The 57389-nt window shown below is 71.4% G+C and carries 53 protein-coding genes, 1 tRNA gene and 1 other RNA gene (2 of these 55 only partly in view); 18 read left to right on the forward strand and 37 right to left on the reverse strand.

Translation table 11 applies throughout. From position 1 onward, the window contains the following. On the reverse strand, positions 1-435 hold the start of the coding sequence (locus JMF97_RS03445) for an FAD-binding oxidoreductase (protein ID WP_203220167.1). 948 nt of this gene lie to the left of the window's left edge; the window shows 435 of its 1383 coding nt (coding positions 1-435); the start codon lies at positions 433-435; the stop codon falls past the left edge of the window. A 106-nt stretch (positions 436-541) separates the two neighbouring features. Here JMF97_RS03445 and JMF97_RS03450 point away from each other — a divergent pair, with 106 nt between their 5' ends. Both JMF97_RS03450 and JMF97_RS03455 read left to right on the forward strand, forming a co-directional pair. Then, entirely contained in the window at positions 542-826 is a 285-nt protein-coding gene (locus JMF97_RS03450) for a DUF427 domain-containing protein (protein WP_203220168.1), read from the forward strand. Between the two features lie 57 nt (positions 827-883). After that, a complete protein-coding gene (locus tag JMF97_RS03455; protein ID WP_203220169.1) occupies positions 884-1582 on the forward strand; it encodes an RICIN domain-containing protein in 699 nt (232 codons plus the stop codon). A 10-nt stretch (positions 1583-1592) separates the two neighbouring features. Here JMF97_RS03455 and JMF97_RS03460 read toward each other — a convergent pair whose 3' ends face one another. After that, complete coding sequence (locus JMF97_RS03460; RefSeq protein WP_238358521.1) at positions 1593-2945, reverse strand: MFS transporter; 1353 nt, start codon at positions 2943-2945, stop codon at positions 1593-1595. Between the two features lie 19 nt (positions 2946-2964). On the opposite strand from JMF97_RS03460, the gene JMF97_RS03465 reads away from it, so the two are divergent. After that, positions 2965-3939: a GlxA family transcriptional regulator gene (locus tag JMF97_RS03465; protein ID WP_203220171.1), complete on the forward strand. Its 975-nt coding sequence runs from the start codon at positions 2965-2967 to the stop codon at positions 3937-3939. A 9-nt stretch (positions 3940-3948) separates the two neighbouring features. Here JMF97_RS03465 and JMF97_RS03470 read toward each other — a convergent pair whose 3' ends face one another. The 3 genes from JMF97_RS03470 to JMF97_RS03480 all read right to left on the reverse strand — a co-directional run bounded on the left by JMF97_RS03470 (position 3949) and on the right by JMF97_RS03480 (position 8015). Beyond that, positions 3949-5901: a vWA domain-containing protein gene (locus JMF97_RS03470; RefSeq protein WP_203220172.1), complete on the reverse strand. Its 1953-nt coding sequence runs from the start codon at positions 5899-5901 to the stop codon at positions 3949-3951. A 2-nt stretch (positions 5902-5903) separates the two neighbouring features. Continuing rightward, on the reverse strand, positions 5904-7355 hold the full coding sequence (locus tag JMF97_RS03475) for a magnesium chelatase ATPase subunit I (RefSeq protein ID WP_203220173.1): 1452 nt from the start codon (positions 7353-7355) through the stop codon (positions 5904-5906). An 81-nt stretch (positions 7356-7436) separates the two neighbouring features. After that, positions 7437-8015 (reverse strand): TetR/AcrR family transcriptional regulator, encoded by a 579-nt coding sequence (locus JMF97_RS03480; RefSeq protein WP_203220174.1) that lies wholly within the window; start codon positions 8013-8015, stop codon positions 7437-7439. Between the two features lie 86 nt (positions 8016-8101). Between JMF97_RS03480 and JMF97_RS03485 the strand changes: the two genes are divergently transcribed. Then, positions 8102-8557: a GNAT family N-acetyltransferase gene (locus JMF97_RS03485; protein ID WP_203220175.1), complete on the forward strand. Its 456-nt coding sequence runs from the start codon at positions 8102-8104 to the stop codon at positions 8555-8557. Positions 8558-8853: 296 nt separating this feature from the next. Here the strand turns inward: JMF97_RS03485 and JMF97_RS03490 are convergent, their stop codons facing one another. The 4 genes from JMF97_RS03490 to JMF97_RS03505 form a co-directional block, all read right to left on the reverse strand. Continuing rightward, the gene (locus JMF97_RS03490) at positions 8854-9822 is read right to left on the reverse strand and encodes an aldo/keto reductase (protein WP_126711673.1); all 969 of its coding nucleotides are present in this window, start codon (positions 9820-9822) and stop codon (positions 8854-8856) included. Between the two features lie 113 nt (positions 9823-9935). Further along, the gene (locus tag JMF97_RS03495) at positions 9936-10685 is read right to left on the reverse strand and encodes a hypothetical protein (RefSeq protein WP_203220176.1); all 750 of its coding nucleotides are present in this window, start codon (positions 10683-10685) and stop codon (positions 9936-9938) included. 373 nt (positions 10686-11058) lie between these two features. Continuing rightward, positions 11059-11131: transfer RNA gene (locus tag JMF97_RS03500), tRNA-Ala, on the reverse strand. A gap of 88 nt (positions 11132-11219) precedes the next feature. Further along, positions 11220-11810, reverse strand: a complete 591-nt coding sequence (locus JMF97_RS03505; RefSeq protein WP_043723032.1) for a YqgE/AlgH family protein — start codon at positions 11808-11810, stop codon at positions 11220-11222. A gap of 215 nt (positions 11811-12025) precedes the next feature. Here JMF97_RS03505 and mdlC point away from each other — a divergent pair, with 215 nt between their 5' ends. Next, positions 12026-13621, forward strand: a complete 1596-nt coding sequence (gene mdlC, locus JMF97_RS03510; RefSeq protein WP_203220177.1) for a benzoylformate decarboxylase — start codon at positions 12026-12028, stop codon at positions 13619-13621. Positions 13622-13695: 74 nt separating this feature from the next. On the opposite strand, the gene JMF97_RS03515 is transcribed toward mdlC, so the two are convergent. From JMF97_RS03515 to pruA, 8 genes are all read right to left on the reverse strand, one after another. Beyond that, positions 13696-14646, reverse strand: coding sequence for a hypothetical protein (locus JMF97_RS03515; RefSeq protein ID WP_203220178.1), 951 nt, complete (start codon positions 14644-14646; stop codon positions 13696-13698). A 165-nt stretch (positions 14647-14811) separates the two neighbouring features. Beyond that, positions 14812-15187, reverse strand: a transfer-messenger RNA (tmRNA) gene (gene ssrA / locus JMF97_RS03520). Positions 15188-15293: 106 nt separating this feature from the next. Continuing rightward, positions 15294-15773, reverse strand: coding sequence for an SsrA-binding protein SmpB (gene smpB / locus JMF97_RS03525; protein WP_013731751.1), 480 nt, complete (start codon positions 15771-15773; stop codon positions 15294-15296). Positions 15774-15915: 142 nt separating this feature from the next. Then, positions 15916-16791: a permease-like cell division protein FtsX gene (gene ftsX, locus JMF97_RS03530; protein ID WP_203220179.1), complete on the reverse strand. Its 876-nt coding sequence runs from the start codon at positions 16789-16791 to the stop codon at positions 15916-15918. Positions 16792-16860: 69 nt separating this feature from the next. Continuing rightward, a complete protein-coding gene (ftsE, locus tag JMF97_RS03535; protein ID WP_013731749.1) occupies positions 16861-17541 on the reverse strand; it encodes a cell division ATP-binding protein FtsE in 681 nt (226 codons plus the stop codon). A 118-nt stretch (positions 17542-17659) separates the two neighbouring features. Next, positions 17660-18781, reverse strand: a complete 1122-nt coding sequence (gene prfB / locus JMF97_RS03540; protein WP_203220180.1) for a peptide chain release factor 2 — start codon at positions 18779-18781, stop codon at positions 17660-17662. A 95-nt stretch (positions 18782-18876) separates the two neighbouring features. Continuing rightward, positions 18877-19395, reverse strand: a complete 519-nt coding sequence (locus tag JMF97_RS03545) for a PadR family transcriptional regulator (protein ID WP_203220181.1) — start codon at positions 19393-19395, stop codon at positions 18877-18879. 212 nt (positions 19396-19607) lie between these two features. Then, positions 19608-21236, reverse strand: a complete 1629-nt coding sequence (pruA, locus tag JMF97_RS03550; protein WP_203220182.1) for an L-glutamate gamma-semialdehyde dehydrogenase — start codon at positions 21234-21236, stop codon at positions 19608-19610. A gap of 303 nt (positions 21237-21539) precedes the next feature. Here pruA and JMF97_RS03555 point away from each other — a divergent pair, with 303 nt between their 5' ends. Beyond that, positions 21540-22613, forward strand: a complete 1074-nt coding sequence (locus JMF97_RS03555; RefSeq protein ID WP_203220183.1) for a hypothetical protein — start codon at positions 21540-21542, stop codon at positions 22611-22613. A 9-nt stretch (positions 22614-22622) separates the two neighbouring features. Here the strand turns inward: JMF97_RS03555 and JMF97_RS03560 are convergent, their stop codons facing one another. Then, entirely contained in the window at positions 22623-23141 is a 519-nt protein-coding gene (locus JMF97_RS03560) for a DUF6912 family protein (protein ID WP_203220184.1), read from the reverse strand. A 235-nt stretch (positions 23142-23376) separates the two neighbouring features. On the opposite strand from JMF97_RS03560, the gene JMF97_RS03565 reads away from it, so the two are divergent. Both JMF97_RS03565 and JMF97_RS03570 read left to right on the forward strand, forming a co-directional pair. After that, the gene (locus JMF97_RS03565; RefSeq protein WP_102658219.1) at positions 23377-23604 is read left to right on the forward strand and encodes a helix-turn-helix transcriptional regulator; all 228 of its coding nucleotides are present in this window, start codon (positions 23377-23379) and stop codon (positions 23602-23604) included. A 116-nt stretch (positions 23605-23720) separates the two neighbouring features. After that, on the forward strand, positions 23721-24332 hold the full coding sequence (locus JMF97_RS03570) for an Rv3235 family protein (protein WP_203220185.1): 612 nt from the start codon (positions 23721-23723) through the stop codon (positions 24330-24332). A gap of 351 nt (positions 24333-24683) precedes the next feature. On the opposite strand, the gene JMF97_RS03575 is transcribed toward JMF97_RS03570, so the two are convergent. Together JMF97_RS03575 and secA are read right to left on the reverse strand one after the other, a co-directional pair. Next, a complete protein-coding gene (locus tag JMF97_RS03575; RefSeq protein ID WP_203220186.1) occupies positions 24684-25037 on the reverse strand; it encodes a hypothetical protein in 354 nt (117 codons plus the stop codon). Positions 25038-25322: 285 nt separating this feature from the next. Further along, on the reverse strand, positions 25323-28253 hold the full coding sequence (secA, locus tag JMF97_RS03580; RefSeq protein ID WP_203220187.1) for a preprotein translocase subunit SecA: 2931 nt from the start codon (positions 28251-28253) through the stop codon (positions 25323-25325). A gap of 171 nt (positions 28254-28424) precedes the next feature. Here secA and JMF97_RS03585 point away from each other — a divergent pair, with 171 nt between their 5' ends. Both JMF97_RS03585 and JMF97_RS03590 read left to right on the forward strand, forming a co-directional pair. Further along, positions 28425-29639, forward strand: a complete 1215-nt coding sequence (locus tag JMF97_RS03585) for a GNAT family N-acetyltransferase (RefSeq protein WP_203220188.1) — start codon at positions 28425-28427, stop codon at positions 29637-29639. Beyond that, positions 29636-30745 (forward strand): GNAT family N-acetyltransferase, encoded by a 1110-nt coding sequence (locus JMF97_RS03590; protein WP_203220189.1) that lies wholly within the window; start codon positions 29636-29638, stop codon positions 30743-30745. The genes JMF97_RS03585 and JMF97_RS03590 overlap by 4 nt, the downstream gene beginning before the upstream one ends. A gap of 55 nt (positions 30746-30800) precedes the next feature. Here JMF97_RS03590 and hpf read toward each other — a convergent pair whose 3' ends face one another. The 5 genes from hpf to mtrA form a co-directional block, all read right to left on the reverse strand. Continuing rightward, complete coding sequence (gene hpf, locus JMF97_RS03595) at positions 30801-31430, reverse strand: ribosome hibernation-promoting factor, HPF/YfiA family (protein ID WP_013731738.1); 630 nt, start codon at positions 31428-31430, stop codon at positions 30801-30803. A gap of 248 nt (positions 31431-31678) precedes the next feature. Next, a complete protein-coding gene (locus tag JMF97_RS03600; protein ID WP_238358739.1) occupies positions 31679-32374 on the reverse strand; it encodes a ComF family protein in 696 nt (231 codons plus the stop codon). Between the two features lie 10 nt (positions 32375-32384). Then, the gene (locus JMF97_RS03605; protein ID WP_203220191.1) at positions 32385-34178 is read right to left on the reverse strand and encodes an LpqB family beta-propeller domain-containing protein; all 1794 of its coding nucleotides are present in this window, start codon (positions 34176-34178) and stop codon (positions 32385-32387) included. After that, positions 34175-35932, reverse strand: coding sequence for an MtrAB system histidine kinase MtrB (gene mtrB, locus JMF97_RS03610; protein ID WP_203220192.1), 1758 nt, complete (start codon positions 35930-35932; stop codon positions 34175-34177). Before mtrB ends, JMF97_RS03605 begins: the two co-directional genes overlap by 4 nt. Before the next feature lie 13 nt (positions 35933-35945). Further along, the gene (mtrA, locus tag JMF97_RS03615) at positions 35946-36635 is read right to left on the reverse strand and encodes an MtrAB system response regulator MtrA (RefSeq protein WP_013731734.1); all 690 of its coding nucleotides are present in this window, start codon (positions 36633-36635) and stop codon (positions 35946-35948) included. Between the two features lie 213 nt (positions 36636-36848). Here mtrA and JMF97_RS03620 point away from each other — a divergent pair, with 213 nt between their 5' ends. Genes JMF97_RS03620 through JMF97_RS03640 form a run of 5 tightly spaced genes read left to right on the forward strand, consistent with a single transcriptional unit; the run spans position 36849 to position 41923 of the window. Then, on the forward strand, positions 36849-37694 hold the full coding sequence (locus tag JMF97_RS03620; protein WP_203220193.1) for a hypothetical protein: 846 nt from the start codon (positions 36849-36851) through the stop codon (positions 37692-37694). Then, the gene (locus tag JMF97_RS03625; RefSeq protein WP_203220194.1) at positions 37691-38284 is read left to right on the forward strand and encodes a DUF4129 domain-containing protein; all 594 of its coding nucleotides are present in this window, start codon (positions 37691-37693) and stop codon (positions 38282-38284) included. Before JMF97_RS03620 ends, JMF97_RS03625 begins: the two co-directional genes overlap by 4 nt. Then, on the forward strand, positions 38281-39633 hold the full coding sequence (locus tag JMF97_RS03630; RefSeq protein ID WP_203220195.1) for a DUF4350 domain-containing protein: 1353 nt from the start codon (positions 38281-38283) through the stop codon (positions 39631-39633). The genes JMF97_RS03625 and JMF97_RS03630 overlap by 4 nt, the downstream gene beginning before the upstream one ends. After that, positions 39630-40616, forward strand: a complete 987-nt coding sequence (locus JMF97_RS03635) for an AAA family ATPase (protein ID WP_203220196.1) — start codon at positions 39630-39632, stop codon at positions 40614-40616. The genes JMF97_RS03630 and JMF97_RS03635 overlap by 4 nt, the downstream gene beginning before the upstream one ends. Beyond that, a complete protein-coding gene (locus tag JMF97_RS03640; protein ID WP_203220197.1) occupies positions 40613-41923 on the forward strand; it encodes a DUF58 domain-containing protein in 1311 nt (436 codons plus the stop codon). The genes JMF97_RS03635 and JMF97_RS03640 overlap by 4 nt, the downstream gene beginning before the upstream one ends. Positions 41924-41948: 25 nt before the next feature. On the opposite strand, the gene JMF97_RS31035 is transcribed toward JMF97_RS03640, so the two are convergent. Beyond that, entirely contained in the window at positions 41949-42902 is a 954-nt protein-coding gene (locus JMF97_RS31035; RefSeq protein WP_203220198.1) for a stage II sporulation protein M, read from the reverse strand. Positions 42903-42947: 45 nt separating this feature from the next. On the opposite strand from JMF97_RS31035, the gene JMF97_RS03650 reads away from it, so the two are divergent. Further along, on the forward strand, positions 42948-43979 hold the full coding sequence (locus JMF97_RS03650) for an RDD family protein (protein WP_203220199.1): 1032 nt from the start codon (positions 42948-42950) through the stop codon (positions 43977-43979). 50 nt (positions 43980-44029) lie between these two features. Next, a complete protein-coding gene (locus tag JMF97_RS03655) occupies positions 44030-44185 on the forward strand; it encodes a hypothetical protein (RefSeq protein WP_169804608.1) in 156 nt (51 codons plus the stop codon). Between the two features lie 116 nt (positions 44186-44301). On the opposite strand, the gene ahcY is transcribed toward JMF97_RS03655, so the two are convergent. From ahcY to JMF97_RS03710, 11 genes are all read right to left on the reverse strand, one after another. After that, entirely contained in the window at positions 44302-45801 is a 1500-nt protein-coding gene (gene ahcY / locus JMF97_RS03660; protein WP_203220200.1) for an adenosylhomocysteinase, read from the reverse strand. Between the two features lie 327 nt (positions 45802-46128). Beyond that, positions 46129-47289, reverse strand: coding sequence for a mannose-6-phosphate isomerase, class I (gene manA, locus JMF97_RS03665; RefSeq protein ID WP_203220201.1), 1161 nt, complete (start codon positions 47287-47289; stop codon positions 46129-46131). A gap of 3 nt (positions 47290-47292) precedes the next feature. Continuing rightward, complete coding sequence (locus JMF97_RS03670; RefSeq protein WP_203220202.1) at positions 47293-48246, reverse strand: cation diffusion facilitator family transporter; 954 nt, start codon at positions 48244-48246, stop codon at positions 47293-47295. Positions 48247-48262: 16 nt separating this feature from the next. Further along, the gene (locus JMF97_RS03675; RefSeq protein ID WP_203220203.1) at positions 48263-49459 is read right to left on the reverse strand and encodes an SIS domain-containing protein; all 1197 of its coding nucleotides are present in this window, start codon (positions 49457-49459) and stop codon (positions 48263-48265) included. Further along, positions 49456-49638: a Trm112 family protein gene (locus tag JMF97_RS03680; RefSeq protein WP_013731721.1), complete on the reverse strand. Its 183-nt coding sequence runs from the start codon at positions 49636-49638 to the stop codon at positions 49456-49458. The genes JMF97_RS03675 and JMF97_RS03680 overlap by 4 nt, the downstream gene beginning before the upstream one ends. Before the next feature lie 62 nt (positions 49639-49700). Continuing rightward, positions 49701-51080 carry a phosphomannomutase/phosphoglucomutase gene (locus tag JMF97_RS03685; protein ID WP_203220204.1) on the reverse strand — a complete coding sequence of 460 codons (1380 nt, stop codon included), beginning with the start codon at positions 51078-51080 and terminating at the stop codon, positions 49701-49703. Between the two features lie 69 nt (positions 51081-51149). Further along, positions 51150-52385 carry a YML083C domain-containing protein gene (locus tag JMF97_RS03690; protein WP_203220205.1) on the reverse strand — a complete coding sequence of 412 codons (1236 nt, stop codon included), beginning with the start codon at positions 52383-52385 and terminating at the stop codon, positions 51150-51152. Positions 52386-52532: 147 nt separating this feature from the next. After that, positions 52533-53111: a DinB family protein gene (locus JMF97_RS03695; RefSeq protein WP_013731718.1), complete on the reverse strand. Its 579-nt coding sequence runs from the start codon at positions 53109-53111 to the stop codon at positions 52533-52535. A 90-nt stretch (positions 53112-53201) separates the two neighbouring features. Next, complete coding sequence (locus tag JMF97_RS03700; RefSeq protein WP_203220206.1) at positions 53202-56375, reverse strand: toxin glutamine deamidase domain-containing protein; 3174 nt, start codon at positions 56373-56375, stop codon at positions 53202-53204. Between the two features lie 19 nt (positions 56376-56394). After that, positions 56395-56733 carry a hypothetical protein gene (locus tag JMF97_RS03705; protein WP_203220207.1) on the reverse strand — a complete coding sequence of 113 codons (339 nt, stop codon included), beginning with the start codon at positions 56731-56733 and terminating at the stop codon, positions 56395-56397. Further along, positions 56733-57152, reverse strand: coding sequence for a YbaB/EbfC family nucleoid-associated protein (locus JMF97_RS03710; RefSeq protein WP_203220208.1), 420 nt, complete (start codon positions 57150-57152; stop codon positions 56733-56735). Before JMF97_RS03710 ends, JMF97_RS03705 begins: the two co-directional genes overlap by 1 nt. A gap of 72 nt (positions 57153-57224) precedes the next feature. Here JMF97_RS03710 and JMF97_RS03715 point away from each other — a divergent pair, with 72 nt between their 5' ends. Then, a protein-coding gene (locus JMF97_RS03715; protein ID WP_203220209.1) for an SUKH-3 domain-containing protein crosses the window boundary here: on the forward strand, positions 57225-57389 show its 5' portion. It continues 1068 nt past the right edge of the window; the window shows 165 of its 1233 coding nt (coding positions 1-165); it begins with the start codon at positions 57225-57227; its stop codon lies beyond the right edge, outside the window.

Consider the following 57389-nt stretch of genomic DNA (forward strand, 5'->3'; position numbering starts at 1 on the left):
GTCGGCGTGCTCACCCTCGCGCCGGGCGCTGATCACCTCGCCGGCACCGGTCAGCACGTCCAGCTCGATGACCGACTCGTGCGGCAGGCCGTTGCGGAACGAGGTCGACTCGATGCCCAGCCCGGTGACGGCCCCGCCGAGGGTGATGGTGCGCAGCTGCGGCACCACCAACGGCATCAGCCCGTGCGCGAGGGTCGCGTCGACCAGCCGTTCGTAGGTGCACATGCCCTGCACCTCGGCGGTGCGGGCGACCGGGTCGACACCCAGCACCCCGTCGAGCCCGCTGACGTCCAGCCCGGGAGTGCGGGGAGCGTTGCGCGGGCGGAACAGGTTGGACGTGCGCTTGGCCAGCCGCACCGGCTGGCCCGGAGGCACCGCCTCGTACGACCGCCGCAGCTGGGCCACCGCCAGGTCATGATCACGGACGGCGTGCATGGGATCACTGTACGCTCCGACGCCGTCCTGGGATGTCCATGAGGGGCATTTCGGATACTCCGTCTCCGCGATACCGTCCGGCCTCCCGCGGGCATAGCGTGGGGTCATGCCGAAAGCCGTTTGGAACGATCTGGTGATCGCCGAGAGCGACGACACCGTGGTGGTGGAGGGCAACCACTACTTCCCCCGGGCCTCCCTCCGCGAGGACCTGATCCGCGCCTCCGACACCCACACCGTCTGCCCGTGGAAGGGCACCGCCTCCTACTACACCCTCGAACACGCGGGCCGGACCAGCGCCGACGCGGTCTGGTACTACCCGGAGCCGTTCCCGGAGGCGGAGATGGTCCGCGACCGGGTCGCCTTCTGGAAGGACGTCCAGGTCGTCGACTGAGTCACCCGGGCCGGGGGCGACTGGCCCGAACCGGCCCGCGTGCACCAGGATGCCGGCATGTCGGAAACCGATGGACCGGGCACCGTCTACGGCACCCGCCGAGGCGGGTTGCTTCGCGACCCACTGCTGGGCACGGCGCTGGCGATCGGGCTGATCGGCATCCTGGCCGGGGTGGTGTTCGCCACCGGCGCCCTCGACGACGGTGATCCGCCACCGGCGGCGAACATGGCCGTGAGCAGCGCACCCTCGACCGAGCCGAGCCCGACCGAGGAGCAGCCGCCGCCCACCACGCAGGCGCCAGAGCCGACCCCGTCGGCCACCCCCAGCGCCGCCCCTGACCCGCTCGTCGGACCGAAGGTGTTCGCCGGCGTCGGCTCGGGCCTGTGCCTCGGCCTGGACGGTGCCGGCGAGCGGGCGATCGCCGAGTTGGCCGTGTGCACCGGCGGTCCGGAGCAGCGGTGGATCGTCAGCCGGTACGGTCCGGACACGGTGACGCTGACCAACGCCGCGTACAACCAGTGCCTCGACGTCGAGGGGGGCAGCGGCGACGACGGCGCCCGGCTGTTGCAGTACGGCTGCCACGGCGAGGTCAACCAGCAGTGGCGTCTCCAGCCGGTCGACGGCGGCGCGATCCTGCTGGTGGCCGTGCACAGTGGCAAGTGCGCGCAGGTGCACGGCGGCGGCACCGCGGCCGGTGACGACGTCACCCAGGCCCCGTGCAACGGCAACCCGGCCCAGCGCTGGACGCTGCGGTGAGGCGACCCGGTCAGTCCCGGTAGCTCCACGCCTTCGGAGCCACCGCGACCGGGGCCGGTTCCACCAGGACGGCACCGCGTCGGCGCAGCAGCATCAGCGACAGCACCGCCGCGCCCACCGACAGGGCTCCCGCCACGTGCCAGGCGAGGGTGTACGTGCCGAGCTGGTCGCGGACCAGTCCCGCCCCGATGGCGGCCACTGCCGCGCCGAACTGGTGTGCGGCGAAGACCCAGCCGAAGACCACCGCGCCGGAGAGGCCGAAGTACTCCCGGCACAGCGCCACGGTCGGCGGGACGGTGGCCACCCAGTCCAGGCCGTAGAAGATGACGAAGACCAGCATGCTCGGCTCGGTGGTGGCCGCGAACAGGCCGGGCAGCACCAGCAGCGAGCCGCCACGCAGCGCGTAGTAGGCGCCCAGCAGCAGCCGAGGGTCGTACCGGTCGGTGAGCCAGCCGGAGGCGATCGTGCCGACGATGTCGAAGAGACCGACGAGCGCCAACAGCCCGGCCGCCGTGGTCTGCGGCATGCCGTGGTCGTGGGCCGCCGGGATGAAGTGCGTCCCGACCAGACCGTTTGTGGTCGCGCCGCAGATCGCGAAGCCCGCGGCCAGCAGCCAGAACGGCCGGGTCCGAGCCGCCTGGCCCAGCGCGCCGAGGGCACGCGCGGCGGCACCACCGGTCGGCCGGACCGGCTCGACGACCTCGCTCGCGCCGTACGGGGGCAGCCCGAGATCCGCCGGGTACTCCCGCAACAGGCGCAACACCAGCGGTACGACCAGCAGCGCCGCCCCGGCGACGACAAGTGCCGCCGAGCGCCAGCCGTACGCCCCGACCAGCATCGCCAGCAGCGGCAGGAAGACCAGTTGACCGGCCGCCCCGCCGGCGGTGAGCACGCCGGTGACCAGGCCCCGACGGTGCACGAACCAGCGCCCGGTCACGGTGGCCACGAAAGCCAGCGCCATCGAGCCGGTGCCCAGCCCGACCAGCACTCCCCAGCAGGCGATGAGCTGCCAACTCGCGGTCATGAACACGGTCAGCCCGCTACCTGCGGCGACCATCGTCAGCGCGGCGGCCACCACCCGGCGGATGCCGAAGCGGTCCATCAACGCCGCGGCGAAGGGCGCGGTCAGCCCGTAGAGCAGCAGGTTCACCGAGACTGCCGCGGAGATGGTGGCCAGCGGCCACCGGAACTCGGCGTGCAGCGGGTGCAGCAGCACCGACGGGGTGGCCCGGAAGCCGGCGGCGCCGACCAGCGCGACGAAGGCGACGGCGGCGACGATCCAGGCGGGGTGCAGGCGTACAGGTCGACTCACCAGGAGAGTCTGCGGCCATCGGGCCGGACGGACGAGTGGCCGAAAGGCCATCCTCCGCAATAATCGGGCCATGACGCCGCACCGTATCGCCGTCCTCGCCGTCGACCAGGTGGTCGGGCTGGACCTGGGCACCCCGTCCCAGGTCTTCCGCACCGCGCGGGACGCCGACGACCAGCACTTGTACGCCGTCGACACGTGCACCCCGGATGGTCGGCCGGTACGCAGTACGGCCGGTTTCCAGGTGCTGCCCGACCACGGCCTGGAACTGCTGGCGGACGCCGACACGGTGATCGTGCCCGGAGTGAACGGTGACGCGACCCGGCGACGCGACGCGATCGAGCCCGAGGTGATCGAGGCGCTGCGCGCCGCGTACGACAGGGGTGTTCGGGTCATGTCCATCTGCACCGGAGCGTTCGTGCTGGCCGCCGCCGGCCTGCTCGACGAGCGCCGCGCCACCACCCACTGGGCGTACACGGACCGGTTCCGTGAGTTGTACCCGAAGGTCGACCTGGACCCCGAGGTGCTGTTCGTGGCCGACGGCCCGGTGCTCACCTCCGCCGGGGTTGCCGCCGGAATCGACCTGTGCCTGCACGTGGTCCGCACCGACCACGGCAGCCAGGTCGCCAACCAGTCCGCCCGCCGATGCGTGATGCCACCGTGGCGCGACGGTGGACAGGCCCAGTACATCGAACGCCCCGTGCCGCAGGCACCGGACACCAGCACCGCCGGGGCCCGCCAGTGGGCCCGCCAGCGGCTGCACGAGTCGGTCAGCCTGCGGGACCTCGCCGAGCAGGCGCGGATGAGCGTCCGCACGTTCACCCGACGGTTCCGGGCCGAGACCGGGCTCAGCCCGGCGCAGTGGCTGCTGCACGAGCGCACCGACCACGCCCGGCTGCTGCTGGAGAGCACCGACCTGAGCATCGACCAGGTCGCCCGCCGCAGCGGCTTCGGCACCGCCGCCGCCCTACGCCAGCAACTGCACCAACGCGTCGGCGTCGCACCGACGGCCTACCGCCGCACCTTCAAAGGAAGGGCCCCTTGTTAACACACGACGCTAGCGCCGACCGCGACGGGCCCGCAGGTAGTCGCTGACCACGTACTCGCCGAGGTCCTCGGTGTCGGGGGTGAACACCCGGCCGCCGCTGCGTCGGGCCACCGCGTCGACGAACCGGCGCAGCCCGGGGTCGTCACCGAGCATGAACAGGTTCAGCGTGGCCCCGTACCGGCCGAGCCGGTCCACCTCACGGATGGTCGCCTCGATCGTCTCCCGCAGGGGCGGCCAGCAGAACACCGCCTCCCCGTCCTCGGGATCCAGGTGGGCGGTGGGTTCCCCGTCGGTGACCACCAGCACCACCGGTTCGGCGTCCGGATGACGACGCAGGTGCCGACCGGCCAGCCGCAACGCGTGTTGGAGGTTGGTGCCCTGGGCCATGTCCGGTTCCACGGCCGCCAGCTCCTGCTGGCGCAAGGGCGCCGCCTCCCGACCGAATCCGATGATCTGCAACGCGTCCTGCGGGAACCGGGTCGCCATCAGGTGGGCCAGCGCGAGTGCCGTCTGCTTCATCGGGCCCCACCGGCCCTGCGAGATCATCGAGTACGACAGGTCCACGCAGAGCGCCACCGCCGCCGAGGCCCGCCGCTCGGTCTCGACCACCTCGAAGTCCGTCACCGCGAGCGGCACCGGCACGCCCGGTCCGGCCCGGGCGACCGCCCGGGTGAGGGTACGCACCACGTCCAGCGGCTGCTCGTCGCCGTACTCCCAGGGGCGGGAAGCCCCGCTGACCTCGCCGGCCGCCCCCGCCGAGCGCAGGTCGTGATGCCCGCGCGGGCCGGCGGTCAGCTCGGCGAAGACCTGACGCAGCGCGGTGCCGCCGAGCCGGCGCAGCGCTTTCGGGCTCAACGTCAACCCCTCGGCGTCGCGGGTCACCCAACCCTGGCGGCGCAGCTCGCGCTCCATCTCCCGCAACTGGCGTACGGCGGCGGCAGCGTCACGGCCCAGGGTCCGGGCGACCGCATCCACGTCGATGTCGTCCAACGTGGCCCCGGGGTGCGCCTGACCGAACTGGTCGAGCAGGTCGTCCAGCTCGGCCACCTCGTCGAGCACCCCGGTCGCCTCCCCGTAGCTCAAGGGCTCGCCGCCCTGCGTCCGCTCGCCGCGCGCCCACCGCAGGTCCGGCCGCAGCGACCGCAGGTTCTGCTCCAGCGCCGACAGTTCCCCGGCGAGCCGGTCACCCAGCGACTGCCGCATCAGCTCGGCGAGTTCGGCGCGCTGGCGCTCCGACAGCGAATTCATCAGCCGCTGCCCGGCCGCCGCCCGGCGGGCCAGCAACTCGATCAGCTCGTCGACGTTGCCCGGTCGTTCCGGGAAGAACTCGCCGTGCCGGCGCATGAACTCGGCGAACGCGTCGGTGGTGTCCTCGGCGCGCGCATGCCGGGCCAGCAGGGCGTTGAGGTCCTGCATCATCTCGACGAGCCGTTCCTGCACGGCCGGGTCGGCCGCCAACTGTGCCGACTCGCGCAGTCCGGCGAACCGCTGGCCGAGCACGTCGTCGCGCAGCCCGTCGAGGATCCGCTGGTAGAGCTGACGGGCCTCGTCGCTGGCCCACTGGTAGCCGGAGAGTTCCCGCACCGCCTGGGCGGTGGAGCGGGGCAGGTTGTTCAGCTCCGTCTCGGCGAACCGGGCCGCCTCGTCCTGCCGGCCGGCCAACTCGTCGCGCTCGGCCGCGAGGGCCTGGTCGAGCAGGGCACGGGCCCGGGTCACCGCGCCGTCCAGCTCGCCCCGGCGCAGCATCTCCCGGCGCAGTCGGCGGGCTCGGGCGGTCAGCTCGTCCAGCCCGCCGCGCCCCTGCAGGCCCCGGCGCAACAGGTCGCGCAGGGCTTGCCGCAGGCTGCCGCCGGCCAGCACCTCCTGGCCGACCTGGTCCACCGCGGCCTGCACGTCGTACGGCGGGGCCAGCGGGTCGGGGCCGCCGTGCCACTGCCCGTACCGGAACCGGTTGCCGGCCATGTTCAGTCCCGGCCGGCGTAGCGGGTGCGCCCCGAATCCGTCACGTCCTTGCCCAGCCGGCGGCTCAGGTGCAGCCCTTCCAGCACGAACTCGACCGCGGCGGCGGCCTGCCCGGCGCTCGGCGCGTCACCGACGCCGAGCCGGTCGAGCACCTTCGCCAGGCCGGGCACGGTGCCCACCTGACGCAGCAGATCGGTCGCCGGGACCAGTTCCCCGGTCTCGATCGCCTTACCGTCCTCGACCAGCGTGGTGAATCCGGACAGGTCCAGCCCGGCCAGCCGGGCCCGGAAGGTCTCGGCCGTGGCGGTACGCAGCAGATGGCCGAGGATCTCGATCTCCCGGCCCTCTTCACCGCTCTCGAACTCCACCTTGCCGCGCAGCGTGGAGGTCACCGACACCGCGTCTCCCACCCGCGCCACCGCCTCCGGTGCGAGGAAGGGCTCGGCGGTGGAGGCGTCGGCGAGCAGGCTGGCGCGGCGCAGCGCGGCAGCGGCGACCGTCTCCGCGGCGGCGATGGCGAACCGGGCGGAAATTCCCGAGCGGGGATCCACCGACGGCGACTCGCGCACCGCGCGGGCGAAGCGGGCCAGCACCTCCAGCACGTGCTCCGGCACCTCGGCGACCAGGTCGGCCTCCTGCCGGATCAGCGCCAGCTCCAACTCCAGGTCGGTCGGATAGTGGGTACGGATCTCGGCACCGAACCGGTCCTTGAGCGGGGTGATGATCCGCCCCCGGTTGGTGTAGTCCTCCGGGTTGGCGCTGGCCACCAGGAACAGATCCAGCGGCAGTCGCAGCTGGTAGCCGCGTACCTGGATGTCGCGTTCCTCCAGCACGTTGAGCAACGCCACCTGGATCCGCTCGGCCAGGTCGGGCAGCTCGTTCACGGCGAAAATACCCCGATTGGTACGCGGCACCAGACCGAAGTGGATCGTCTCCGGGTCGCCGAGGGTCCTCCCCTGCGCCAGCCGGATCGGGTCGACGTCACCGATCAGGTCACCGACACTGGTGTCCGGGGTGGCCAGCTTCTCGCCGTAGCGCATCGAGCGGTGCAGCCAGCCGACCGGCAGGTCGTCACCGGCCTCGGCGACCAGCGCCCGGGACGCCGGGGTGATCGGATGCAGGGGATGCTCGTTGAGCACCGACCCGGCGATCACCGGGGTCCACTCGTCCAGCAGCGCCACCAGGGATCGGATCAGCCGGGTCTTGCCCTGGCCACGCTCACCGAGCAACACCATGTCGTGCCCGGCGAGCAGCGCCCGTTCCACCTCGGGCAGCACTGTGTCGTCGTACCCGACGATGCCGGCGAACCGCGGCCCGCCGTCTCGCAACCGGGCCAGCAGGTTGTCACGCAGCTCCTGCTTGACTGTGCGGTACCGGCATCCAGCGGCGCGTAGCGCGCCGAGCGTGCCGGGCAGATCGGGCGGCGGGACCGGAGTTGCCGGAAATCTGCTCACCCGACCACGCTAGCTCGCCGTCGCCGCGATCAGGTCTGGTCGCCCGGCCCGATTTCGCCCTTCCCTGGTCTGATCGAGGATTCAGAGTTGGGCGAGGGCGGCGTCGATCGCAGCGCGCTGGGCCTGGTCGGAGTAGGTGGCCGGGTCGACGGCCGCGAGCGCGTTGAGCCCTTCGACCAGCGCCACCAGGCTGGTCGCGGTGGCGCGGCAGTCGGCCGACGGCCGGTCGGGACAGACCGCGGCGACCAGGGCGGCGACCCGGTCGACGAACCGACGGTTGTACGACCGGTGCAGGTCGGCCAGGATCGGGTCGGCCAGCGCGGCGGCGAGGAACCCCAGCCACACCCGCGCCTCCTCCCGCTTCTCCTCGGTCGGTGACGCGGCCTGCCACAGCACGGCCCGCAGCGCGGCCCGGGGTGTGTCTGCGGCGGCCTGAGCCGCGTCGGCCCGCTGGCCGGTACGCCGATGCAACAGTTCGCGGGCGTGCACCAGCAGGGCCTGCTTGTCGGCGAAGGTGTGCAGCACCATGCCGGTGGTGCAGCCGGCCCGCTCGGCGACCGCACGCAGGGTCAGGCCGGGCAGTCCCCGCTCGGCCAACACCGACCAGGTCGCCGCCGACAGACGTTGCTGCTGGTCGACGAGGTCACGTCGTCTGGCCATCCGTACCTCTTCCCGGCGCTGGATCCGATCCGTAGCGTACGTTACGGTAACGCTCGTTACGGAATCACGGCGGGAAGGAACGTCGCATGGTCTCCATCGACCACGAAGCGTGGGACTCGGCCGATGCGGCCCGGCTGCGCGAGGCGCAACGCGTCGAACTGGACGCCCGCTACGGCAACGACAACCACGAGCCGGGGGAACCACCCAGCGCCGCGAGCGTCAGCGTCTTCCTCGTCGCCCGCGACGCCGACGGCACCGCCGTCGGCTGCGGCGGGCTGCGTCTGCTCACCCCCGGCTCCGCCGAGATCAAACGGATGTACGTCACCCCGTCGGCCCGGGGCACCGGCGTCGCCGTCGCCATCCTGCGCGCCCTGGAACACCAGGCCCGAGAGGCGGGCGTACGCACCCTGCTGCTGGAGACCGGCACCGCCCAACCCGAGGCGATGCGCTTCTACGAACGCGAGGGCTACCACCGCATCGAGAACTTCGGCCCGTACCGGGGCGCATCCCTCTCCGTCTGCTACGCCCGCGACCTGCCCTGAACCACCCGCCCACCGCACCCCGGAAGACGGCGCCAGCGCATCGCTCGCAGACCACCACGGCGGCGTGCGGCGCGCCGACCAGGGGATGGTCACCCTCCGTAACTCGCCTCGGCACCGCCCTTACCAACCTGCTCCCCCTTTGCTCTGCTTCAACCCACGCAATAGCGTCTGAGCAGGGCAGACATCCGGCAGCAGTTGCGGGCGGCGGGCGGCGACGCTTGCGGACAGTAACCGTTGCGTGGGTTGAAGCAGAGCAAAGGGGAGGTGGGGGGTAGGGAGGGTGGTCGCCCCCCGGGTCAGCGTCCGGCGCGGGCCCGCACCATTCCCGGTACGGCGGCCAGCCCGGTGACCGGGCGGAACGCCCGCGCCGCGTTGACCAGAGCGGCGTACTCGTCCTCGGTCAGGTCGATCTCCGCAGCGGCGGCGTTGCGTTCCAACTGCTCCACCGTGGATGCCCCCGGAATCGCCACCACGTTCGGGTGCCGCAACACGTACGCCAGGGCGATCTGGCTCGGTGTGGCGTCGTGCGCGGCGGCCACCTGGCGCAACGTCTCGATCAGGGCTGTGCCACGGACCAGATTCTCCGGCAGAAAGTACGGGTTGGCCCGGCGTATCGCCCCGACCGGGGGATGATGCGCGTCGTACCGCCCGGAGAGGAACCCCTGCGCCAGCGGGCTGTACGCGATGACCAGGCGGCCGGCCTGCTCCGCGTACGGCAGGAGGTCTTCCTCGGGCTTGCGGTCGAGCAAGCTGTAGCGGACCTGGTTGCTCAGCACCCGACGGCCCAGCGCGGCCTCGGCGACCTGCCAGCGACGCAGGCTGTAGTTACTCACCCCCACCTCGCCGACCAGGCCGACGTCCTGAAGTGCCCGCATGCCCCGCATGGTGCTCTGGTCGCTGACCACCGGATTGGGCTGGTGCACCTGGTAGAGGTCAATGCTGGTGACCCCGAGCCGGGCCGCCGAGGCGACCGCCCGCTGCTGCACCACGGACGCCACCGGCAACACCGGAAATATCTTGGTCGCGATGGTGACCTTGTCCCGATCGGCGGCCAGCGCCGCGCCGAGAATCCGCTCGCTGCGGCCGAAGCCGTACACCTCGGCGGTGTCGAAGACGGTGACACCCAACTCGACCGCCCGCCGGACGATGTCCGCCGCCAACCGCTCGTAATCCGGGCCGTAACCCCACTCCCGCGACCCGAACTGCCAGGTGCCAAGGCCGATCTTGGACAGGGGTTTCGGCGTGTCGAGCCGCACGTAGCGCATGGCTGGAACCGTACCCGTGACTTGCTCGGCCGACCTGCTGGTCCCCCCGTTCAGCGGCGTCCGCTGGTCGACTCAACCAGCGGACGCCACGGAACCCATCACGGTTGTCTACCTCACGACACGGCTGCGAGGCGCTTGGCCGCAGGAGCAGCCAGTTCCCGGGTGACCTGCTCGGCCCGCTCGGCGGTGTCGGCCCGGGCCTGGATCCTGGAGGCGATCTCACCCCGGGCCAGGAGCACGGTGCAGAGGTGGGTCGAGCCCTCTGGCCCCTCCTCGTTGATCACCTCGCAGAACATCAGCTGGTCGTCGAGCCCGCTCAGGCGGGAAAGCTCCCGCTCGCCGAGAACCCGATGCAGCCCTTCTCGATCTCGGTAGGTGCCGCACCCGAGCCTGCTGCGGATCTGGGCGACGGCGTCGGCTGCGGAGTTGATGCCCCACACGGCGGCGAACTGTTGAATGCGCAGGCCGGACGCCTTCCACTCCCGGCGCTGCCCGAAGGCGCTTCCGTAGACGCCATTTCCCCTCCGGGTCCCGCAAACGCCGGACAGGACGTCGTCCATGTACGGCGATTGGAGTGACACCTCCGCAACGCCGTCGATATCCAGGGCCGGCCCGATCAGCACCGTGCCGACCTGTTCTTCGAGCTCAGGGTCCAAATCGAAGAGGGATTGCACCCCGGTCACCGCCGGGTCGGTGCTGAACGGGTCGGCCGGTGTCGTGGCCGGCCGTTCCCGGCCAACCGTCGGGGAGGTTCCGCCGCTCGGCCCGCAGGCCGCGGTGAGGACGAGCCCCACCACGGCCGCCAGGGCGGTCAGTGACTTACCAGCGACGCGGCGCATCGAGATCGCCTTCGGATCGCTCACGGTCGCGCTCTTCGGTGATCCGATGGTCCACGTCACTTCCTTCACGAGGGAGCCGGACTCTCTCATCTTCACTGCGGCCTTCGCGAGTCACCGCTCACCTCTGCCCTGGGAGGCGCGGGACGGTTGATGTTGGTGTAGCCGTGCCACTGGAGGGGGTCATCGTGGTCCTGGAGCGGGTCGATGCTGATGAACCGGCCAGTCGCTGGGTCGTACGCTCGGACGCCGATGAACACGAGTCCGGCGCTCTCCACCGTGCCGCCGGCCCGTCACCGGAGTGCAGTGTCGGGCGCTGGGTGACCATGGCCGCGACCACCAGATCACGAAAATCGGCACCAGTCGATGACTGGTGCCGATTTTCTGCACAAACACAAGGTGGAGCCGAGGGGACTCGAACCCCTGACCCCCACACTGCCAGTGTGGTGCGCTACCAGCTGCGCCACGGCCCCTTGCGGTTGTCCCCGGTCTCCCGGGCACTGGAAGAACTATACACACGGCACCCGGCATGGTCATCTCGCGGGGTCCCCGTCGGGCGGGTCAGTTGAGCGTCACGTCCGGCGGGAAATGCGCCACCGCCGCCATCATGCCGCCCTGCCGGCGCAGCACCATGGGCCACAGGTCGTCGGGGCGCTCGACGAAGGCGTCGCCGGGCAGCGCGTCCAGCACGAACCAGGAACCCTCCTCGATCTCCTGCTCCAGTTGCCCACCGCCCCAGCCGGCGTACCCGGCGAAGACCCGGATGGTCTGCACGCTCTCCCGCAGCCGGTCCGGGTCGACGGACAGGTCGAGGGTGCCGACGGCTCCGGAGACCTGGTGGAAGCCTTTGAGGCGGCGTACCGGCGAATGCATCCGGGCCAGGCAGATCGCCGACTCGGGCTGCACCGGGCCGCCCTCGAACAGCACCGCCGGGTGCCGGGCCAGATCACCCCAGTCGCGCAGCACGTCGGCCACCGGCACCTCGGTCGCCCGGTTGAGCACCACGCCGAGGGCGCCGCCGGGCTCGTGGGCGACCAACAGGACCACCGTACGGTCGAAGTTGGGATCTTTCAGTGCGGGCGTCGCCACCAGTAGTTTCCCGGTCATCGACTCCATGGCTCGCCCGCCGATCGCCTGCCCCTCTCCCTGCATCACGTGTACCCGTCAGCCGTGCAGCAGCCGAGAGGGCCGGTCGTGGAGACCACCAACGAGCCCTGTCGATGCCATCCGCGCTGTCGTAGCCATGTCTGGCACGATAGCTTGCGTCCCCGGCCATGGCGACGGTCTGATCGTCGTGTGATCGACAGTGATGCCGGCAACGCCGAATGGGCCTGTCGGCCGGAGCCGCCCGGTTAGATTCAGGGGCGATGGCAACGGTCCGTGACACCACCTACGAGCTGCTCCGTGCGCTGGGCATGACCACCGTCTTCGGCAACCCCGGGTCGACCGAGGAGCCGTTCCTGCATGCCTTCCCCGACGACTTCCAGTACGTGCACGCGCTGCACGAGGCGTCGGCGGTCGGCATGGCCGACGGGTACGCCCAGGTCACCGGATTACCGGCACACGTCAACCTGCACACGGCACCCGGCACCGGCAACGCCATGGGCAACATCGTCACCGCCTGGCACAACCGGACACCGCTGATCGTCACCGCCGGGCAGCAGACCCGGCAGATGCTGCTGCTCGAACCGCGGCTCACCGCCCGCCGTCCCACCGAGCTGCCCCAGCCGTACGTGAAGTGGGCGTACGAGCCGGTCCGCGCGCAGGACGTGCCGGCGTCGCTGATGCGGGCGTACGCCACCGCGATCCAACCGCCCGCCGGGCCGGTCTTTCTCTCCCTGCCGTTGGACGACTGGGCGCAGCCTGCCGATCCGCCACCCGCGGTCCGGTCCGTGGCGACCCGGTTCGCGCCCGACCCGCAGCGGCTGCGGCAGTTCGTCGCTGCCCTGACCAGCGCCCGGTCACCGGTCATGGTGCTCGGTGCGGCGGTGGACCGCGCCGACGCCTGGGACTCGGCGGTGGCCGTGGCCGAGCGGCTGGCCGCGCCGGTCTGGTCGGCGCCCGCGCCCGAGCGGACCGCCTTCCCCGAGAGCCACCCGTATTTTCAGGGCGTACTGCCCTACGCCGCCGGGCCGTTGGCCGAGCGGCTGCATGGGCACGACACCGTGCTGGTGGTCGGTGCCCCGGTGTTCCGGTACTACCCGCACGTGCCCGGCGACACCGTGCCCGAGGGCGCCCGGCTGCTGCACGTCACCGACGATCCGGAGGAGGCGGCTCGGGCACCGGTCGGTGACAGCCTGCTCGGCGACGCCGGACTCACCCTCGCCGCCCTGGCCGAGCTGCTGCCGTCGGCGGACCGACCACCGCCGGCCGCCCCACCTGAGCCGCCACCGGTCGAGGATTCCCTCCCGCTGAGTGCGGACGCGCTCTTCGCCGCGTTGGCCCGGTACTGGCCCGAGGACGGGGTGCTCGTGCAGGAGTCACCGTCGAACCTCTCCGCGCTGCGTCGCCGGCTACGGTTCGGCCGACCCGGGTCGTACTTCACGATGGCCAGCGGTGGGCTCGGTTACGGCCTTCCGGCGGCGGTCGGCATCGCGCTGGCGCAACGGGACACCGGCCAGCACCGACCGGTGATCGCGGTGATCGGCGACGGCTCGTTCCACTACTCGGTGCAGGCGCTGTGGACCGCCGCTCAGCTGCGGCTGCCACTGGTCGTCGTCGTTCCGGTGAACCAGCAGTACGCCATCCTCAAGGCGTTCGCCGAACTCAAACACACTCCCGGCGTACCCGGGCTGGATCTTCCCGGCATCGACGTCAGCGCGGTGGCCCGTGGCTACGGCTGCGCCACCGCGGTCGTCGAGAGCCCCGACCAGCTCGGCGAGGCCCTCGACGTGGCGCTGCGCGCGGACGGCCCGACGGTCCTGCCCGTGCCCATCCGCACCGACATCCCCCCACTGCTGTAGGGGTGGGTGTAAGGAAGGGGCCCTTCTTAACGCCTGGGGTATAGGAAGGGCCCCTTGTTAACGCCACAAGGCGCTCAGTTGCCACCGATGCGCAGCGGCGCGCCGGTGAGCGCGTCCAGGACGGGCCGGGCGCCCAGCGGCTCCTTGAGCGTCACCTCGACCGGCTCCATCCTGAGCATCGCGTCGCAGACGTCGGTGGACCGCACCACCATGCCGCCCACCACCACGATGTCGTCGCGCTCCTGCACCAGCGGGGTGATGTCGGTGTCGCAGCTACCGACCCCGAGCCGGAAGGCCAGCCGCGTCCCGTCCACCTCCACGATGTCCTGCGCGGCGACCAGCCCCTCCGGGGCGGTGTCGGAGGGTGCGACCGGCTCGGGCACCGCATCGACCGCGTGCGGTGCGACGGCGGCGGCGGCCACCACGGCACCGATCTCCTCGACGGTGAACAGCCAGGCCGGCACCTGCGCCTCGCCACGGCTGGTGCGCAGCGGCGCGGTACCCAGTTCGACCTTGCTGATGGTGAGCGCGACGCACTCCCCCTGCGGCCGGCTGGCGACCGTGTCGTCCGGTTTGCCGCCGGGCGCGGGCGGCGGCGGGATGGCGGGCTCCTTCGGCCCCGGGCAGGACGGGGGGTCGCTGCCGCGGGTAAGTGCCAGGAACGCGTCGGTGGCGCTGACAAGTGGTACGCGCAGCTGCCCGTCGGGGAAGCGGATGGTGCCGTCGTCGGGCTGCCGGACGGGCAGGTCGGCCGGCTTGCGGTACCAGCCGGCCTGGAACGCCGTCTGGGTCGCCGGCGTGAAGTTCGCCTCGCCGATCAGCACCGCGGGGTCCTGCAGCGGTACGTAGCCCTCGCGCCAACCCGGCCCGGGGTGCCATGCCTCGGCGACTGCGGTGGCCCTCCGGTCGAACGGCTCCTGCTCGTCGGCGGAGATGACAGGAGTGGCCGGCCCGGTGCCGGCCGGCGCGCAGCCGACTACGACGATCATCAGGGGCAGGCCCAGCAGGGCGGTGAAACGACGCATACCTCGTCTGACGGGCTTGCCCCGCGCTGGGTTCCCTGGCAATCCGATCGAACCCTTCTGACCTGGGCTCACGATCGGTCCCTCATGGCATGAAGGCACAATCGGCCTCTTTCCGCGTAGACGCGACTGCGCGCCCCGGCCGGGTGGCCGAGGCGCGCAGTCAGGTGGTGGAGGTGCCGGGAATCGAACCCGGGTCCTTCGCCGCCTTGTCAGGGCTTCTCCGAGCGCAGCTCGCTGTGCCTCTACTCGGCCCCTCCGATCACGCGAGCGAGTCGGTGTGACGGGCCCAGTCGCTGATTGATCTCGCCGCACGGACCCCGCGACCGGGTCCGATTGGCCAGCCTTCTAGCTGATGCCGGCTAGCTGGGTCGAAGGCGCTCCCAGGCCGACAGACTTGCTACTCGCCTCAGGCGGCGAGAGCGAAGTCAGCGCGATTGTGCTTGGCGCTTATTGGTTTCCGACGAACGATTCTCGAGACGACGTCGGCTTCCTCGGCTCGCTTCCCCTGCCGCAACGTACGAAGTCGAAACCAGTCACCCCCTCGACAGGCCGCCAACTTCCGGCGGCTCCGACAAGCGTAACGCCTGCCGCAACCCGATTCATCCCGAGGTCACGTCGCCGACGCGACCATGGGTGATCCGGACAAATCACTCAGCCATGCCCTTTCCTCGCCGGCCGACCGCACGTTGGATCTCCCGGTCGGCGTCCCGCTTGGCGAGGTCCTGGCGCTTGTCGTACGCCTTCTTGCCCTTGGCCAGGCCGATCTCCACCTTGGCCCAGCCGTCGGAGAAGTAGACCTGCAACGGCACCAGGGTCAGCCCGCTCTCCCGGGTCTTGCCGATCAGGCGGTCGATCTCCAACCGCTTGAGCAGCAGTTTGCGGGTACGCCGAGGCTCGTGGTTGGTCCAGGTGCCCTGGGTGTACTCCGGGATGTGCATGCCGTGCAGATACAGCTCACCGTCGCGCTCCTGGGCGAACGCGTCGACCAGCGACGCCCGCCCGGCCCGCAGCGACTTCACCTCGGTGCCGGTCAACGCCATGCCCGCCTCGTACGTGTCGAGGATGGCGTAGTCGTGGCGGGCCTTCTTGTTGGAGGCGACGACCTTGCGCCCCTTTTCCCGTGGCATCGCCGCGCCACCTCCTTTCGTTGCCTGCTCCCCCGGGCGACGTGCCGGCCGGAGAGCGGAGATCATGCTACCCGAACGACAAGGGCCCTTCCGCGCGGTTTATTCCAGCGCCGAAGGGCCCTTGCGACGGTCGTACCGGAAGCTAGACCCGCAGGTAGAAGCGGAGCGTGACCCAGGCGGTGACCGCGCTGATCAGGCCACCGACGCCCGCCATCACCGGGAAGGTCAGCAGCACCTCGCTCCAACTGACCGGGGCGAACAGGCCCTGCAGGGCGCTGAGTGCGTCGTCGAAGAGGAACTTCTTCAACGCGACCAGGGCACCCAACCCGAGCACCGAGCCGATCACGCCGGCGACCACGGCTTCTAGGACGAAGGGTGCCTGGATGAACCAGTTCGAGGCGCCGACCAGCTTCATGACCGCGACTTCACGCCGTTTGCTGTACGCGGCCACCTGGATCGTGTTGGCCACCAGGAGCAGCGCTGCGACGGCCATGGCGATGGCGGCGGCCAGCGCGACGTTCTGCCCGGCGGTGAACAGGTTGAAGATCTTGTCGAGCACCTGGCTCTGGTCGACCACCTGGTCGACCCCCGCGGCCGAGGAGTACTGCTCCGAGATGGACTTGTACTGCTCCGGGTCGACCAGGTTCAGCCGGTACGACTCGGGCAACTGGTCCGCCTTGACCGCGCTGAGCAGGTCCGGCGAGTCCCGGAACATCTCCTGGAAACGCTGGAAGGCCTCGTCCTTGTTGACGTAGGTGACCTGTGAGATCAGCGGGTCGGCCTCCAGTCGGGAGCCCAGTGCCGCACGGTCCTCTTCCGAGATGTCGGTCTTCAGGAAGATCGACACCTGGATGTTCTCGAAGTACAGGTCCTTCATGTCGGCGACCTTGGTGTAGATCAGGCCGCTGGCACCGAGCATGGTCAGCGAGACGCCCAACGTGATGATCATCGCGATGGTCATGGTCACGTTGCGCCACAGTCCGACCAGTACCTCGGACAGGACGTATTTCATCCGCATCGGGATATTCCTCCGGCTCTCCGGCGTGAGGTGTTCGTCGTCAGATCGGGGTGCGGTGGGCTGCGCTCGTCACCCGTAGACGCCGCGGGCCTGGTCGCGGACGATGCGGCCGCTCTCGATCTCGATGACCCGGCGGCGCATCTGGTTCACGATGTTGGAGTCGTGCGTGACCATCACGACTGTCGTGCCGGTGCGGTTGATCCGGTCCAGCAGGCGCATGATTTCGATGGACGTGTCCGGGTCCAGGTTTCCGGTCGGCTCGTCGGCCAGCAGGATCAGGGGACGGTTCACGAACGCCCGGGCGACTGCGACACGCTGCTGCTCACCACCGGAGAGCTCGTGCGGGTAGCGATGCTCCTTGCCACCGAGACCCACCAGCTCCAACACCTCCGGCACGACCCGGCGGGCCACCGCCTTGGTCTTGCCGATCACCTCGAGCGCGAAGGCCACGTTCTCGTACGCGGTGCGGTTGGGCAGCAGCCGGAAGTCCTGGAAGACGCAGCCGATCGAGCGGCGGAAGTGTGGGCGCTTCCAGGACCGCATCGAGGTGACGTCCTTGCCGTTGACGACGACGCGACCCTTGTTGGGGGTCACCTCGTGCAGCAGCATCTTGATGATCGTGGACTTGCCGGAGCCGGATGGGCCGATGAAGAAGACGAACTCGCCCTTGTCGATCGACACGGACACGTTGTCGAGCGAAGGCCGCGACGCCTTCGGGTACGTCTTCGTCACTTGCTCAAGCTGAATCACGGGTGGTGAGTCTACGCCGTGTAACTGTCGTGCCAAGTCCTACGCCCCGCCGTTGCGGGGGAAGTCATTGATCCAGCACGTCATGTGGAGATCGATGACGCACTCCGCCCACGACCGGTCACGCAGCGTCGCCGGCGAGTTGCTGCTGCTTGCGCCAACGGATCCCCGCTTCGATGAAGGAGTCGAGCTCACCGTCGAAGACCGCGCTCGGGTTACCGGTCTCCTGCTCGGTACGCAAATCCTTCACCATCTGATACGGGTGCAGCACGTACGACCGCATCTGGTCGCCCCACGAGCCCGCGGCGTCGGTCTTCAGGCCCGCCATCTTGGCCTGTTCCTCCTGCCGCTTGCGCTCCAGCAGCCGGGCCTGGAGCACGCGCAGCGCGGACGCCTTGTTCTGCAGCTGCGACTTCTCGTTCTGGCAGGTCACCACGATGCCGGTCGGGATGTGGGTGATCCGCACCGCCGAGTCGGTGGTGTTGACGCTCTGCCCACCGGGCCCGGACGAGCGGTAGACGTCGATCCGCATCTCGTTCTCGGGGATGTCGATGTGGTCGGTCTGCTCGACCACCGGCAGCACCTCGACGCCGGCGAAGCTGGTCTGCCGACGGCCCTGGTTGTCGAACGGGCTGATCCGCACCAGCCGGTGGGTGCCGGACTCCACGCTCAGCGTGCCGTAGGCGTACGGGACCTTGACCGTGAAGGTGGCCGACTTGAGGCCCGCCTCCTCGGCGTACGAGGTCTCGTAGACCTCGGTCGGGTAGCCGTGCCGCTCCGCCCAGCGCAGGTACATCCGCAGCAGCATCTCGGCGAAGTCCGCCGCGTCCACACCACCGGCACCGGCCCGGATGGCCACCAGCGCCTCCCGGGAGTCGTACTCGCCGGAGAGCAGGGTGCGGACCTCCATCTCCTGGATGGCCTTGGCCAGCCCGGTGATCTCCGACTCGACCTCGGAGAGGACTCCCGAGTCGGCCTCGGCCTCGGCCAGCTCCAGCAGCACGTTCGCGTCGTCGATCCGCGAGCGCAGGCTACCCAGCTTCTCGATCTCGCCGTTGACGTACGACAGCTGCGAGGTCACCTGTTGGGCCCGGGCCTGGTCGTCCCACAGGTCCGGGGCGGACGCCTCCTGCTCCAGGCGGGCCTTGTCCGCCCGCAGGCGGTCCAGGTCGAGCACCGCCTCGATGTTGCGCAGGGTGGCGTCGAGATCCTTGAGCTGGTCGGCGTAATCGGCAGCGGTCACGACAGACAAGGGTACTGCTCGGACGAGGAGTGAGCTTGCGAGCCCCGCAGTCCGAGCCAAAATGGCTCCGCTCGGACGAGGAGTGAGCTTGCTGGTCAGCTGCTGACTGGTGCGTTCTTGAGCCAGGACAGGGCAGCCTTGTGGTACGCCACGGCGAACTCCAGCGCGCTCGCGTCGTACGTGTCGCCTTCCTTGCGAGCGGCCTTGACCTGCTCGCGGACCCGGGCCAGCGCCTCGGTGTGGTATTCGTTGGCCACGGCCTGGAGGCTCTTCAGCTGGGTCGCGGAGTGCAGTTGCCCGAAGGCGATCCGCAGGGCGATCGGGTTGCGGATGGTGTCCCGCCCCGGATCCTCGGCCAGCCAGCGGGAAAAGGTCCGCTTACCGGCTGCCGTGATCGCGTACGGTTGACTCATCCGCGGCCCGGGCTTACCCAGCCGGACGAGGCCCTTCTCGGCCAGCACCGGCAACTCCCGGTAGACCTGGCTGCGGGTCATCGACCAGTACGGCGCCAGCCGGCGCTCGGCGGCGGCCATCAACTGGCCACCTGTCATGGGGCCCTCGTGGAGCAGCCCGAGCAGGGCCGCCGCCGTGGGGTTGACTCCGGATTCCGCCATGCCGTTCACGCTGCCACTTTGACGGGCCGGCGTCCAGGATTTCACCGTTTCGCCACCCATTGGGGTTTCCTATGTGCACTGTCGGTGCGCGACGGTCCACCGGCGGCCCCGGCAACGGCACCACTCGACCAGGAGCGCCCATCCCGAGCGGCGACGTTAAAAGGGGCCCCTTCCTATACACGAGGCGTTAAGAAGGGGCCCTTCCTTACACCTCAGCCCATGTGGGGGTAGGTGTGGTCGGTGGGGGGCACGAAGGTTTCCTTGATCGTCCGGGGGGACATCCAGCGGACCAGGTTGTGCCAGGAACCGGCCTTGTCGTTGGTGCCGCTGGCGCGGGCGCCACCGAAGGGCTGCTGCCCGACGACCGCACCGGTCGGCTTGTCGTTGATGTAGAAGTTGCCGGCCGCGTACCGCATCTTCTCGGCCACCGCGTCGACCACCCGGCGGTCGGTGGCGAAGATCGACCCGGTCAGCGCGTACGGCGCGATCGCCTCGGCCTGGGTGACCACCTCGTCGAAGCGGGCGTCGTCGAAGACGTGCACGCCGAGGATCGGCCCGAAGTACTCGGTGGTGAACGTCTCGTGGGCCGGGTCACCGCATTCGAAGATGGTCGGGCGGACGAACCAGCCGACCGAGTCGTCGGCGGTGCCGCCGGCGATGATCCGGCAGCTGTCGTCGCCGGAGATCAACTCCAGGGCGGCGGTGTGCCGGGAGAACGCCTTGTCGTCGATGACCGCGCCACCGAAGTTGCGGAAGTCGGTGACGTCGCCGTAGGTCAGGCCGTCCGCGGTGGCGGCCAGCCGGTCGCGCAGGCCACCTTCCCAGATCGACCGGGGAACGTACGCCCGGGAGGCCGCCGAGCACTTCTGGCCCTGGTATTCGAAGGCGCCCCGGATCAGCGCGGTGTGCAGGGCGTCGACGTCAGCGCTGGTGTGCGCCACCACGAAGTCCTTGCCGCCGGTCTCGCCGACCAGCCGGGGGTAGCCCCGGTAGCCGGCGATGTTCTCGCCCACGGTGCGCCAGAGGTGCTGGAAGACCTTGGTCGAGCCGGTGAAGTGGATGCCGGCCAGGTCGGGGTCGGCGAGCACCACGTCGGAGACCTCCTCGCCCCGACCGGTGACCATGTTGATCACGCCGGGGGGCAGGCCGGCCGCCTCGAACAGCCGCATGGTGAAGTGCGCCGCGAACTGCTGGGTCGGGCCCGGCTTCCAGACCACCGTGTTGCCCAGCAGGGCCGGAGCCGAGGGCAGGTTGCCGGCGATCGCGGTGAAGTTGAACGGGGTGACCGCGTAGACGAAGCCCTCCAGCGGCCGGTGGTCGAACCGGTTCCACACGCCGGGCGAGGACATCGGCTGCTCGGCGAGCAGCTTGCGGGCGAAGTACACGTTGAACCGCAGGAAGTCGATGAACTCGCAGGCCGAGTCGATCTCGGCCTGCACGGCGGTCTTCGACTGGCCGAGCATGGTGGCCGCGTTGAGGGTGTCGCGCCACGGGCCGGCGAGCAGTTCGGCGGCGCGCAGGAAGATCGCGGCCCGCTCCTCGAAGGGCAGTGCCCGCCATCCCGGGGCGGCGTCCTTGGCCGCCTTGACCGCGGCCCGGGCGTCGTCGTGGGTGGCGTGCCCGGTGACCCCGAGCACGTGCGCGTGCCGGTGCGGCTGCACCACCTGGATCGGCGCGCCGCCGGCCATCCGCTGCTCGCCCGCGATGGTCATCGGCAGGTCGATCTGCTCGGCGGCCAGCTCGGTGAGTCGCCGCTGGAGCCGTTCGGCGTCGGCGCTGCCCGGCTCGTAGGTGCGCACCGGCTCGTTGTGCGGCTCGGGTACGGAGAACACGGCGTCCATCAGGGCTCCTGGCGATCTCGACGACGGTGGCGAAACCGGCCCCAAGGGTGGCGGGACCGCGCGCCAATCTTCCCACGACCAGCTTCGACCGATCACCCCCTGGCCGTTGGACGACCGTGGATCCGGAGGCAACCGGAGGAGCCAGGCAGAGATTCGTACCTTGAGGGCCATGCAAACCGAAGGAACATAGATCATTTCGGCGACGCGCGGGGCTCAGGCTCCTCCTCCGCCGGGCCGCGTACGCTGGATTGCCGGTGACGTGCCCGGGCCGGATCGCCAGGTCCGGGCGGCGAAGGGGAAACGATGAGCAACCAGCCCGGTGGGCCGACCGCCGCGCAACCCGACCGGCCGCAGACCACCGACGAGGTGGCTGCCGACGGGCCGGATCCCGCCCCGACCCAGGACGCCGACGGGTCCGTCGAGCTGCTCAGCGACGCCGCGGACGGCTCCGCCCCACCGCCGCGCGCGCCGGGCACCCTCGGGTTGGCGCTGCTGGCGACCGGCTGGCTGGCCGCCATGCTCTGGTCCACCCGGGAGGCGATCCAGTCGGCCACCGCCGGCGTCACCGCGATCAGCCTGTCCGCGTTCGCCCTGCCCGGCGTGATCTCGGCCGCCCTGGTGGCCGGTGCCGCGGTGGGCCTGGCGGTCAGCGAGCCGGTCACCCGCCGGGGCGATCGGGCCACCCTGCGCTTCGCGGTGGCGGTCGGCGTCGGCCTGCTGGTCGGGCTCGCCGCCGCCCTGGCCATCGAGCTCAGCTACGACGGCAACACCACTACCCGCACGATCGCCGGTACGACCGCCGCCGCGGCCGTCATCGGCGGCGCGTTGGCCGGTGCGCGCAACGGGGCGGTGATCGGCGCCGTCGTCTCCGCCGCGCTCGGCACGCTGCTCTTCGTCGTGGGCTTCAGCGTCGCCCGGGATCCCCTGTTCAACCTGTTCGGCGCGGGCGACAGCCAGCAGTCGCTGGTCAGTGCGGCCACCTGGGTCTCGCGTACCGAATCGCTGCTCGCCGGACTCCTCGCCGGCCTGCTGGCCTTCGGCTATCTCACCTGGGCCCGGCGGCGAGCCGCCCGCCGCGACAGCACCGTCACCGCCCTGCGCTGGCCGGCGTACCTGGTCGCCGGGGCCGGCCCTGGGCTCCTGCTGCTGCTCGCCGAGGTGATCATCCGGGTCGGCGGGCGTTCCCTGATCGACCTGGCCGCCGCGCTGAGCGAGGCGGACGCGGTGGCGCAGACCTCGCTGGGCACCTCGCGGGTGGACAACGGGATCTGGGTGCTGTTCGTGGGCGCCCTCACCGCCATGATCATCTTCGGCCGTACGCTGTCCCCGGCCCCGGAGACCGACCCCGAACCCGCCGAGGCCGGCGCAGCGCGCTGAGCGCGCGGGTCACCCCTGGTCGGCGGCGTCGCGCAGCAGCAGGTCCAGCTCGCTGGGGTCGTACCACTCCAGCTCGTGGTCCTCGACACCATCGACGGTGAACTGCGCGTCCGGGTCGCCGGCCAGCGCCTCCACCACCACCTTCGCGGCGGCGGTGACATCCGGTACGGCGTCGACGCCGTCGACGTGCAGGGCCGCCACGGCGTTGACCGCTACCACCTGACGCAGCTCCACCACGCTCGAACCCAGCTCACCGTCACCCCGGCCGAGCACCGACGCGGGCAGATCCGCCGAGACCACCACCCGCCGACGCGGTGCCGCAGGATCATGATGGAGCAGTTGCAGGGCGTCCTGCGCGGCCCGGGTGAAGGCGACGTACTCCAACTCCTCCTCGTCGCCCTCCGCGTACCACTCGCGCAGCATCGGGGTCACCGCGTGCGCCTGGGTCGCGGCAAGGCCGTGCTCGGGCAGCCTGGTCAGCATCGGTACGGTCGCCGACAGGTACACCCGGACAAGCTGGTCGGTCACGGTCGGTCTCCCCTGCTCTGCTCCGGTCGGCGACTGCGCCGCCCCGGGCGCACGCTCACCCTGAACGTCATACACCCCCCGCCACCGTGGTGAAAGCTCGGGGCGGCCGGTGTGTCCGACGCGGCACCCACCGGTGGCACGCTCCGCGCCTGCTTACGATGTCACCCCTCGACCGCAGACCCTGTCGTCCCTCGATGGCAAACTGAGGCAAACGACGCCAACCCGGGGAGTTCACGTGGAGCCCAGGTTCCTGCTCCTGTCCGACGTGGCCGCCGAGCTGAACGTGTCGGATTCGCAGGTCTACCACATGGTGCGCAGCGGCGAGCTGCCTGCGATCAAGATCGGCGGTCGGGGCCAGTGGCGCGTCGAGCGCGCCCGGCTGGAGGAGTACATCCAGCAGAAGTACGCGGAAACCGCCGAGTGGGTACGCGGAAATCCGCTGACCGAGCGCGAACCCGAGTAGTCGCACCACCCCGAAGGCATTGACCGACGGCTCTGCCGTGCCACAGAATGAGGTCTATCGAAAGCAAACGAAGGCAAACGTAGGGAACAACCGGATCGAACGAGAGGGCCAGGGCGATGATCGATCCCCGGCGACCCGGGCCGAGCCACCCGCCCGTGCGGTTGCGGCCGGCACCCGCGTACGACCCGCCCTTCGTCGACGAGAGCGCCGGATGGCCCGAACCGGGCGACGGCCAACTCGCCCTCGACCTCTTCTCCGCCCACCAGCGATCCGCTCGGCATGCCTCGGAGCGCCCACCCCACCCGCGGGTCACCGCCCGCCCGGTCCCCGTACGCCCCGGCCATGACCCGGTCCGGCAGCTACCACCCGGCGCCCTGGCCACCGCCACCCCGTCGGCCACCCGGGTCGCCTACCGCTTCGTGGCAAACTGCATCGAGGTCTTCAACGGCTTCCGGCCGCCGGTGCAACTTCGCCGTCAACTGGACCCCACACGCAGCGCCCAACTGCTGCCCGAGCTGGCTCGCGCCACCGCCCGCGCTGTCCCGACGCGCCGCCGTACCCCCCGCCCCACTCTCCGGCTCCGCCGCCTGCGCGTCTGCGAACTCCACCCCGCCGCCATCGAGGCCGCCGCCGTCCTCACCGGCGTCGTCGACACCAACTGGGCCATGGCACTACGTCTGGAGCACCGGCGCGGCACCTGGCTCTGCACCGACCTACGCGTCCTCTGACACCCCGACGCCCCCGTAACCCGCGCACTGGCACCCTCGGCAGCCCATCCCGATTTTGCATGCTTACCCACTGACCAAGCCCGACCTCAGCCCCGCATCGTCACCCTGCTCACCCCGCACCCAGCCGCGATCACCGACCATCCGCCCAGGCCAACCTCAACATCGGGACCCTGGGGCGGCCCAGCTGCCGCACCCACAGCATCTTCAAGATCGCGCTCGATCCTGGATGGAGTGGTCACCTCGCCGCTCCGAGACCACTCGATCCCACATCGAGCAGGATCTTGCCCTGCCAACCCGCACCAGCTCCCCCGAGCGCAACGCGAAGACGGCGCGGAGGGCCAACGCGGAGGATCAGCGCAAGGGCCAGCGCGGAGCGCAACGCGAAGGCAGCGCGGAGGACCAGCGCAAGGGCCAGCGCGTAGAGCCAGCGCGGAGGACCAGCGCAAGAGCCAACGCGAAGCGCAACGCGAAGCGCAACGCGAAGCGCAACGCGAAGAGCCAGCGCAAGAGCCAGCGTGGAGAGGACAGCGTGGGGTCAACGCGAATACCTACCCCGCTGACCAACCCCCGGATCGACCACAGCCCTGCGTCGCCACCCGCCTCATCCCGCAAGCCGACCCCGATCTGGTGGCCCGTCCGGGCCGACGTCACCACCACCCACGCATGTTCTTCAAGATCGCGCTCGATCCTGGATCGAGTGGTCACCTCGCCGCTCCGAGACCACTCGATCCCACATCGAGCAGGATCTTGCCCCCGCCACCCCGCTCCAGCACCAGCACCAGCACCCCCGAGCGCAACGCGAAGGCGACGCGGAGGGCACGACGCGAAGGGGCACGACGCGAAGGGGCGCGGCGCGGAGGACGCAGTGTAGGGAGGGCACAGAGCAGGGGGCCACGGGAACGCCAGCGGGGGAAGGGCGACGCAGGGCAGGGGGAATGTCGAAGCCCCGGACACCGCGTCAGCGGTGGCCGGGGCTTCGGGGGTGCTCAGTCAGCTGGCCGAGGTGCCACCGGGGGCACCGTGGCAGCGCTTGTACTTACGCCCGGAGCCGCAGGGGCACGGTGCGTTACGGGACGGGCCGTTGCTGGCTGCGGCCTGCCCGTTGGCCGCCGTCTGGCGGGCCGTGCTGGATGCCACTCCGGCACCGCGCAGGCCATTGGCCTGACGCTGCGGCGCGGCCGGGGCGGTGCGGCCGGGGGCTGCCGGTGCGTCGGGCTCCGGGCCACCGATGCCGAGCGCCGGGGCGCGCTGGTCGTCGCGCTGCACGGCGACCGCACCGGCGCCGGCCTCACCGTCGATGGTGGGGGCGGAGTACTGAAGGCCCTGCTGCTGCGGTGCACGGCCGAGGCCCTTGGCCCGGATCTCCACCGGCTTGTCCAGCAGCTGGACTTCCTCTTCCTCGGGCTCCGGCTCGTTGACCTGCACCTCGAGGTTGTAGAGGAAGCCGACCGTCTCCTCCTTGATGCCTTCCATCATGGTGGCGAACATGGCGAAACCCTCGCGCTGGTATTCCACCACCGGGTCACGCTGGGCGTACGCCCGCAGCGTGATGCCCTCCTGGAGGTAGTCCATCTCGTAGAGGTGTTCACGCCACTTGCGGTCGATGACCTGGAGCAGGACCATCCGCTCCAGCTGCCGGGTGCCCTCGGCACCGAGCTGCTCCTCACGACGGTCGTACGCGGCGTGCGCGTCCGCCCGCAGTCGGGAGATGAGGAAGTCGGCGTCGATGCCGGCCCGGGAACCGCCGGCCTCCTCCTCCATCTCCTCGATGGTGATGCCCACCGGGTAGAGCTGCTTGAGGCTGGCCCAGAGCTGCTCGAGATCCCACTCCTCGGCGTAGTTCTCCGACGTGGCGCCCTGGACGTACGCCTCGATCACGTCGTCGATCATGTTGCGGACCTGCTCGGAGAGGTCCTCGCCGTTGAGTACGCGCAGCCGCTCGGCGTAGATCACCTGGCGCTGCTGGTTCATGACCTCGTCGTACTTGAGGACGTTCTTGCGGATCTCGGCGTTCTGCCCCTCGATCTGGGCCTGCGCGCTCTTGATCTGGCGGGTGACCATCTTCGACTCGATGGGCACGTCCTCCGGGATGTTGAAGCGCTCCATGACCGCCTCGACCGCACCGGAGCGGAACCGCTTCATCAGCTCGTCCTGAAGCGACAGGTAGAAGCGCGACTCGCCCGGGTCACCCTGCCGGCCGGACCGACCGCGCAGCTGGTTGTCGATCCGCCGGGACTCGTGCCGCTCGGTGCCCAGCACGTAGAGCCCACCGGCGGCGGCCACTTCCTCGGCCTCGGCCTCGCAGGCCTGCTTCCACTTCGGCAGGACCTCTTCCATCGCCTTGTCGTACTCTTCGGCGTTCTCCACCGGGTCGAGTCCGCGCTGACGCAGCTCGCTGGCGGCGAGGAACTCGGCGTTGCCGCCGAGCAGGATGTCGGTGCCTCGACCGGCCATGTTGGTGGCGACGGTGACCGCGCCCTTACGGCCGGCCTGCGCGACGATCTCCGCCTCGCGGGCGTGGAACTTCGCGTTCAGCACCGAGTGCGGGATGCCCCGGCGGCGCAGCAGCTGGGAGAGGATCTCGGAGTTCTCCACCGAGACGGTGCCGACCAGCACCGGCTGCCCGGCCTGGTGGCGCTCGGCGATGTCCTCGATGACCGCGTTGAACTTGGCCTTCTCGGTCTTGTAGATGACGTCGGCCCGGTCCTGCCGGACCATCGGCCGGTGGGTCGGGATGGTCACCACGCCGACCTTGTAGACCTTGTTGAACTCGCCCGCCTCGGTCTGGGCGGTACCGGTCATGCCGGAGAGCTTGTCGTAGAGGCGGAAGTAGTTCTGCAGGGTGATGGTGGCCAGGGTCTGGTTCTCCTGCTTGATCTCCACCCCCTCCTTGGCCTCGATCGCCTGGTGCATGCCCTCGTTGTAGCGGCGCCCGTGCAGGATGCGGCCGGTGAACTCGTCGACGATCAGGACCTCGCCGTCGCTGACGATGTAGTCCTTGTCGCGCTTGTACAGCTCCTTGGCCTTGATGGCGTTGTTCAGGTAGCCGACCAGCGGAGTGTTCACCGACTCGTAGAGGTTGTCGATGCCGAGGCGGTCCTCGACCTTGGCCACGCCGCGCTCGGTGACCGCGATGGTGCGCTTGGCGTAGTCGACCTCGTAGTCGCCCTCGCCGTCCTTGCCGGCCTGCAGGCGGGCCACCACGGCGGCGAACTCGCCGTACCAGCGGGCGGAGTGCTCGGCCGGACCGGAGATGATCAGCGGGGTCCGGGCCTCGTCGATCAGGATGGAGTCGACCTCGTCGACCACGGCGAAGTTGTGGCCGCGCTGGACCAGCTCGTCCTTCGACCAGGCCATGTTGTCGCGCAGGTAGTCGAAGCCGAACTCGTTGTTGGTGCCGTAGGTGATGTCGCACTCGTACGCCGCGCGGTGCTCGGTGGCGGGCCGGTTGGGCAGCACCACACCGACGGTCAGGCCGAGGAACTGGTGCACCCGACCCATCCAGGCCGCGTCACGCTGGGCCAGGTAGTCGTTGACGGTGACCACGTGCACGCCCTTGCCGGACAGCGCGTTGAGGTAGACCGGCATGACCGAGGTCAGCGTCTTACCCTCACCGGTCTTCATCTCGGCGATGTTGCCGAAGTGCAGCGCCGCGCCGCCCATCACCTGGACGTCGTACGGTCGCTGACCGAGCACCCGCGCCGCTGCCTCCCGGCAGACCGCGAACGCCTCGGGCAGCAGGTCGTCCAGGGTCTCGCCTTCGGCGAGCCGTTCCCTGAACTGCTCGGTCATGCCGCTCAGCTCTTCGTCGGTGAGGTTGACGTAGTCGTCCTCGATCGAGTTGACGGCGGCGGCGATCGCCTTCAGCCGGCGCACCATGCGCCCCTCGCCCGCGCGAAGGACCTTTTCCAGAATCGACACGGATCAACGCTCCCCTAGACAGTCTCGAACCATCGTAGGCGTTTCATCGGGCCAATGGTCACTGGTGGCGGCCCTCGGCCATCGCGAAACCGACATAACGTCCGACGCTCCAGGCTACGCGCCCGGTTTACCCGTTACGCCGTGGGCGAACGATCCGGCACGATGGGTCGAATGGAGCCCGTGGAGATCACCGAGGCCGGACTGACGCTCCGGCCGTGGCGGCCGACCGACGCCGACGACCTGCATCGCGCCGGCCAGGATCCGGAGATCCAGCGCTGGATCGACTTTCCCCGACCCTACCGGCCGCAGGATGCGCAACGGTTCATCGCGGGCCGCATGCGCCAGTGGGCGGAGGCCACGGCAGCCGCCTTCGCGGTCTGTGACGCCGCCACCGGTCGACTCCTCGGTGCCGCTGATCTGCAGCGAATCGACCGGAGCCGGCAGCTCAGCGAGATCGGCTACTGGACCGCCCCGTGGGCGCGCGGTCAGGGGGTGGCGGTCCGCGCCGTCCGCGCCCTCGCCCGGTGGTCCTTCGCGGAACTGGACCTGCGCCGGCTGCTCTGGACGTCCCGCGCGGGCAACCACGCCGCCCGGCTGGTCGCCCTGCGCAGCGGCTTCCGGATCGAGGGTCGGCTGCGCGCCGCCGACCCGGCACCCGGCAGCTACGAATGGGTCGGCTCGCTGCTGCCCGGTGAGGTGCCGGCACCCGGCGAGGTCGGTCCGGCCGGCCCAGGCTCCCTGGAGGCTCGCCGAGCCGCCGTCTTCGGCCGGGCCCAGCCCACCCTCTTCGCCAGCACATCGCGACGCGAGCTGCGCCTGCGTCCGCTGGAGGACCGCGACCTCGACGCGTTGGTGATCACCTGCCAAGATCCGGACACCCTGCGGTGGACCACCGTCCCGGAGGCCTACGACCGGTCGGCGGCCGTGTCCTTCCTGGCCCACTGCGAGGACTGCTGGGCCGGCGGCACCGCCACCTGCTTCGTGATCGCCGACGAGCAGGACCGCTACGCCGGCTCGATCGACCTGCGGCTGTCCTCCGGCGACCCGCTGCTGGCGACCGTCGGCTTCATGACCGCGCCGCACGCCCGGGGTCGCGGCTACCAGACGGCGGCGCTGGCGGCGCTCACCACCTGGGGCTTCGCCACGCTCGGGCTGGCCCGCATCGAGTGGTGGGCCAAGGTCGGCAACGTCGCCTCCCGCCGGGTCGCCGAAAAGGTCGGCTTCGCCATGGAGGGCACCGCCCGGGCTGCGCTGAACCACCGCGGCACCCGGGCCGACGCCTGGGTCGGCGCGCTGCTGGCCGAGGACCTGGTCCCGCTGAGCAGCGCGGCACGGACCAGCGCAGGTACCAGCAGCTGGCCGGCAGCGGGCCAGGTGACGGTGTGACGCCCGAGACGATCGAAGCCCACGGCGTACGCCTGCGGCCGTTCCGTCCGGCCGACGAGGCCGATGTCGTCGCCGGCTGTGCCGACCCGCTGACCCAGCGGTTTCTCGACGGCCTGCCCAGCCCGTACACCGAGGCCGACGCCCGGTGGTGGATCACCGAGGGTGCTCCCGCGGCGTTCGCCGCCGGTGGGGCCGCGTACGCCGTCGCCGATCCGGCCACCGACCGGCTGCTCGGCACCATCGGGCTGAGCCACGCGATGCCACCGCGACGGCAGGCCGAGATCGGCTACTGGGTGCATCCGGACGCGCGGGGACGTGGGGTGGCAACGGCGGCCACCCGGGCGCTGGCCGAGCGCGCCTTCACCGACGGCATCGAAAGGCTGGAGTTGCTCGCCCAGGTCGAGAACGTGGCCAGCCAGCGGGTCGCGTTGGCCACCGGTTTCCGACCCGAGGGGATACGTCGAGGTGGTGGCCGGGCGCGCGATGGAGGCCGACGGGACCTGGCCGTCTGGGTACGGCTGGCCGACGATCCGCCCGGACCGTACCCCCGGCTGCTGCCCGACCTGCCCGGTGGGCGACTCACCGACGGGGTGATCGTGCTGCGGCCGCTCGGGCCCGAGGACACCGACGAGATGTACCGCCTGAACAGCAGCCCGGACGTGGTGGCCAGCCGGGTACCACCGGGTCCGCCGGCTCGCGAGGAGATCGTCCGGCGCAGCGTCGGTGCGGCGCACCAGTGGCTGGTCGGTACGGTCGCGTCGATGACCATCCTCGACGCGGCCTCGGGGTCGGTGGCCGGAACCTGCATGTTGCTGCACGACCAGCCCGGCGGGCAGGGGATGCTCGGCTACAGCCTGTTCCCGCAGTGGCGGGGACGCGGCTTCGCCACCCGCGCGGTGCGGCTGCTCGCCAGGTGGGGCTTCGAGCAGGTCGGTCTGGCCCGGTTGTGGGCCGGCACCCTCCCGGAGAACCAGGCCTCCCGGCGGGTGCTGGAACGGGCCGGCTTCCGCTACGAGGGACTGTTGCGCGCCCGGCTTCCCGGCGCGGAGGGCAGCCGGGGCGACTCGACCGTGTACGGGCTGCTCCCCGGCGAACTGCGGGACTGACCGCGGACGGAGCGGTGCGGGCCGGGGCGCTGCCGCCGGCCCGCACCGACGCCGGTCAGATGTCCAGCGAGATGATGCCGTAGTCGTAGGCGTGCCGTCGGTAGACCACGCTCGGACGACCCGATTCCTTGTCCTGGAACAGATAGAAGTCGTGGCCGACGAGTTCCATCTGGAACAGCGCGTCATCGACGGTCATCGGCTCGGCCGGGTGCACCTTCTCCCGGGCGATGTGCCACGGCTGGTCGTCGTACTCGTCCTCCTCGGCGCGTTCGGCGACCGCGGTGGCAGCGCTGGCCGGTGCGCCCAGGGCGGCGGAGGGGAGGTCGGTTACCGGCAGGCCGGCGGTGGCGGCGGCGACCGACAGCGGCGCGTGCCGGCCGCGGTGCACCCGACGCCGGTCGGCGGCGCGGCGGAGTCGGGCGTCGAGCTTGGCGATCGCGGCGTCCAGGGCGCTGTAGAAGTCGCTCGTGCAGGCCTCGGCCCGGATCACCGGGCCCCGGGAGAAGCAGGTGATTTCCACTCGCTGGCAGTGGTCGGCCTGGCGCGGATTGCGCTCGTGGAAAAGCTCCACCTCGGCACGAATCAGCTTGTGGTCGTAACGTTCGATCTTCGCCAGTTTTTCTGCTACGTGCACCCGGTAATGATCCGGCACTTCGACGTTACGGCCCTTGACCACGATGTCCACCGTGACCTCCTTGCTCGGACGGTCTTTGCTCCGAAAACTCCGGTCGCGCGTCCGGGGAGGGGCCCCGCTCGGCGTCGACCGGTCAATACGGCTACGCCTCCTCTCACCGCCGGGGGTAGGTGGCTGACCTCCTACCCTCGACAAGCAAACGCTAACTCTTGTTTGCCCGCTCGTCATCCCCAGCCCTCGACAACGGCCGGAATTTTGCAAAGATCACACACGAAGGAGTGAATTGGAAACACAATCCGTCACCGTTGGTGCCTTTTTTCGGTGGCGGCCAGCACCGCCGCCACCGACGGCGACATTCCTTGTACGGCCAGCAATTGACTGATCGCGGCAAGTGTCGACCCGGTGGTGACGATGTCGTCCAGCAGGACCACTGTCGTGCCGGGCGGCACCGGGCCGGCGTCCGGCCGTACCCGGAAGGCGGCCAGCGCCGTCGCCGCCCGACCGGCGCTGTCCAGGGTGACCGAGTCCGGCCGGGGCAGCGCGCGTACCGGCCGGTCCACGCGTACCGGCCAGCCCGCCGCGTCGAGCCGACGGGCGCAGTGCCGGGCGAGCCGGCCGAGGTGGTCGCCGAAGCGGGCCCGGGCCGCCGCCGGGGTGTCCGGCACCGGCACCAGCACCAGCGGTCGGGCCGAGCCGACCGCATCGGCCACGACCTCGGCGAGCAGCGCGCCCAGCGGTCGGGCCAGACCGTGTCGGCCATGTTCCTTGTACGCGAGCAGGGTCTCCCGCAGCGGCCCGCCGTAGCTGCCGAGCGCGTGACAGGGCGGCAACCCCACCGGCGCCGGCACCGGTCGGACCTCCCCGGGGCGAAGCGCCTGAAGCGCGGTCACGCAGTCCGGGCAGACGCCGTGCCGCAGCCCGGGTCGGCGCTGCCGGCAGCCGGCGCATTCGGTGGGCAGGGCCAGGTCGGCCAGATCCGCCCACAGCCCGCGCAGCACGGTCGACTCAGTAGAGGAAGACGGGGGCGGTGGGATTGCCCGGGCGGACCCCGGTCGGCGGCGCCGTGACGTCCTGGACCTGTTCGCGCACGATCCGCTCGAACGGGTTGTTGCGGTAGGTCACGCCGTTGGCCTCGTACATGAACGTGGCGGCGAGCGGCGAGGTCGGGGTGGCCGGGTGGGCGGCCAGGTGGGTGACCTCGGCACCGGCGTCGTCACGCAGCCGGGTCTCCAGCGCCCCGTCGACGCTGATGTCGTAGATCGCGGGTCGACCGGCGGCCCCGGCCACCAGTAGGCGGCTCTCCGCCCACCAGTCGACCGCGGTCAGTCGGTTCAGTGAGGTCGCCAGGCGTCGGGCCGGGCCGATGGTGGGCACCCCGCCCTCCCAACTGATCGCGGCCACGTGCAGCGCACCGTCGACGATCAGGGCGATCCGGTGCCCGTCCAGCGAGGCCGCCACCGCGTCGACGCGGCCCGGCAGGCCGAGCTGCACCGGGCGCATGGCCCCCCGGTCGTCGAAGCGGTACAGCTCGCCGTCGGCGACCACCAGGCCGGCCGGCTGATCACTGTCGGTACGCAGCCAGACCGGCCGACCGATGACGGTGTGCGCCGGCCCTGTCATGAAGGTCTCCACCACGTCCCGGCCCCGGCCGACCCGCAGCCGCTGCCCGGCATCCTCGCTCACCACCAGGGCGGCCAGCACGTCGCTGCCGGCGCGGCGCAGCCCGGCGGAGAGCACGTCGTGGTTCGCGTCGGCCGCCACCGGAACCCGGCCGATCGGCTCGTTGGCCACGGCGAGCGCGTGGATCGCGCCCTCGTAGACGCAGAACCGTCGGGCGCTGCTGTCGTCGAGCCGGTACAGCTGATTCGACGCCCGCTGTTCGCCCAGGTCGACCAGCTTCCGGGACTGGTTCAGGATCTTGATTTCCAGGATGCCGTCCAGCTCCAGCAGCGACCAGGCCAGCTGGGTGGCGAACTGCTCCAACCGGACGTCGTCGGCGCCGGGCATGTCGAGGTTGACCTCCCACCGGCCGTCCGAGCCGGTGGCGTTGTTGATCATCTCGGTGCGGTCGGGCAGCCCGGAGACGCCGACCCGCAGCCAGTCCGACGGGCCTGCGGTCAGCCAACGGACCACCTCGCTCACCCGCCGCTCGGCGGGCACCGCCGAGGAGAGGTACCGCTGGTCGGGCACCAGCCGGGTCCGTTCGGAGTTCCAGAAGTAGATGGATTCGGCCTGGTAGTACAGGCGCAGCGCCTCGTCGCTGAGCAGCAACACGTTCGGTGGGCCGCTGACGTAGAACCCGGCGTCGTCCTGACCCGCCGGACCGGCGTTGATCAGGCGGAACTCGTACGTCGTCTCGGTGGCCAGGGGCGGCACCAGCATGCCGTTGGCCCGCAGCAGGCCGACCTGCTGCACGCTGATGGTGACCTTCATGCTGTCGACGTCCGGCTCGATCACCGGGTCGTCGGTGAGGCGTACCACCGACAGCGCCACCTCGCTGCCCTGCTTCACCTGCAGGCCGCCGCGCTCCGCCACCGCGATGTACTGCTTGACCCGGTCGTACGCCCGATCCGGCTCGCCGGCCGCGGCGGCCAGGAAGTTGCGGACGAAGGCCTCGGCGTCGCTGCCGCTGGCTTCTCGTGCCGGCGGTTCGCTGCCCCGGCCCAGCGACCAACTTGCCTCCGCCGCGGGTCCTCGCTGCTCGGTCTGCACCTCCGACCGGTCGGGGATGCCGCAACCGACCGCGCCGGCCAGCACCAGCGTCGCGCCGAGCGCGCCGCTGAGCAGTCGTCGCCTCACGAAGCCACCTCCGCGCGCTGCTCAGGGACCGACTTCGCCGGTCCGACCGTGAGTGCGCCGTCCGGTCCCGGACCGATGGCCAGCTGACTCTCGGTCGACGTCGCGCCGAACGACACGGCCGCGTCCGCCGGCACCAGCCGCAGCGGCGAGGTGATCAACCGGTCGCCGGCCCGCGCCGGCAGGGTGAGCCGGAACTGTGCGCCCTGCCCCGGCGCACCCCACGCCTCCAGCCAGCCACCGTGCAGCCGGGCGTCCTCCAGGCTGATCGACAGGCCCAGCCCGGTGCCGCCGGTCTGCCGGGCCCGGGACGGATCGGCCCGCCAGAACCGGTTGAAGACCAACTTCTCCTCGCCGGGCTTGAGCCCGACGCCATGATCGCGGACGGTGACCGCGACGGCGGTGTCGTCCATCCCCAGGGTGATGCGCACCGGCCGCCCCTCGCCGTGCTCCACCGCGTTGCCGACCAGGTTGCGCAGCACCCGCTCCACCCGGCGCGGGTCGATCTCGGCGATCACCGGGGTCGCCGGCAGGTCCAGTTCGATCTCCACGCCGACCCGTTCGGCCAGGCCGGAGAGGCGGTCCACCACCCGGTGCACCACCGGCACCAGGTCGGTCGGCTCGGCGTCGAGGACCGCGAAACCGGCGTCGAACCGGCTGATCTCCAGCAGGTCAGTCAGCAACTCCTCGAAACGGTCCAGCTCGGCTTGCAGCAACTCGGCGCTGCGCGCCACCGACGGCTCGAACCCGTCCCGCTCGGCGAAGATCAAATCGGCGGCCATCCGTACCGTGGTCAGCGGGGTACGCAGCTCGTGCGAGACGTCCGAGGTGAACCGCCGCTGCAGGCGCGACATCTCCTCCAGCCGCAGGATCTGCCGTTGCAGGTTGGTGGCCATCTGGTTGAAGGAGGCGGCGAGCAGGGCCAGGTCGTCCTCGCCGTTGACCGCCATCCGCTGATCGAGCAGGCCGGCGGAGAGCCGCTGGGCGGTGCGGGCCGCCACCCGTACCGGCGTCACCACCAGCCGGGTCACCAGCGCCGCGAGCAGGCCGAGCAGCAGCACCAGGGCGAGACCGGTGACCAGCACCGTGGTCCGCGCCTGACTGGCCGTCGAATCCTGCAACGTCAGCGGTACGAAGTAGTAGAGCTCCACCTGACCGAAGCGGGTCGGTACCGGCGAGCCGTAGACCAGGTACTTGGTGTCCCGATCGCCGGTGAGCCGACCGGTCTGGATCTGGTTGGCCACGTTGCCGCCGGCCACCGCCGCCCGCAGCTCGGGGCTGATCAACGGCCGGAAGTCCACCGCGGGCGAACTGCGCGGCAGGATCATGCCACCGACGCCGTCCGCGGTCAGCGCCACCACCACGCCGCTGGTCTGCTGCGGGTCGCCGCCGGCCAGGTAGTTGACCGTGCCGTCGATGGTCTCCTGGAGCTGGGCCTCCTGCGGCTGGCTGTAGAGGCTGAACTGCTTGGCCGCGTACTCCGCTCCGCTGGTCAGCCGAAGCCGCACGTCGGTCTTGGCGTTGTCCAGCAGAATGCTGGTGATCTTGCCGGCGATCAGGTAGGCGAAACCGCCCACCAGCAGGCTCGACACCACAAGTGTGATGGTGACCACCCGCACCTGCAGCGAGCGTCGCCAGGCGTGGTGCAGGCCGGCGAACACGCGGGCGGCCCGACCGCTGAGCCGACGCCACAACTCCCGCCCCGCGCCGGGGCGGCGGGACGTGGTGTCGGGATCCGGAATCGGGGCGGCGGTCACAGTGCGACCCAGGCTATCCGGTACCCGCCTTGTAGCCCACGCCCCGCACGGTGAGGATGATTTCAGGTCGCTCCGGATCCGGCTCGATCTTGGCGCGCAGGCGTTGTACGTGCACGTTCACCAGTCGGGTGTCGGCCGCGTGCCGGTAGCCCCAGACCTGCTCCAGCAGAACCTCACGGGTGAAGACCTGGCGCGGCTTGCGGGCCAGCGCCACCAGCAGATCGAACTCCAGCGGGGTCAGCTTCACCTCCTCGCCGTTGCGGCTGACGGTGTGCGCCGGCACGTCGATGGCGATCTGGTTGCCGGGCGGGCCGATGGTGAGCAGCTCCGGCGCGGCGTCCTCGCCCCGGCGCAACCGGGCCCGCATCCGGGCCACCAGCTCCTTGGGCTTGAACGGCTTCACCACGTAGTCGTCGGCCCCGGACTCCAGGCCGAGCACCACGTCGACGGTGTCGCTCTTGGCGGTCAGCATCACGATCGGTACGCCGGACTCGGCTCGGATCGCCCGCGCAACGTCGATGCCGCTCATTCCGGGCAACATGAGGTCAAGCAGGACGATATCGGGACGATTATCGCGGAACGCCGCCAGCGCGCGTTCCCCGTCCGCCACGAAGGACGGCATGAATCCCTCGCTACGCAGGACGATGCCGAGCATCTCGGCGAGCGCGGGGTCGTCGTCGACCACCAGTACCCGGGCTCTCATGGGGTTAATGTTTCCATCCCGTTCAGTTCAGGGGGTTCGGGCGTCATCCCGGCACGCTACTGCCGGGACCCACGCCGTGCCCAGCACCCGCCGGTACACCGCTCACACGAGCCGCCCCACCGGCCGGGCTCCACCTGTCCGACTCGCGCGTGTCAACATGATCCCTGGCTGCGTCCCCGCGCGCCACCGCCCCCGCCTTCGACAGGAGTGCGCGTGCCCCACGCCGGCTCGATCGCCGTACTCCCCAACCGGCCGCTCACCGTCGGTGAACTGCTCGACTCCGCAGTGCTGCTGCTGCGCGGGCACCTGGGAGCACTGCTTCCCCTGGCCGGAGCGCTCGCCCTCGTCGAACAACTCCTCCTGCTGCCCCTGCGGGTCGCCGTCGGCGTCGATCCACCACTGTGGTGGACCCTGTCGATGAGCAGCCTGGGGCCCTTCCTGGTCCTGCTCGCCGTCGGCGCGGCAACCGAAGCCATGATCATCATGCTGCTCGGCAACCCGGCCGCCCGGGCCGCCGGCAGCGCCCTGGTCGGCCGCCCGGCCGGCATTCGGGACCTGCGCCACCCTCGGGGTGCCCGCTGGGGCGCCACCCTGCTGCTCTGCCCGATCGTCGGCGTCACGATGTTGCTGGCGTCCCTGCCCGGCCCGACCTGGTTCCTCGGATTCGCGCTGCTCGGCGGGGTGGCCCCGGCACTGGCCCTGGACCGGCTCAGGCCGCTGCGTGCGCCGATCCGTTCCGTCGACCTCGCGCTGCGGGTCGGCGGCCGGGCCGCCGGTCTGCGGCTGCTCGGTTACCTCGTCTGGTGGCTGCTCCGGGTCGGTCTCGCGTGGGGCCTGTTCACCGGGTTGTCCAGCCTGAACCTGATCGCGTCGGGCTGGGCCGTCGCCGTGGCCATGCTGCTGTGGGCGGCCGTCAACATGGTCGGCTACGCCGGGCTGGCCTGCCTGGACGCGGTCCTGCACCTGGAGACCCGGATCCGCACCGAGGGGCTGGACATCCACCTCTCCCGGGCACCCGTCGACGCGCCGCAGTGCACCCTGTTGGCGGTGGGCCGATGAGCTTCACCCGCTGGTGGACCGAGACCACGGCCGCGCTCGGTGATCACATTCCGCTGCCCCTGGTCGCGCTGCTGCTGGTGCTCGCCACGCTGCTGGTCTCCGCCGGCTGGTACACCTACCCCGCCTGGGTGCCACGCCGGTTTCCCCGACCGCGCCGGTTCCCCCGGCTGCGTCGGCGCCGACGTCCCGCTCGGGCACCCCGGCCGCGTCGGGTCGACAGCGACCCTGCCGTCGACCTGGAGTCGCCGCAGCCGACCGGACCACCGGCGCACCATGTCACGCTGGCCGACCGGCTGGCCGCCGAAGGACGCTACGACGAGGCGATCCGGGAGCGGCTGCGCGGCATGGTCCGGGAACTGTCCGACCGCGACCTGGTGTCGGTACGCCCCGGCACGACGGTCACCGAGATCGTCGAGGCAGCCGCCACCCGCCACCCACCGGCCGGTCCGCCGCTGGCCGCCGCGGCGACCATCTTCGCCCGCATCTGGTACGCCCAGCGTCCCGGCACCGCCGACCACGACCAGCGGGTACGCGACCACGCCGCCACGCTGCACCGGCTGCTCACCGACCGCACCCCCGACGCCCGATGAGCGCGCCGAAGGTACGCCGACGGCGGCACCGCATCCTGATCCCGGTGCTGCTGAGCGCCCTGGTGGTCATCACGACCCTGGTCACCCACGCGATCGACCAGCCGGACCAGACCGACGCGGGATTCCTGTCACCGCTGTCGACCGGGGACGACGGCGGCAGTCGGTTGGCCGCCGGCCTGGCCGAACGTGGCGTGCAGGTGCGGCGGGAGACCGACACCCTCGCGGCGCTGCGGGCGGCGAGGTCCGGCCCGGCCACCCTGTTCGTACCGGCCCCGGAACTGCTGCACCCGCAGACCGTCGACTACCTGAACCTGCTGCCCGGCCACACCCGGCTGGTGCTTGTCGACCCGCCCCGGCGGGTGCTGGCCGCCGCCGGGATGCCACTGCGACCGGCAGGTCGGCGCTGGGCGGCCCGGGCCGTCGCCCCGCACCTCACCGGGCCCTGCGCACTGCCCGAGGTCACCGGCGCGACAGCCGCCGTCGCCCGGCAGCGGTACGCCCCCACCGGCCCGCCCGGCTCGGTGGACCTCTGCTACTCCGCCGGGCTGGCCCGACTTCCCGGTGCGGCCGAGAACGTGGTGGTGGGCGCCAGTGACCCGTTCCGCAACGGCCGCATCGGCGAGTGGGACAACGAACTGTTCGCCACCGCTCTGCTCGCCACCACCGGCCGGGTGCTCTGGCTCGACCTCGACGGACCGGCACCTGCACCACCCACACCCAGCACCGTACGGACCACACCGCCGTCCGAGCCGGACGAGGAACCCTACGACGAACCCGGCGGCGACCAGGGTGACCTGGGTGCCGGCGACAGCACCGAGACCATGCCGCCCGCACCACCGGGCGGTAACGCCTCCGGCTCCGACGGACCGGGCCGGGAGCAGACCAGCAACCCGCTCTGGTCGGCCTTCCCTCCCTGGTTCTGGGCGCTGCTGGCGCAGCTCGTGCTGGCCGCGCTGCTGATCGCCATCGCCCGGGCCCGCCGCTTCGGCCCGCCCACGCCCGAACCGCTGCCGGTGACCGTCCCGGCTGCGGAGACGGTGTTCGGCCGGGCCCGGCTCTACCATCGGGCGAAGGCTCACCAGAGCACCGCCGAGGTGCTCCGCGCCGCCGCGAAGGACCGGCTGGGGCGGCGGTTGCAGCTGCCGGCCGGCACCCCCGACGTGGCTGCCGTCGTGGCCGCCGAGACCGGCGAACATCCGGACACCGTCCGTGACCTGCTCCACGGCGACGCCCCGGACACCGACCAGGAACTGCTGGAACTGGCGAAGGAACTGGATCGCGCGGCCCGCGACCCACGATCGTCCCCAGTTCGGCCGCCGCTGCCCCGATCCGAAGGAGACCCCCGGTGACCCGACCCGCCACGCTCAGCGACCCGCTGGCCGCCGACCCCAGCCGGGCCGCGCTGCACCGACTGCGTACCGAGGTGGCCAAGGCGGTCGTCGGGCAGGACGGGGTGGTCACCGGGCTGATCATCGCCCTGCTCTGCCGCGGTCACGTGTTGCTGGAGGGCGTACCCGGGGTGGCCAAGACGCTCCTGGTACGCACCCTCGGCGCGGCGCTGGACCTGTCGACCCGACGGGTCCAGTTCACCCCCGACCTGATGCCGGGCGACGTGACCGGCTCGATGATCTTCGACGCCCGTACCGCGGCCTTCACCTTCCGGGAAGGACCCGTCTTCACCAACCTGCTGCTCGCCGACGAGATCAACCGGACGCCGCCGAAGACCCAGTCCGCCCTGCTGGAGGTGATGGAGGAACGGCAGGTCACCATCGAGGGCACGCAGCATCCGCTGCCCGACCCCTTCATCGTCGCCGCCACCCAGAACCCGGTGGAGTACGAGGGCACCTATCCGCTGCCCGAAGCGCAACTGGACCGGTTCCTGCTCAAACTCACCGTGCCGCTGCCCGCCCGTGAGGAGGAGTTGGGCGTCCTGCGCGCCCACCACGCCGGCTTCGACCCCCGGGACCTGGCCGCCGCCGGCGTACGCCCGGTGGCCGACGCGACCGACCTCGCCGTGGCCCGCGCGGCCGTCGGTCGGGTGCACGTCGCCGAGCCGCTGTTCGGCTACGTCGTCGACCTGTGCCGGGCCACCCGCGCCATGCCCGCGCTCGAACTGGGCGCCTCGCCACGTGGGGCGACCGCGCTGCTCGGCACCGCCAAGGCGTGGGCCTGGCTGGCCGGGCGCGACCACGTGGTGCCCGACGACGTGAAGGCGATGGCCCGGCCCACCCTGCGGCACCGGCTGCGGCTGCGCCCGGAGGCCGAGCTGGAGGGGGTCGGGATGGACTCCGTACTGGACTCGGTGCTCGCCACCGTGCCCGCACCGCGATGACGTGGCGGGCGGCAGCACTGCTCGCAGTCGGTGCGCTGACCCTGCCCGCCTGGCCCGCGCCCTTCGTCGGGGTGGCGGTGATGACCGGCGTGGTCCTGGTGTTGTGCGCCCTGGACTTCGGGCTGGCCGCACCGCTGCGCGGGATCACCGTCGAGCGCGACGGTGATCGTTGCGTCCGGCTCGGTGAGACCGCCACCGTCACGGTGCATCTGCACAACGCCTCCGGCCGGACGTTGCACGCCCAGGTCCGCGATGCCTGGGTGCCGTCGGCCGGGGCGCAGCCGGACGTACCACCCGAGCGCGTCGTGCACGTGCCCGCCGGTGACGTGGCGGCCCTGCCCAGCCGGCTCACCCCGACCCGCCGCGGTGACCGGCCGGCGGTGGCGCTGACGGTCCGCTCGCTCGGGCCGCTCGGGTTGGCGTTCCGGCAGCGCACCAGCCGTCCGCCCACCCCACCGTGGACACTGCGGGTGCTGCCCCGCTTCGACTCCCGCCGGCACCTGCCCGAGAAGCTGTCCCGGCTGCGGGTGATCGACGGGACGCAGGTCGGCCAGGGACGCGGCGCGGGCACCGAGTTCGACACCCTGCACGAGTACGTGCCCGGCGACGACGTACGGTCCATCGACTGGCGGGCCAGCGCCCGCCGGGCCGAGGTGCTGGTACGCACCTGGCGGCCGGAACGGGACCGGCGGCTGGTGTGCGTGCTGGACACCGGCCGTACCTCCGCCGTGCTGCTCGGCGACGAGCCCCGGCTGGACGCCTCGATCGACGCGGCCCTCCTGCTCACCGCCCTGGCCGCACGGGCCGGTGACCGGGTGGACGTGCTGGCCGCCGATGCCGTGTCGCGCGCCTCGGTCGGCGGCGCCGACCGACCGGCCCAGTGGCCCCGGCTGGCACATGCGCTGGCCCCCCTGCAACCGGCGCTGGTCGAGACCGACTTCCAGCTGATCGCAGGCGAGTTGCTGCGCCGCCACCGGCCGCGCAGTCTGGTGGTGCTGCTCACCTCGCTGGAGCCCGGGGCGCTCGGGTCAGGGCTGCTGCCGGTGCTGCCCCGGCTCGCCGCCCGGCACCGGGTGGTGGTGGCGGCGGCCCAGGATCCGGTGCTGACCGCGCTCACCAGCACACCGCCCCGCCGCCCACGGGACGCCTACAACGCCGCCGCTGCCTGGCGTACGCTCGCCGAACGTGACCGCCTGACGGCGGCGCTGGCCCGCTACGACGTCGCTGTGGTGGACGTGCCCGCCCCTCGGCTGGCGCCGGCCCTGGCCAACGCCTACCTGCGCCTCAAGGCCGCCGGCCGACTCTGAGCCGACCTCGTCGCGGCCCTCGCCGTCACCGATCGTCGACGTCGGCTCTGGCCCGGGAGCCGAGCAGCACGACGTAGGCCAGGAAGGCGAGCCAGGCGGCGGCACCGACGGCGATGCGGACGGCCGTCGGCACGGGTGCCGGGGTGACGAACGCCTCGATCACCGCGGCGACCGCGAACAGCCCGACCAGGCCGAGGGCGACCAGGATGGCGTCGCGTCCCGCCCGAGCCACCGCCTGCCCCCGGGTCAACTGCTCCGGTGGCGAGATCCAGGCCCAGCCGGTACGCAGCCCCACCCCGGCGGCGACGAAGACCCCGGTCAGCTCCAGCAACCCGTGCGGGGTGATCAGGCCGAAGAAGACGTCCGCCCGGCCGTAGGAGATCATCACCCCGCCGACCACCCCGATGTTCAGCACGTTCTGCCAGAGCAGGTAGCCGACCGGGACGATGAGCACCCCGGCGGCCAGGCACTTCGCCGCCAACCAGGCGTTGTGCGTCCAGAGGTGGAAGGCGAACGTCGGCGCGGAGAACTCCGTGTAGTAGCCGGCGAATCCGGATTCGACCAGGTGCGCCGCCTCCTCGTCACCGATGAAGGCGGCGGCCGTCTCCGGGTTGTCCGCGACGAACCCCATGAGCGTGAAGGTGAGCAGGGTGAAGCCGGTCGCCACCGCGCACCACCACGGTGCCGCCCGCCAGACCGCCCCGGGAAAACCGGCCGTCAGGAACCCTCGTACCGTCGCCCAGGACGGCCGGGGCCGGCCGGTGAGCCGGGCCCGGGCCCGGAGCACCACCTGGGACAACTCGCCCAGCAGCGCCGGATCGGGAGAGCGGCTGCGCAGCACCGACAGGTGGGTGGTGACCCGCTGGTAGAGCGCCACCAACTCGTCGACCTCGGCGGCGTCGAGACGCCGCCGGTCACAGAGCTGGCTGAGCCGACGCCACTCCCCGCCATGCTCCGCGACGTACGCGTCGAGATCCACCGCCAGCCACCCCCGTCCGCGCGATCATAGTGTTCACTGTCGTAGGTGAGTACAGCAGCGCGGTGGACCGCCCCGGCCTCCGGTGACGCCGATCTGGTCAGCGGAGAGGCCGTACGGCTGGACGTACGGGCCGCCCGAATCGGCTCCCGGGTGCTCGCGCTGCTGATCGACGTGCTGCTTCAGCTGGTGTTCGGTCTGCTGCTCATCGTGATCGCCGGGCTGGCCCTGGCCGCCCTGCCGTACGGCCTGTTCGACGCGGCCCTGGAACGGGCGTTGCTCACCGTCGGGGTGGTCCTGCTGCTGATCGGTTACCCGGTGTGTTTCGAACGGCTCAACGAGGGGCGCACGCCGGGCAAGGCGGCGGTCGGACTGCGGGTGGTGAGCCACGACGGTGGCCCGGTGGGGTTACGCCAGTCGCTGACCCGGGCGCTGGTCGGGGTCGCCGTCGAGTGGCCGGGGCTGGTGCTGCCGCTGCTGTCCTGGGTCGCCGGTGCGACGGTGATGCTGACCGATGCCCGGGGTCGACGCCTCGGTGACCTGGTGGCGGGCACGCTGGTCGTGCACACCCGCACCGCGGTCAGCTGGCGTCCGGTGCCGGCCCCGCTGCCGGTGCTGACCTCCTGGGCGTACACGCTGGATCTGAGCCGGTTGGACCCGAGCCTGGCGCTGGCCACCCGGCAGTATCTGACCCGGTCCCACCAGTTCGCCGAGCCGGCCCGCAGCGACCTGGCCCGGCAGTTGTGGCGGGAGGTGGCCGCGACGACCGGTCCGCCGCCACCACCGGGGCTGCCGGAGTCGGTCTACCTGGCCGCCGTCCTGGGCGAGCGGCACCGACGGGCCCGCCAGCGGCTCGCCGGTGAACGCGGGTTGGCCGCCGCGCTGTGGCCGCAACTGGGCTCGACACCGACCTTCCGGTCGGCCGAGTCGACGCTCACCGCGCCGCTGCCCGACCCTGCGCCGATCTCGGTCCCAGGTCCGGTGCCCAGCCCGCGGGCGGTCGAGGCGGGCGGTCTGGTCGGCGTACGCCCGTCGGTGCCGGCCCGCCGCAGCGGGGCCGACGGGACGGGCGGACACTGAGACGCGAACGATGCCGGTGGCCGGTGTCGAGCGGACACCAGGAGGCAGTGGTGAGAGGTTTCGGGCCGTGGCTGGCGGTACTCGCGTTGGTGCTGCTGCTCAGCGCGCTGCGGCTACGTACCCTGGCCGCGCTGGTGTCGGTGGGTTGGCTCATCTGGTGCGTCTGGACCTGGATCCGCCCCGGCCGCCGCAGTAACCCGCGCTGACCCGCAACCTGCGCCGCCCGAACGCCACCTCGGCTGCGCCGCCCGAACCCGCGGCCCGGCCGGACATGCCGAACCGGGCCGACCCGAGGCAGGGTCGACCCGGTTCGACGACCTGATCAGTAGCGGTAGTGATCCGGCTTGAACGGGCCCTCGACGGCGACGCCGAGGTAGGCGGCCTGCTCCTTGGTGAGCGTGGAGAGCTTGGCACCGAGGGCCGCCAGGTGCAGCCGGGCGACCTTCTCGTCCAGGTGCTTGGGCAGCACGTAGACGCCGGTCGGGTACTCCTCGGTCTTGGTGAACAGCTCGATCTGGGCGATCGTCTGGTTGGCGAACGAGTTCGACATCACGAAGCTCGGGTGACCGGTGGCGTTGCCCAGGTTCAGCAGACGTCCCTCGGAGAGCACGATGATCGCGTGGCCGTCGTCGAACTTCCAGAGGTCGACCTGCGGCTTGATGTTCTCCCGGGTGACGTCCGAGCGCTTGGCCAGACCGGCCATGTCGATCTCGTTGTCGAAGTGACCGATGTTGCCGACGATGGCCTGGTGCTTCATCCGGGCCATGTGCTCGTTGGTGATCACGTCGAAGCAGCCGGTCGCGGTGATGAAGATGTCCGCGATCTCGACAACGTCGTCGAGGGTGGCGACCTGGTAGCCGTCCATCGCCGCCTGGAGAGCGCAGATCGGGTCGACCTCGGTCACCACGACCCGGGCGCCCTGGCCACGCAGCGACTCGGCGCAGCCCTTGCCCACGTCGCCGTAGCCGAGCACGACCGCCATCTTGCCGCCGATCAGCACGTCGGTGGCCCGGTTGATGCCGTCGATGAGCGAGTGACGGCAGCCGTACTTGTTGTCGAACTTGCTCTTGGTGACCGAGTCGTTGACGTTGATCGCCGGGAAGAGCAGGGTGCCGGCCCGGTGCATCTCGTAGAGCCGGTGCACGCCGGTGGTGGTCTCCTCGGTGACGCCCTTGATGGTGGCGGCGATCCGGGTCCACCGCTGGCCGTCCTGCGCCAGCGAGCGGTGCAGCAGGCCGAGGATGACCGCGTACTCCTCGGAGTCGGCAGACTCGACCGGCGGTACGACACCTGCCTTCTCGAACTCGACTCCCTTGTGGACGAGCAGGGTCGCGTCGCCACCGTCGTCGAGGATCATGTTCGGGCCCTGCCCGTCGGGCCAGTCGAGCACCTGCTCGGTGCACCACCAGTACTCCTGGAGCGTCTCGCCCTTCCAGGCGTACACCGGAACGCCGGCGGGGGCGTCGGGGGTGCCGTCCGGGCCGACGACGATCGCGGCGGCGGCGTGGTCCTGGGTGGAGAAGATGTTGCAGGAGGCCCAGCGGACCTCGGCGCCGAGCGCGACCAGGGTCTCGATCAGGACGGCGGTCTGAATCGTCATGTGCAGCGAACCGGTGATCCGGGCCCCCGCGAGAGGCTGCGCCTCGGCGAACTCGCGGCGGATCGCCATCAGGCCGGGCATCTCGTGCTCCGCGAGGCGGATCTCCTTGCGCCCGAACTCGGCGAGCGACAGATCCGCCACCCGGAAGTCGCCTTCGGCGAGAGTGCTCGGCCGGGATTTCGGCGACGTACCACTGGCGGACGCCGGGAGGGTGCTGGTCATAAAAGCTCCTGTCGGACGATTGTGCTGCGCAACCTCTCACTTTACGCGCGCCTACCCGATCACGGCTGGCGTGAGGCCAAACAGCGCACGGGGCGACTAGTGACGGACGTTTCACCGCCCATCTCCAGCCGCCCCGCGCATCCCCCCGGTTTGGTTCCCCCGCGCGTTCTCGGACCTTCGTCGCGATAACGCTGCGCACTCATAGAGTCACACTCCGCATGCACCGAGTCAAGCTATTCCGGAAAAGTCGGACTCACGTGTTGCCGGGTCGGGCCCGCTTCGACACGCGCCGGCCAGGCAGGACGCCCTGCGGTTCGATCAGACGACTCAGCAGAGTCCCGGTGACGCGACGTACACCTCACCCGCACCGCTGACCGTGAGTGACCCGCCGGCGGCGGACCCCACCGCGGCCTGCCCCGGCCCGAGCGTCACCGGGGCGACCACGTCGGCGACGTCGACCTGCCCGGACGTGCACAACACCAGCCACGGCCCCGGCACCGTCAGGGTGACCTCGGGCTGCCGACCCACCGTCACCCGGTGCAGTGCGAAATCCGCCACCGGAACCGGCCAGGTCACCACCCCGTCCGCAACCGGTCGGGGCGCCACCACCGGCTGGTCGAGCACCTCGAAGCGAAGCACCCGGAGCAACTCGGCCACGTCGACCCGCTTGCGGGTGAGCCCGCCGCGCAGGACGTTGTCACTGGCCGCCATCACCTCCACACCCGTACCGCGCAGGTAGGCGTGCAGATTTCCGGCCGGCATCCAGATGGCCTCGCCCGGCGCCAACCGCACCCGGTTGAGCAGCAACGCCACCACCACCCCCGGATCGGCCGGGTACGCCTCGGCCAGCAGCTCGACAAGTTCCGCGTCCGGCCCGGCCACCGCCGCCTTCCGCACCGCCGCCACCAGCCCGGCACGGTCCGCCGCCGGCCAGGTCAGCAACAGGCGTACGGCCTCGGCCAGCCCGGCCGCACCGGCACCGAGCGCGTCGAGCACCGGCCCCAACGCCGGTACGCCGAGCCCGGCCAACACCTCGGCCGAGACCACCGGATCCCGGAACCCGCAGAGCGCCTCCATCGGCCCGAGCGCCACCAGCAACTCCGGCTTGTGGAACGGGTCGACGTAGTTGCGGTGCCCGTCGCACCGGGCATCGTCGGCGGCGTACCCCGCTCGGGCCTGCTCGGCGTCCGGATGGGCCTGCAAGCTCAGCGGCGCCGCGGCGGCCAGCACCTTCAGCAGGAACGGCAGTCGCGCGCCGAACCGGTCGACGACCCGCTGGCCGAGCCATCCGGCCGGATCGGCGGCGAGCACCTCGGTCAGGGCGACCCGGCCACCGTCCCGGTCGACGCTGGCCGGCGCGCCCGGATGAGCGCCCAACCAGAGTTCGGCCTCCGGGCCCTCGCTGGGCACCGGACGCCCCTGCAACTCGGCGATGGCGCAGCGGGAACCCCACGCGTAGTCCTTGATCGGCCCGTACAGCAGTTCCACCGGTCAGCTCCCCGATCGACCGGACGCCTCCGCCGGCCCGACCTCTCCCCGGTAGATGTCCGGCTCCAGATAGATCACCCGGGCGGTCGGCACCGCCGCCCGGATCCGGGCCTCCACCGCGTCGATGCCGCGCGCCAACTCCTCGGCGGTCTCGCAGCGCGCCACCGCGATCTTCGCGGCCACCATCAACTCATCCGGACCGAGGTAGAGCGTCTTCATGTGGATGATCCGCTCCACCTCCGGCCCGCCGGTGACCGCCTGCTCGATGGCGGCGATCTCGGCCGGCTCGGCGCCCTCCCCGAGCAGCAGGCTCTTGGTCTCCAGGGCGAGCACGATCGCGATCGTGACCAGCAGCAGGCCGATCATCGCGGTGCCCGCCGCGTCCCACCGGCCGTCGCCGGTGGCCAGGGTCATCCCCACGCCGAACAGCGCGAAGAGCAGACCGACCAGGGCGCCGAAGTCCTCCAGCAGCACCACCGGCAACTCCGGCGCCTTGGACCGGCGGATGAACCTGGTCCAGGACTGACGGCCCCGGACCAGGTTGGACTCCTTGATCGCGGTACGGAACGAGAACGACTCCAGCACGATCGCCACCAGCAGCACCGTCACCGGCACCCACTGCCAGCTGGTGATCCCGTGTGGATCCGACCACTTGTGCCACGCCTCGTAGAGCGCGAAGACCCCACCCAGGCTGAACAGCACGATGGCGACGATGAACGCGTAGACGTAGCGCTCCCGGCCGTAGCCGAAGGGATGCTGCGCGGTGGGCGCCCGCCGGGCCCGCCTACCACCGACCAGCAGCAACGCCTGGTTTCCGGTGTCGGCGACCGAGTGGATCGACTCCGCCAGCATCGACGACGACATCGTCAGCAGGTACGCCACGAACTTCGTCACCGCGATGCCGAGATTGGCCAGCAACGCCGCGACGATCGCCCTGGTGCCACCCCCGGCGCTCATGCCGCCGCCGTTCCGGTCACTGGTTGGCCAGCTCCTTCATCTCCGTGATCGCCGGCACCGCCATCGGATCCAGGCCGTGCGCCAGGGCCAGATAGATCGAGGCGAAGTCCGGCACCGCCACCAGGGAGGCCAGCCGTTCCAGCGCCGAGCCGCCCTCGGCGGTCACCACATCGCACCGTACGCCCCGGCGCTCGGCGAGCGTCTGCACCGCGTCGGCGCGCCGTTCCTCCACCGCGAGGGGCTCGTCGGCGTCGTCCTCGGCGTTCAGGCCACCGTCGCGCAGCAGCACCAGCCGCAGCCGGGTGCCGTCCTCCGTCGACTCCTCCGGATCGGCGAAGATGTCCCGCTCCCCTTCGGCGAGGCCGCCGAAGACGCCGTCGAGCAGACCGACCCGACCCCGGCCCGCCTCGCCGAGCGCCCCGGTGACCACCGGGTAGCGGGCGTTGGCCGACAGGGTGTCACCGAACCGGCGCGCCGCCACCGAGGCGAGCGGGGACGAACCCCACACGATCGGGATGGAGCCGGCCAGGCCGAGGGCGAGGGACTTCGCCGGGTTGACGAAGGACTCCGCGGTGGGCCGGCAGCGGTCGGCGTCGGCGTCCAGCCGGGCCGCCGTCTCGGCGAGGTCCGCCTCGTTGACCTTCACCAGGCCGAGCGCCCGGGCAGCGAGCAACACCGGCACCGTGAGCCCCCAGAGGCTGGCCCGCGCCGGCGCCCGGCGGGGCACCGGAATGAACGGGGCACGAGCCCGCTCGGCCAGTGACTGCAACTGGGAGTCGGCCGGACCGACGGCCACCAGACGGGCACCACGACGGTGCGCCGCCTCGGCCGCACCGAGCGCCTCCGGGCTGCGACCGGAGGCGCTGACCGCGATCACCACGTCGGCGGCACCGACCCAGCCCGGCACGCCCGCGCTGCGGTGCGGGATGACCGGCACCGGGCAGCGCGGCCCGGCGACCGTGGCCAGCACGTCACCGGTACGCCCGGCGGTGCCGATGCCGGCGATCACCACCGCGCGGGGACGGCCGTCGTCGGCGAGCATCGACAGGTTCGCCTCGGCGGCCAGCGCTGCGGACTCGCGCACCTGCGCGCCGGCCGAGGCGGTGTGCCGCAGCATGCCGCCCGGGTCCCGCTCGGCCAGCGCCTTCGGGTCGTCGAGCAGTTGGTCGTCGGCGTGGCGGTGGCCGCTGACCCCGGCCGTCCCGTCGATCACGACCGCTCCGCAGGGCCGCGCGCCTCGTCCAGCAGCAGCACCGGGACGTCGTCACGGACCTCGAAGATCCGGCCACACTCGGTGCAGGTCAGCGTCTGCGCCTGCGCGTCGTAGTCGAGCGGGGCATGGTGGGTGTCCGGGCAGGCGAGGATTTCCAGCAACTGCGGGTCGAGGGCCACGGCGCGGCTCCTTCCACGTATGCGGTTTCACCGATCGGCGGCACCGAACGGCGCGAGCGATCTTATCGGCGTACCCGGTCGAGCACGTCGTCGCGCAGCGACGTCATTCGCTGCGCAGTGGGCGCCTCGACATTGAGCCGCAGCAACGGCTCGGTGTTCGAGGCACGCAGGTTGAACCACGCCCCGTCCGGGAAGCGCAGGGTCAGTCCGTCCAGTTCGTCGACCTCGGCATCCGGGTAGGCGGCCCGTACCTCGGCGACCTTGGCGGCCTGGTCGGTCACCGTGGAGTTGATCTCGCCGGAGGCGACGTACCGCTCGTACTCGGCGGCGAGCACGGAGAGCGGCTGCGGCTGCTCGCCGAGGGCGGCCAGGGTGTGCATCGCGGCCAGCATGCCGGTGTCGGCGAACCAGAAATCCCGGAAGTAGTAGTGGGCGGAGTGTTCACCACCGAAAATCGCGTTGGTACGCGCCATCTCCGCCTTGATGAAGGAGTGACCCACCCGGGCCACCACCGGCTGGCCGCCGTGCTCGCGGATGATCTCCGGCACCGCCTGCGAGGTGATCAGGTTGTGGATCACCGTCGAGCCGGGATGCTTGGCCAGCTCGCGGGCCGCGACCAGCGCGGTGATCGCCGACGGCGAGACCGGCTCGCCGCGCTCGTCGATGACGAAGCAGCGGTCGGCGTCCCCGTCGAACGCCAGGCCGATGTCCGCGCCGTGCGCCACCACCGCGCGTTGCAGGTCGACCAGGTTGGCCGGGTCCAGCGGATTGGCCTCGTGGTTGGGGAACGTGCCGTCCAACTCGAAGTACATCGGCACGATCCGCAACGGCAGGGCCGCCAACGCGGCGTCGCCGAGCACGCTGGGCACGGTGTGCCCGGCCATGCCGTTGCCCGCGTCCACCACCACGGTCAGCGGCCGGATGCCGGACAGGTCCACCAACGTGCGCAGGTGCGCCGCGTAGTCGGCGAGGAGATCCTGCCGGTGCACCGGCGCGGTCGGCTCACCCACCGGCTCGCCCTTGTCCAGCAGCGCCTGCGCCCGCTCACGGACCTCGGCCAGCCCGGTGTCCTGCCCGACCGGGCGGGCCCCCGCGTGGCACATCTTGATGCCGTTGTACTGCGCCGGATTGTGACTGGCGGTGAACATCGCACCGGGCAGATCCAACGAACCGGAGGCGTAGTAGATCATGTCGGTCGAGGCGAGCCCGATCTCGATGACCGCACGCCCCTCGGCGCGTACGCCGGCGGCGAAGGCGTCCGCCAGCGCCGGACCGGAGGCACGCATGTCGTGCCCGATCAGCACGGCCTTGCCCGCGTCGCCGGTGGCGTCGAGCATCTGCGCGAAGGCGGAGCCCAAGGCGGCGGCAACCCCCTCGTCCCACTGCTGCGGCACCGTCCCACGGACGTCGTACGCCTTGACGATCTGGGACAGATCAGACACCGGTTCCACTCCTCGACTGCGTTCCGTCAACAAAGCTGAGCGTATCGGAGGCACGGCCCCCACCCCGGCTCAGCCGGGTAGCCCGCCCCCGTACCTCGGATCGTCACCTGGCACGGCGGGCGGCGGCGGGTCCTGCCACCCCGGCGACCCGCCCTGCCCCGGCGGCGCAGACACCGGCGGCACGGCCGCAGACCCCGACACCGGCGGCACGGTCGCGGACCCGGACACCGGCGGTACGACCGCAGAGCTGGACACCGGCGGTACGACCGCAGAGCTGGAGACCGGCGGTACGGGCGCGGAGCCGCCGGGAGCGGTCTCGGTCGGGCCGGACGGGCTCTGGTCGCCGGCGCCGGTCGACCGCGCGCCGTACAGGCCGCCGGTGGGTCGGGCCGTCGGCGTACCGCCGTAAACGCGGGGCGTGGGCGGTCGACCCGTCCCGTACACCTGGCCGGGTGCTGCCGGCGGCACTGCCTGCGGCCCGGGTGGCGTCGGCGCCGGAGATCGGGTGGAACGGTAGGTGGTGCCGCCCGGATTACCCGGCAGCGGGACGTCGGCCTGCTCGCTACGCCGTCGCCGATCCCGGCGCGAGCGGAACACCAGCAGCCCGATGAGCAGGGCACCGGCCGCGACCATGGCGACGCCGACGTACATCACCGACGAGATGCCGCCGGACTGGTTGGCCGCCTGACTCATCTCCCCCGGGCTGTCCGCCGCCAACGCCACCGTCGCGGTGGGCGCGGGCGGCGTGTCGACCACCTCGTCCAGGGTGGGGGTGGGAGACGGCGAGCGGGACGGTGTCGGGGCGACCCGGCCACCGGTCACCTGGGACTCCGCGACGGCGCGCCCCAGCAGGACACCGCGCGCCGTGACCGCCTCGCCCGTCACGACCAGCCGTCCCCCGGGAGCGTCGGCGCCGAACGCCACCCGGAAGCGGATCACCGTGCCCTTACGCTTGCAGAGTTCGTCCCTGGCCGGGGCGACCGGCGCGGTGGTCACCAGCCCGTCGGTGCCGGAGACCGGCACGGACACCCATCGGCGGTCGACCTCCGCCTGGACGGTGACCTGCTCGGCTCGGACGCCGGGCAGGCTCAGCCCCAGCGCGCCCCGCACCCGTACACAGCCGTCGGTACGTTTGCGTACCTCCAGCCGGACGTCCTGAGCGGCGCGACCCGCGGTGAAGCTGCCGGCCGACCGCACCCGCACGCGGTCCTCGTCGGCGTGCGCCGGTGCGCCACCGAGCATCACCAGCCCGCCGAGGAACACGCAGACCGTCGCGAGCCGCGCCGCGCGGCGACCTACCGACATGAGCTCCCACCGTTCCTCCCCCGGTGGGGGAATCGCCGGTCAGGCTACTACCGGCGCCCACACTCGGCTCGTCATCGACCACCCCGGATGTGCGACCCGCCACGCCGTCGACGGTCGCACACCACACCGGCGCGACGGCGTCGTCGGTCACTGGCCGACGCGGCCGTCGATCCGTTCGCGCAGCAGGTCCGCGTGGCCGTTGTGCCGGGCGTACTCCTCGATCATGTGCACCAGGATGTCACGCAGCGGATACGCCTCGTCGCCGCGACGCCCCCGCATCCCGAGATCCGCCGTCTCCGCGACGAACCGCTCCGCGAACTCGACCTCCGCCCGCCAGGCCCGCCACGCCTCGTCGACCACCTCCGGGTCGGGCAACGCACCGTCGAAGTCCGCGTCCGGTTCGGTCTCGCTGCACCAGATGCGCGGCGCGTCCAGTCCCGCCATCGTGCGCCGGAACCAGCCGCGCTCCACCTCGGCGAGGTGCCGCACCAGGCCGAGCAGCGACATGGTCGACGGTGGTACAGACCGACGGGCCAACGCCGCCGCGTCCAGGCCGGAACACTTCATCTCCAGGGTCAGTCGCTGGTCGCGCAGATAACCGACGAGGGTTTCCCGTTCGCCGTCGAACCCACCGTCGGCACGCGGATCGTCCTCCGGTCGGACGAACATGTTGGACCAGCCGAAGCGTCGGATCGGATGGTCGGCCGAGGAATCGAAATCCGTCATGTCCCGACCCTGGCCGTCCGCGCCCGGGTTGGGCAAGCGCGTTTCGTCCTGCCCGGAGCAGTCCACGTCACCTCGGCCGGGTGGAGACGGTCAGCCGGACTCGCCGAGCAGGTGCACCCGGTTGAGGTACGGGTCGCCGTACCCCTCGAATTCCTCGGCGGGCGGAAATCGGGGCAGATCCGGTCGCTGGCTGTAGATGCCCCGACGTAACCCGGCCAACGGCATCGGCCGGGCACCGCCGTCGAGCACCAGCACGTCCGCGTCGACCGCGTTGAAGGGGTGCGCCGCCCCGTGGTACCGGTACGGCGGTTGATCGCTGACCAGCCCGACCTGCGGGTCGACGTAGAGCACCGTGCCGTTCTGGTTCAACGCCACCCAGATGTGCGCCCCACCCCGCTCCAGATGGTTGACGACGAAGGCGAAACTGCCGTGCCCACCGAGCACCAGTTGGTCGCGCAGGTTGCGGTAGCCGGTGTCCAGCGCCCGTTGCAGTTCGACCGGCGTACGGGCGGTGCCGTCGCAGAGCCGCTGGAAGCGGCCACCGGTGACATCCTCGACCCGCCCGGTGCCGTCCTGCTCGCCGTTGAGCGGCCGAGTCACGTCACCGGCCTGGTACGCGTCGAAGGTGCGTGGCGCCGCGACCCGGGGACGCCCGTGCACCCAGGTGTCGTAGAGCGACAGGGTGCAGTCCAGGCAGTTGATCCCTCGGGTCGGGTCCGCGCGCGGCCCGCCGTCGTTCATCAGCCCGAACCAGTCCCCGACCCGAGGATCGGCGGTCCGCACCACGTTGCCCGCCTCGTCGCGGGGCAGTTGCTGTTCCACGTCCCGTTGGTGCAGCGCCAGTGGTGGACGCAGCCCGCCCGGCCGGCCGTACGCGCGGGACCGGTCGATCGGCGGTGGATGGTCGTCGCCGGTCAGGGCGGAACGATCGCCGGTGTCGATCGCGCCGACGGCGAGATCGCCGACGTCGGCGTTGATCCGATGGAAGTCCTCCGGCCGCTCGACTGTCACCACGTCGGGCACGACGGCACCCGACGCCACCGCGTCGGCCAGATCCAGACACCGCCCGTACGCACGGGTCTCGGCCTTCGCTGCCTGCTGCCAGTTGGCTGACGCATCGCGATGGCCCGCCTGGTGAAGCTGGCGCGCAAATGCTGCGAAGTCGCTGGCGCGCTGGTAGTGCTCATCCGCCTGAATCCTCAGTCGGGAAATCTCACGTGATCGCCGAGCTTCCTCATAGTGGACTCGCTGTGACTCGTAATAGCCCTGGTAACGACGCCGTTCGAGGGCCTCGTAGTCGGCGGCCCGGCTGGCTTCGTGATCGGGGGGTGTCGGCGGCGCTGTGGGTGGGGTGACATGCCCCGGAGAGTTGACCGCCGGCGCATTCGGAACGAGTGCTTCGACAAGTGCGGAGCGGGGTGGCGTGGGCGAAGGCTCCGGCCGCGACGGTGGACCGCCGGGAGAACCTGCCTCCGGCCGCGTCGTCGTCGGCGCGCCCGGCACCCGGTCCATCACCGGCCCTGCTGCTGCGGAACCCGTCGCAGTTGACGACCCGCTGATGCCGACCGCGGCCACCGGGCCCGACGCATGGACCGGACCGCCCGGATGGACCGAACCGCCCGGATGGACCGAACCGCTCGAATGGGCCTGACCGCTCGGGTGGGCCGGACCGCCGACCATTCCGCCTGTCGCCGTCATGTCCGGGCCGGTAGCGACACCTGGCACGACCGACGGTGGCGCGACCGTGGACAGCGCCGGCCCTGAGACGTCGACCAGTCCGGCCGTCGAGGCTGGGCTTACGGCAGCAGCGCTTGACTGAGCACTCGCCGGGACCTCGCGACCCGGCTGGTCCGGAGTCGGACCCAGCTCAGTAGGCAGGGCCGATCCCGGAGTCGCAGCCGACTCAGTAGTCAGACCCAGATCCGGCGGGCGGTGCACCGTTTCGTTCAGGGCGGATCCGGCAAGACTCACCGGCCCACCGCCATGAGGCGGCTCCAGGTCCACACCGCCATCGGCTGCCGACAGGGGCAGCGCGGGCCCGGCAGCCAGCGATGTCGAACCCATCGGCCCGACGGCAGGTGGTTCGGTCGAGGTCCGTTGAGCCGGGATCGCCGCGCTCTGCGCCGACTCCGCAACGGGCGCCGGCTGCGTGGATGCTTCGCCGGCGAGCGGTAGCGTCAGCTCTGGGGCAGCAGGCGCCGGGATGGCCGGCCCGGGCAGCACCGACGGGAGCGCCGGACCGGACAGGGCGGCCAACTGGCCGTCGAGGCGGGCCTGCAACGCCCGGTCAGCCTGGCCGGTGGCCGAGCCACGGGCACCCGAAGCAGCCGCGCGGGCGGCGTCCTCCAGCGACGTCAACCCCTGCCCGGTGGCCAGGCTCGCGGCCTGGTCGGCGATCACCTCGCCGGTCATCTCCCGGCCCAGGTGTTCGGCCATCCGGGCACCCCCACCGGTGGCGTGCCGGCCGAGACCGGCCAGTGACGCCGCCGCCCCGCCGGCCAGGCCGCCGATCGCGTTCGTGCTCAGGTCGGTCACGTCCAACTCGTGCCGACGGCCGGTGCTCTGCTGATAAACCTGGGTGGCCAGGTTGACCCCGGCCTCCTGGGCCGCCTCCGTCAGCCCTTCTCGGGCGGCGTGCCGGGCCAGCCCGCGCGCACCCGTGGTGGTCACCTGCTTCGCCGCGCGTTCGCCGACTTCCTTGAGGCCCTGCTTCAGCGACTTGCGCGCCAGCTGGGCGAGCAGACGCCGGAAGATCTGCTGGACGATGAAGCGGGTCGCGGCGATCACCCCGGCGGCGGCCGGCGAAGCAGCCCCGGCGGTGAGCACCGCCGCCACCGCCAAGGCCAACAACTCGACCACCAGGATGCCCAGCTCGATCCAGACTTCGAGCTTGGCGCCCTCGATGTCGCACCCGCACTCCTCCACCACCCGTCCCAGGTCGTGGCTGACCGCGAGCAGCACCGGCAGTGGGGCATCCTCGCCATCGGCCACCCGCCGCCACGCCCCGCCGAACGCGGCCGCGACCGCACCGACGCCGCCGTAACCCTGGTGCACCTCGGCGGCGGCGGTGCTCGCATCCGCCTGCGGGCCGGCGAGGGATGCGGCCACCGCGTACCACTGGTCGGCCAGATCCCAGACGGCGCGCTCGTCGCCCTCCGGCCATTCGACGCCGATCACCCAGTCGAGGGCCTCGTAGATCCAGCCCGGCAGGTCCCACGGTGAATAGTCCAGCGGGTGCGGAATCGGGCTCGGTAACAGCGTCATCGCAGGTTTCCGGCCCAGGTCAGCGCCGGGGGCGCGGGTCGGAGATGCGGTCGAACCGGGTGCCGCTGGCCGCGTCGGTCTGTTGGTTGGTCTCGACCGAGCGGACCACGTCCGCGCCGAGGTCGGCCAGCCGTCGTCCGACGCCCGCCCAGACCCGCAGTGCCATCTCCTCGTAGCCCCGGTACTGCCGCTCGAACGCCGCGCCGATGTCGTCGCGGCCCCAGGGCCGCCGGCTGCTGGCCGCCGCTATCGCGGCACCGGCCTCGGCGTGCCGACCGGTCACCGCCTCGCCCGCGCGGGTCAGGTCCGCGCCGCCGCGACGGGCCCGGGCAGGGTCGAGCCAGAGCTCTCCGGCCATCACTCGCTCCGTCGCAGCACGGTGTCGGCCCGGCCGAGCAGGGTGCCGAAATCACCGGTACGCAGGAAGTCGGCGGCCCCGGACCGAGCCGGCAGGTAGGTGCTCACGAGATCCTGGGTAGCCGTCGTCGCGGCGGCGGCGGCCCGCCGTACCGTGGCGGTGATCTTCGCGCTCAGCGCCTTGGCGTCGTGGTCACGGTAGATCGAGGGATTCAGGTCCACCGCGATCAGCTCGCCCTGGGCGCCGACGGTCGCGGTCACCTGGCCGTCGTCGGAGCGCTGCGTCACCCGCAGCTCGGCAAGCCTGGTCTGCAGTTCGTCCAAACCGGACCGCAGCTGCTGATACTGCCCGTACACCTCGTCGAAGCGGGCCCGGAGGGCACGATTGGCATCACGGTTCACGCTGTCGGTCAACGCCATCCCTCTCGTAACCGTCGGTAAGCCGCACCATACCGGCTGCCACGAATTCGCGTTGTCCGGTAGGTTCGCGGTGTGATTGACCGCGAGCAGGCCGAGCAGATCGCAGCGGTATGGGCCCGCCGCGACTCACAGCGCCTGGGTCACGAGTGCCGTCCCATGGTCACGGAGTTCGACCTCGGGTACGTCATCACCTCGACGGTGTCCACTCAGGTCAAATCCATGCCCGGCGACCTGCCG

Source organism: Micromonospora fiedleri, from assembly GCF_016774385.1.
GTDB classification, from domain to species: domain Bacteria; phylum Actinomycetota; class Actinomycetes; order Mycobacteriales; family Micromonosporaceae; genus Micromonospora; species Micromonospora gifhornensis.

Coding starts and splice junctions, on each gene's coding strand:
- JMF97_RS03450 (WP_203220168.1), top strand. CDS start 542: ATGCCGAAAGCCGTTTGGAACGATCTGGTGATCGCCGAGAGCGACGAC.
- JMF97_RS03455 (WP_203220169.1), top strand. CDS start 884: ATGTCGGAAACCGATGGACCGGGCACCGTCTACGGCACCCGCCGAGGC.
- JMF97_RS03460 (WP_238358521.1), bottom strand. CDS start 2,945: ATGGCCTTTCGGCCACTCGTCCGTCCGGCCCGATGGCCGCAGACTCTC.
- JMF97_RS03465 (WP_203220171.1), top strand. CDS start 2,965: ATGACGCCGCACCGTATCGCCGTCCTCGCCGTCGACCAGGTGGTCGGG.
- JMF97_RS03470 (WP_203220172.1), bottom strand. CDS start 5,901: ATGGCCGGCAACCGGTTCCGGTACGGGCAGTGGCACGGCGGCCCCGAC.
- JMF97_RS03480 (WP_203220174.1), bottom strand. CDS start 8,015: ATGGCCAGACGACGTGACCTCGTCGACCAGCAGCAACGTCTGTCGGCG.
- JMF97_RS03485 (WP_203220175.1), top strand. CDS start 8,102: ATGGTCTCCATCGACCACGAAGCGTGGGACTCGGCCGATGCGGCCCGG.
- JMF97_RS03490 (WP_126711673.1), bottom strand. CDS start 9,822: ATGCGCTACGTGCGGCTCGACACGCCGAAACCCCTGTCCAAGATCGGC.
- JMF97_RS03505 (WP_043723032.1), bottom strand. CDS start 11,810: ATGCAGGGAGAGGGGCAGGCGATCGGCGGGCGAGCCATGGAGTCGATG.
- mdlC (WP_203220177.1), top strand. CDS start 12,026: ATGGCAACGGTCCGTGACACCACCTACGAGCTGCTCCGTGCGCTGGGC.
- JMF97_RS03515 (WP_203220178.1), bottom strand. CDS start 14,646: ATGCGTCGTTTCACCGCCCTGCTGGGCCTGCCCCTGATGATCGTCGTA.
- smpB (WP_013731751.1), bottom strand. CDS start 15,773: ATGCCACGGGAAAAGGGGCGCAAGGTCGTCGCCTCCAACAAGAAGGCC.
- ftsX (WP_203220179.1), bottom strand. CDS start 16,791: ATGCGGATGAAATACGTCCTGTCCGAGGTACTGGTCGGACTGTGGCGC.
- JMF97_RS03545 (WP_203220181.1), bottom strand. CDS start 19,395: ATGGCGGAATCCGGAGTCAACCCCACGGCGGCGGCCCTGCTCGGGCTG.
- pruA (WP_203220182.1), bottom strand. CDS start 21,236: ATGGACGCCGTGTTCTCCGTACCCGAGCCGCACAACGAGCCGGTGCGC.
- JMF97_RS03555 (WP_203220183.1), top strand. CDS start 21,540: ATGAGCAACCAGCCCGGTGGGCCGACCGCCGCGCAACCCGACCGGCCG.
- JMF97_RS03570 (WP_203220185.1), top strand. CDS start 23,721: ATGATCGATCCCCGGCGACCCGGGCCGAGCCACCCGCCCGTGCGGTTG.
- JMF97_RS03585 (WP_203220188.1), top strand. CDS start 28,425: ATGGAGCCCGTGGAGATCACCGAGGCCGGACTGACGCTCCGGCCGTGG.
- mtrA (WP_013731734.1), bottom strand. CDS start 36,635: ATGAGAGCCCGGGTACTGGTGGTCGACGACGACCCCGCGCTCGCCGAG.
- JMF97_RS03625 (WP_203220194.1), top strand. CDS start 37,691: ATGAGCTTCACCCGCTGGTGGACCGAGACCACGGCCGCGCTCGGTGAT.
- JMF97_RS03630 (WP_203220195.1), top strand. CDS start 38,281: ATGAGCGCGCCGAAGGTACGCCGACGGCGGCACCGCATCCTGATCCCG.
- JMF97_RS03640 (WP_203220197.1), top strand. CDS start 40,613: ATGACGTGGCGGGCGGCAGCACTGCTCGCAGTCGGTGCGCTGACCCTG.
- ahcY (WP_203220200.1), bottom strand. CDS start 45,801: ATGACCAGCACCCTCCCGGCGTCCGCCAGTGGTACGTCGCCGAAATCC.
- JMF97_RS03670 (WP_203220202.1), bottom strand. CDS start 48,246: ATGAGCGCCGGGGGTGGCACCAGGGCGATCGTCGCGGCGTTGCTGGCC.
- JMF97_RS03690 (WP_203220205.1), bottom strand. CDS start 52,385: ATGTCGGTAGGTCGCCGCGCGGCGCGGCTCGCGACGGTCTGCGTGTTC.
- JMF97_RS03695 (WP_013731718.1), bottom strand. CDS start 53,111: ATGACGGATTTCGATTCCTCGGCCGACCATCCGATCCGACGCTTCGGC.
- JMF97_RS03700 (WP_203220206.1), bottom strand. CDS start 56,375: ATGACGCTGTTACCGAGCCCGATTCCGCACCCGCTGGACTATTCACCG.
- JMF97_RS03705 (WP_203220207.1), bottom strand. CDS start 56,733: ATGGCCGGAGAGCTCTGGCTCGACCCTGCCCGGGCCCGTCGCGGCGGC.
- JMF97_RS03710 (WP_203220208.1), bottom strand. CDS start 57,152: ATGGCGTTGACCGACAGCGTGAACCGTGATGCCAATCGTGCCCTCCGG.